60 protein-coding genes and 3 pseudogenes (2 of these 63 only partly in view) are annotated in these 55,243 nt (G+C 61.8%); 33 read left to right on the top strand and 30 right to left on the bottom strand.

What is annotated here, in order from left to right; genetic code table 11:
- The 6 genes and pseudogenes from OVY29_RS21385 to OVY29_RS21360 form a co-directional block, all read left to right on the top strand.
- Positions 1-347, top strand: partial view of a bifunctional transaldolase/phosoglucose isomerase gene (locus OVY29_RS21385; protein ID WP_313912203.1) — the final stretch only. Its footprint begins 2,455 nt before the window's first position; the window shows 347 of its 2,802 coding nt (coding positions 2,456-2,802); its start codon lies off the left edge, out of view; it ends in the stop codon at positions 345-347.
- Positions 348-358: 11 nt separating this feature from the next.
- Positions 359-1,348, top strand: a complete 990-nt coding sequence (gnd, locus tag OVY29_RS21380; RefSeq protein ID WP_313912202.1) for a phosphogluconate dehydrogenase (NAD(+)-dependent, decarboxylating) — start codon at positions 359-361, stop codon at positions 1,346-1,348.
- Entirely contained in the window at positions 1,345-1,572 is a 228-nt protein-coding gene (locus OVY29_RS21375; protein ID WP_313912201.1) for a hypothetical protein, read from the top strand. The genes gnd and OVY29_RS21375 overlap by 4 nt, the downstream gene beginning before the upstream one ends.
- Entirely contained in the window at positions 1,566-1,958 is a 393-nt protein-coding gene (locus OVY29_RS21370; protein WP_313912200.1) for a hypothetical protein, read from the top strand. The genes OVY29_RS21375 and OVY29_RS21370 overlap by 7 nt, the downstream gene beginning before the upstream one ends.
- Entirely contained in the window at positions 1,955-2,761 is an 807-nt protein-coding gene (locus OVY29_RS21365; protein WP_313912199.1) for a Cof-type HAD-IIB family hydrolase, read from the top strand. Before OVY29_RS21370 ends, OVY29_RS21365 begins: the two co-directional genes overlap by 4 nt.
- Positions 2,758-3,516 (top strand): annotated as a pseudogene (locus OVY29_RS21360) (HAD-IIB family hydrolase). Before OVY29_RS21365 ends, OVY29_RS21360 begins: the two are co-directional and overlap by 4 nt.
- A 409-nt stretch (positions 3,517-3,925) precedes the next feature.
- Here the strand turns inward: OVY29_RS21360 and OVY29_RS21355 are convergent.
- From OVY29_RS21355 to OVY29_RS21325, 7 genes and pseudogenes are all read right to left on the bottom strand, one after another.
- Entirely contained in the window at positions 3,926-4,318 is a 393-nt protein-coding gene (locus OVY29_RS21355) for a heavy metal-associated domain-containing protein (protein ID WP_313912198.1), read from the bottom strand.
- A 70-nt stretch (positions 4,319-4,388) separates the two neighbouring features.
- On the bottom strand, positions 4,389-5,087 hold the full coding sequence (locus OVY29_RS21350) for an alkylmercury lyase family protein (protein WP_313912197.1): 699 nt from the start codon (positions 5,085-5,087) through the stop codon (positions 4,389-4,391).
- Positions 5,088-5,180: 93 nt separating this feature from the next.
- On the bottom strand, positions 5,181-5,903 hold the full coding sequence (locus tag OVY29_RS21345) for a hypothetical protein (protein WP_313912196.1): 723 nt from the start codon (positions 5,901-5,903) through the stop codon (positions 5,181-5,183).
- A 37-nt stretch (positions 5,904-5,940) separates the two neighbouring features.
- Positions 5,941-6,234: a cation transporter gene (locus OVY29_RS21340; RefSeq protein ID WP_409581496.1), complete on the bottom strand. Its 294-nt coding sequence runs from the start codon at positions 6,232-6,234 to the stop codon at positions 5,941-5,943.
- A 50-nt stretch (positions 6,235-6,284) separates the two neighbouring features.
- The gene (locus OVY29_RS21335) at positions 6,285-6,680 is read right to left on the bottom strand and encodes a mercuric transporter MerT family protein (protein ID WP_313912235.1); all 396 of its coding nucleotides are present in this window, start codon (positions 6,678-6,680) and stop codon (positions 6,285-6,287) included.
- Positions 6,681-6,888: 208 nt separating this feature from the next.
- Positions 6,889-7,530, bottom strand: a complete 642-nt coding sequence (locus OVY29_RS21330; RefSeq protein WP_313912194.1) for a DUF1109 domain-containing protein — start codon at positions 7,528-7,530, stop codon at positions 6,889-6,891.
- A 2-nt stretch (positions 7,531-7,532) separates the two neighbouring features.
- Positions 7,533-8,069 (bottom strand): annotated as a pseudogene (locus tag OVY29_RS21325) (sigma-70 family RNA polymerase sigma factor); the annotation flags it as partial.
- A gap of 349 nt (positions 8,070-8,418) precedes the next feature.
- Here OVY29_RS21325 and OVY29_RS21320 point away from each other — a divergent pair.
- From OVY29_RS21320 to OVY29_RS21255, 14 genes are all read left to right on the top strand, one after another.
- On the top strand, positions 8,419-8,859 hold the full coding sequence (locus OVY29_RS21320) for a helix-turn-helix domain-containing protein (protein ID WP_313912193.1): 441 nt from the start codon (positions 8,419-8,421) through the stop codon (positions 8,857-8,859).
- A 126-nt stretch (positions 8,860-8,985) separates the two neighbouring features.
- On the top strand, positions 8,986-9,396 hold the full coding sequence (gene merC, locus OVY29_RS21315; protein WP_313912192.1) for an organomercurial transporter MerC: 411 nt from the start codon (positions 8,986-8,988) through the stop codon (positions 9,394-9,396).
- Between the two features lie 133 nt (positions 9,397-9,529).
- A complete protein-coding gene (locus OVY29_RS21310) occupies positions 9,530-9,940 on the top strand; it encodes a nuclear transport factor 2 family protein (RefSeq protein ID WP_313912191.1) in 411 nt (136 codons plus the stop codon).
- A 630-nt stretch (positions 9,941-10,570) separates the two neighbouring features.
- The gene (gene merA / locus OVY29_RS21305) at positions 10,571-12,001 is read left to right on the top strand and encodes a mercury(II) reductase (protein ID WP_313912190.1); all 1,431 of its coding nucleotides are present in this window, start codon (positions 10,571-10,573) and stop codon (positions 11,999-12,001) included.
- Between the two features lie 336 nt (positions 12,002-12,337).
- Positions 12,338-12,601: a hypothetical protein gene (locus OVY29_RS21300; protein ID WP_313912189.1), complete on the top strand. Its 264-nt coding sequence runs from the start codon at positions 12,338-12,340 to the stop codon at positions 12,599-12,601.
- Entirely contained in the window at positions 12,585-13,199 is a 615-nt protein-coding gene (locus OVY29_RS21295; RefSeq protein ID WP_313912188.1) for a DUF3231 family protein, read from the top strand. The genes OVY29_RS21300 and OVY29_RS21295 overlap by 17 nt, the downstream gene beginning before the upstream one ends.
- 175 nt (positions 13,200-13,374) lie before the next feature.
- Positions 13,375-14,733, top strand: coding sequence for an NAD(P)/FAD-dependent oxidoreductase (locus tag OVY29_RS21290; RefSeq protein ID WP_313912187.1), 1,359 nt, complete (start codon positions 13,375-13,377; stop codon positions 14,731-14,733).
- Positions 14,734-14,790: 57 nt separating this feature from the next.
- Positions 14,791-14,988 (top strand): hypothetical protein, encoded by a 198-nt coding sequence (locus OVY29_RS21285; RefSeq protein WP_313912186.1) that lies wholly within the window; start codon positions 14,791-14,793, stop codon positions 14,986-14,988.
- Between the two features lie 108 nt (positions 14,989-15,096).
- Positions 15,097-15,621, top strand: coding sequence for a CBS domain-containing protein (locus OVY29_RS21280; protein WP_313912185.1), 525 nt, complete (start codon positions 15,097-15,099; stop codon positions 15,619-15,621).
- Positions 15,622-15,641: 20 nt separating this feature from the next.
- Positions 15,642-16,442 carry a patatin-like phospholipase family protein gene (locus OVY29_RS21275; RefSeq protein WP_313912234.1) on the top strand — a complete coding sequence of 267 codons (801 nt, stop codon included), beginning with the start codon at positions 15,642-15,644 and terminating at the stop codon, positions 16,440-16,442.
- Between the two features lie 109 nt (positions 16,443-16,551).
- Positions 16,552-16,869, top strand: a complete 318-nt coding sequence (locus OVY29_RS21270; protein WP_313912184.1) for a hypothetical protein — start codon at positions 16,552-16,554, stop codon at positions 16,867-16,869.
- A gap of 437 nt (positions 16,870-17,306) precedes the next feature.
- Complete coding sequence (locus tag OVY29_RS21265; RefSeq protein ID WP_313912183.1) at positions 17,307-17,765, top strand: CBS domain-containing protein; 459 nt, start codon at positions 17,307-17,309, stop codon at positions 17,763-17,765.
- Positions 17,766-17,888: 123 nt separating this feature from the next.
- Positions 17,889-18,503, top strand: coding sequence for a GTP cyclohydrolase II (locus OVY29_RS21260; protein WP_313912182.1), 615 nt, complete (start codon positions 17,889-17,891; stop codon positions 18,501-18,503).
- 303 nt (positions 18,504-18,806) lie between these two features.
- Positions 18,807-19,034, top strand: coding sequence for a DUF2282 domain-containing protein (locus OVY29_RS21255; protein WP_409581495.1), 228 nt, complete (start codon positions 18,807-18,809; stop codon positions 19,032-19,034).
- A gap of 22 nt (positions 19,035-19,056) precedes the next feature.
- Here OVY29_RS21255 and OVY29_RS21250 read toward each other — a convergent pair whose 3' ends face one another.
- The 3 genes from OVY29_RS21250 to OVY29_RS21240 form a co-directional block, all read right to left on the bottom strand.
- On the bottom strand, positions 19,057-19,401 hold the full coding sequence (locus OVY29_RS21250) for a hypothetical protein (RefSeq protein WP_313912181.1): 345 nt from the start codon (positions 19,399-19,401) through the stop codon (positions 19,057-19,059).
- Positions 19,398-19,670 (bottom strand): hypothetical protein, encoded by a 273-nt coding sequence (locus OVY29_RS21245; RefSeq protein ID WP_313912180.1) that lies wholly within the window; start codon positions 19,668-19,670, stop codon positions 19,398-19,400. Before OVY29_RS21245 ends, OVY29_RS21250 begins: the two co-directional genes overlap by 4 nt.
- A gap of 245 nt (positions 19,671-19,915) precedes the next feature.
- Positions 19,916-20,167, bottom strand: a complete 252-nt coding sequence (locus OVY29_RS21240) for a hypothetical protein (protein ID WP_313912179.1) — start codon at positions 20,165-20,167, stop codon at positions 19,916-19,918.
- Between the two features lie 118 nt (positions 20,168-20,285).
- Between OVY29_RS21240 and OVY29_RS21235 the strand changes: the two genes are divergently transcribed.
- Positions 20,286-20,693, top strand: a complete 408-nt coding sequence (locus tag OVY29_RS21235) for a helix-turn-helix domain-containing protein (RefSeq protein WP_313912178.1) — start codon at positions 20,286-20,288, stop codon at positions 20,691-20,693.
- Between the two features lie 156 nt (positions 20,694-20,849).
- Here OVY29_RS21235 and OVY29_RS21230 read toward each other — a convergent pair.
- Positions 20,850-21,309: pseudogene (locus OVY29_RS21230) on the bottom strand (DoxX family protein).
- Positions 21,303-21,698, bottom strand: coding sequence for a hypothetical protein (locus OVY29_RS21225; protein ID WP_313912177.1), 396 nt, complete (start codon positions 21,696-21,698; stop codon positions 21,303-21,305). Before OVY29_RS21225 ends, OVY29_RS21230 begins: the two are co-directional and overlap by 7 nt.
- Before the next feature lie 34 nt (positions 21,699-21,732).
- Here OVY29_RS21225 and OVY29_RS21220 point away from each other — a divergent pair, with 34 nt between their 5' ends.
- Positions 21,733-22,005, top strand: a complete 273-nt coding sequence (locus OVY29_RS21220; protein WP_313912176.1) for a DUF1109 domain-containing protein — start codon at positions 21,733-21,735, stop codon at positions 22,003-22,005.
- Positions 22,006-22,074: 69 nt separating this feature from the next.
- On the opposite strand, the gene OVY29_RS21215 is transcribed toward OVY29_RS21220, so the two are convergent.
- On the bottom strand, positions 22,075-22,296 hold the full coding sequence (locus OVY29_RS21215; protein WP_313912175.1) for a hypothetical protein: 222 nt from the start codon (positions 22,294-22,296) through the stop codon (positions 22,075-22,077).
- 375 nt (positions 22,297-22,671) lie between these two features.
- Between OVY29_RS21215 and OVY29_RS21210 the strand changes: the two genes are divergently transcribed.
- On the top strand, positions 22,672-23,079 hold the full coding sequence (locus OVY29_RS21210) for a DUF427 domain-containing protein (RefSeq protein ID WP_313912174.1): 408 nt from the start codon (positions 22,672-22,674) through the stop codon (positions 23,077-23,079).
- Positions 23,080-23,345: 266 nt separating this feature from the next.
- Here OVY29_RS21210 and OVY29_RS21205 read toward each other — a convergent pair whose 3' ends face one another.
- Both OVY29_RS21205 and OVY29_RS21200 read right to left on the bottom strand, forming a co-directional pair.
- Entirely contained in the window at positions 23,346-23,813 is a 468-nt protein-coding gene (locus OVY29_RS21205) for a hypothetical protein (RefSeq protein WP_313912173.1), read from the bottom strand.
- Positions 23,814-24,491 carry a hypothetical protein gene (locus OVY29_RS21200; protein ID WP_313912172.1) on the bottom strand — a complete coding sequence of 226 codons (678 nt, stop codon included), beginning with the start codon at positions 24,489-24,491 and terminating at the stop codon, positions 23,814-23,816. It lies immediately after the preceding gene.
- Positions 24,492-24,691: 200 nt separating this feature from the next.
- Between OVY29_RS21200 and OVY29_RS21195 the strand changes: the two genes are divergently transcribed.
- On the top strand, positions 24,692-25,699 hold the full coding sequence (locus OVY29_RS21195; RefSeq protein WP_313912171.1) for a hypothetical protein: 1,008 nt from the start codon (positions 24,692-24,694) through the stop codon (positions 25,697-25,699).
- A 189-nt stretch (positions 25,700-25,888) separates the two neighbouring features.
- Here the strand turns inward: OVY29_RS21195 and OVY29_RS21190 are convergent, their stop codons facing one another.
- From OVY29_RS21190 to OVY29_RS21160, 7 genes are all read right to left on the bottom strand, one after another.
- Positions 25,889-26,923 carry a ParB/RepB/Spo0J family partition protein gene (locus tag OVY29_RS21190; protein WP_313912170.1) on the bottom strand — a complete coding sequence of 345 codons (1,035 nt, stop codon included), beginning with the start codon at positions 26,921-26,923 and terminating at the stop codon, positions 25,889-25,891.
- Positions 26,924-27,026: 103 nt separating this feature from the next.
- Positions 27,027-28,229, bottom strand: a complete 1,203-nt coding sequence (locus OVY29_RS21185) for an AAA family ATPase (protein WP_293862378.1) — start codon at positions 28,227-28,229, stop codon at positions 27,027-27,029.
- Between the two features lie 288 nt (positions 28,230-28,517).
- On the bottom strand, positions 28,518-29,636 hold the full coding sequence (locus tag OVY29_RS21180) for a replication initiation protein (protein WP_313912233.1): 1,119 nt from the start codon (positions 29,634-29,636) through the stop codon (positions 28,518-28,520).
- 357 nt (positions 29,637-29,993) lie between these two features.
- Positions 29,994-30,212: a hypothetical protein gene (locus OVY29_RS21175; protein ID WP_313912169.1), complete on the bottom strand. Its 219-nt coding sequence runs from the start codon at positions 30,210-30,212 to the stop codon at positions 29,994-29,996.
- Positions 30,213-30,266: 54 nt separating this feature from the next.
- Entirely contained in the window at positions 30,267-30,917 is a 651-nt protein-coding gene (locus OVY29_RS21170; protein ID WP_313912168.1) for an SOS response-associated peptidase family protein, read from the bottom strand.
- A 107-nt stretch (positions 30,918-31,024) separates the two neighbouring features.
- Entirely contained in the window at positions 31,025-31,627 is a 603-nt protein-coding gene (locus tag OVY29_RS21165) for a hypothetical protein (RefSeq protein WP_037517725.1), read from the bottom strand.
- A 64-nt stretch (positions 31,628-31,691) separates the two neighbouring features.
- On the bottom strand, positions 31,692-32,348 hold the full coding sequence (locus OVY29_RS21160) for an SOS response-associated peptidase family protein (protein ID WP_313912167.1): 657 nt from the start codon (positions 32,346-32,348) through the stop codon (positions 31,692-31,694).
- A 254-nt stretch (positions 32,349-32,602) separates the two neighbouring features.
- Here OVY29_RS21160 and OVY29_RS21155 point away from each other — a divergent pair, with 254 nt between their 5' ends.
- The 3 genes from OVY29_RS21155 to OVY29_RS21145 are packed head-to-tail and all read left to right on the top strand — an operon-like array spanning position 32,603 to position 38,020.
- On the top strand, positions 32,603-33,364 hold the full coding sequence (locus OVY29_RS21155) for a damage-inducible protein (RefSeq protein ID WP_313912166.1): 762 nt from the start codon (positions 32,603-32,605) through the stop codon (positions 33,362-33,364).
- The gene (locus OVY29_RS21150; protein WP_313912165.1) at positions 33,279-34,799 is read left to right on the top strand and encodes a DNA polymerase Y family protein; all 1,521 of its coding nucleotides are present in this window, start codon (positions 33,279-33,281) and stop codon (positions 34,797-34,799) included. The genes OVY29_RS21155 and OVY29_RS21150 overlap by 86 nt, the downstream gene beginning before the upstream one ends.
- A complete protein-coding gene (locus OVY29_RS21145; RefSeq protein ID WP_313912164.1) occupies positions 34,796-38,020 on the top strand; it encodes an error-prone DNA polymerase in 3,225 nt (1,074 codons plus the stop codon). The genes OVY29_RS21150 and OVY29_RS21145 overlap by 4 nt, the downstream gene beginning before the upstream one ends.
- Positions 38,021-38,050: 30 nt before the next feature.
- Here OVY29_RS21145 and OVY29_RS21140 read toward each other — a convergent pair whose 3' ends face one another.
- From OVY29_RS21140 to OVY29_RS21130, 3 genes are read right to left on the bottom strand one after another with little or no spacing between them, the layout of a single operon-like run.
- Entirely contained in the window at positions 38,051-38,557 is a 507-nt protein-coding gene (locus OVY29_RS21140) for a hypothetical protein (RefSeq protein WP_313912163.1), read from the bottom strand.
- Positions 38,554-39,633 (bottom strand): hypothetical protein, encoded by a 1,080-nt coding sequence (locus tag OVY29_RS21135; protein WP_313912162.1) that lies wholly within the window; start codon positions 39,631-39,633, stop codon positions 38,554-38,556. Before OVY29_RS21135 ends, OVY29_RS21140 begins: the two co-directional genes overlap by 4 nt.
- Before the next feature lie 38 nt (positions 39,634-39,671).
- Positions 39,672-40,097: a DUF1810 domain-containing protein gene (locus tag OVY29_RS21130; protein ID WP_313912161.1), complete on the bottom strand. Its 426-nt coding sequence runs from the start codon at positions 40,095-40,097 to the stop codon at positions 39,672-39,674.
- A 215-nt stretch (positions 40,098-40,312) separates the two neighbouring features.
- Here OVY29_RS21130 and OVY29_RS21125 point away from each other — a divergent pair, with 215 nt between their 5' ends.
- From OVY29_RS21125 to OVY29_RS21105, 5 genes are all read left to right on the top strand, one after another.
- Positions 40,313-40,828 (top strand): sigma-70 region 4 domain-containing protein, encoded by a 516-nt coding sequence (locus OVY29_RS21125; RefSeq protein WP_313912160.1) that lies wholly within the window; start codon positions 40,313-40,315, stop codon positions 40,826-40,828.
- Between the two features lie 216 nt (positions 40,829-41,044).
- The gene (locus tag OVY29_RS21120; protein ID WP_313912159.1) at positions 41,045-41,695 is read left to right on the top strand and encodes a GntR family transcriptional regulator; all 651 of its coding nucleotides are present in this window, start codon (positions 41,045-41,047) and stop codon (positions 41,693-41,695) included.
- A 168-nt stretch (positions 41,696-41,863) separates the two neighbouring features.
- On the top strand, positions 41,864-41,992 hold the full coding sequence (locus tag OVY29_RS21115; protein WP_148309302.1) for a benenodin family lasso peptide: 129 nt from the start codon (positions 41,864-41,866) through the stop codon (positions 41,990-41,992).
- Positions 41,993-42,048: 56 nt separating this feature from the next.
- Positions 42,049-42,702, top strand: coding sequence for a lasso peptide biosynthesis B2 protein (locus tag OVY29_RS21110; protein WP_313912158.1), 654 nt, complete (start codon positions 42,049-42,051; stop codon positions 42,700-42,702).
- Positions 42,702-44,447 carry an asparagine synthase-related protein gene (locus OVY29_RS21105; RefSeq protein WP_313912157.1) on the top strand — a complete coding sequence of 582 codons (1,746 nt, stop codon included), beginning with the start codon at positions 42,702-42,704 and terminating at the stop codon, positions 44,445-44,447. Before OVY29_RS21110 ends, OVY29_RS21105 begins: the two co-directional genes overlap by 1 nt.
- Before the next feature lie 7 nt (positions 44,448-44,454).
- Here OVY29_RS21105 and OVY29_RS21100 read toward each other — a convergent pair whose 3' ends face one another.
- From OVY29_RS21100 to OVY29_RS21080, 5 genes are all read right to left on the bottom strand, one after another.
- Positions 44,455-46,569 carry an Atxe2 family lasso peptide isopeptidase gene (locus tag OVY29_RS21100; RefSeq protein ID WP_313912156.1) on the bottom strand — a complete coding sequence of 705 codons (2,115 nt, stop codon included), beginning with the start codon at positions 46,567-46,569 and terminating at the stop codon, positions 44,455-44,457.
- A gap of 1 nt (position 46,570) precedes the next feature.
- Positions 46,571-49,165 (bottom strand): TonB-dependent receptor, encoded by a 2,595-nt coding sequence (locus OVY29_RS21095; RefSeq protein ID WP_313912155.1) that lies wholly within the window; start codon positions 49,163-49,165, stop codon positions 46,571-46,573.
- Between the two features lie 66 nt (positions 49,166-49,231).
- Complete coding sequence (locus OVY29_RS21090) at positions 49,232-50,305, bottom strand: FecR domain-containing protein (protein ID WP_313912154.1); 1,074 nt, start codon at positions 50,303-50,305, stop codon at positions 49,232-49,234.
- Positions 50,302-50,880 (bottom strand): RNA polymerase sigma factor, encoded by a 579-nt coding sequence (locus OVY29_RS21085; RefSeq protein ID WP_313912153.1) that lies wholly within the window; start codon positions 50,878-50,880, stop codon positions 50,302-50,304. Before OVY29_RS21085 ends, OVY29_RS21090 begins: the two co-directional genes overlap by 4 nt.
- Positions 50,881-51,244: 364 nt before the next feature.
- Positions 51,245-52,057, bottom strand: coding sequence for a class I SAM-dependent methyltransferase (locus OVY29_RS21080; protein ID WP_313912152.1), 813 nt, complete (start codon positions 52,055-52,057; stop codon positions 51,245-51,247).
- A gap of 241 nt (positions 52,058-52,298) precedes the next feature.
- Here OVY29_RS21080 and OVY29_RS21075 point away from each other — a divergent pair, with 241 nt between their 5' ends.
- On the top strand, positions 52,299-55,243 hold the 5' portion of the coding sequence (locus tag OVY29_RS21075) for a tetratricopeptide repeat protein (RefSeq protein ID WP_313912151.1). Its footprint extends 1,126 nt past the window's final position; only the first 2,945 of its 4,071 coding nucleotides appear in the window; it begins with the start codon at positions 52,299-52,301; the stop codon falls past the right edge of the window.

The raw sequence follows: 55,243 nt of genomic DNA, 5'->3' as shown, positions 1-55,243 counted from the left end.
AGCGCGACGATGCGCACGAGGATGCGATCAAGGCGATGCGGGTCAGGGTGCGCGACGCGAAGCAAGTCGCGACCGTTGCCGGGTTCGGACCGCGTTTCTTGCACTCGGCGGGCCAAGCCTACAAGGGCGGACCCAAAAGCGGAGTGTTCATCACAATCACCCGCGATCCCGCGAACGATATCGCGATCCCCGGCCATAGGGCAAGCTTCGGCGTCGTTCAGCTCGCGCAGGCGGAGGGGGACATGAAAGTACTGGCGGATCGAGGCCAGCGGGTGATCCGCGTCCATCTCGCCGACGACGATCTGTCGCGCCTCGCCCACCTGATCGACGCCGCTCTTAAGAACTGACGGAGATTTTCATGCGTCTTGCAATTATTGGCCTCGGCCGCATGGGCAGCAATATCGCCCGGCGCCTGATGAAGGATGATCACGAAATCGTAGCTTATAACCGCTCGCAAGGCCCCGCGAAGGAGCTAGAGAAGGAAGGAGCGATCGCCGCCTCCTCATTGGACGACGCGGCCAGCAAGCTGGAGGGCGATCGCCGCATTTTCTGGATCATGCTGCCCGCCGGCGATCCGACCGAGGATACGATCAAGGCATTAATGGACAAGGGCCGCGAGGGCGACGTCATCATTGACGGCGGCAACACCTTCTACAAGGACGACATCCGCCGCGCAAAAGCCTGCGCCGAGAAAGGTATTCACTATGTCGACGTCGGCACTTCGGGCGGCGTGTGGGGGCTCGAGCGCGGCTATAGCATGATGATCGGAGGCCCCCAGGAGATCGTCGCCGTGCTCGACCCGATCTTCGAGGCGCTCGCGCCCGGGCTTGGCACCATCACGCGTACCCCCAACCGGACGGCGAAGGAGGGGCTGGATCCGCGCGCCGAGAAAGGTTATGTCCACGCCGGGCCTGCCGGCGCGGGACATTTCGTGAAGATGGTGCATAACGGCATCGAATATGGCCTGATGCAGGCCTATGCCGAGGGCTTCGACGTGCTGGCGGGCAAGAACTCCGACAAGCTGCCCGAGGATCAACGCTACGACCTCAACCTTGTCGACATCGCAGAAGTGTGGCGGCGCAGCAGCGTGATCTCGTCCTGGCTGCTCGATCTGTCGGCGGCGGCGCTCGCCAAGGATCAGAAGCTTGAGCAGTTCTCGGGCCGCGTCGCCGATTCGGGCGAAGGGCACTGGACTGTCTCGGCGGCGATGGATCAGGACACGCCGGTCAACGTGCTCGCTTCGGCGCTGTTCGCCCGCTATCGCAGCCGCACCGAGCACACCTTCGGCGACAAGCTGCTTTCTGCGATGCGGTTCGGCTTCGGCGGACACGTCGAGATCCCGCAGTGAGCCCGGCGGCGACGAAGACGAAGGCCGCCGGCAACCACAAGGCGCCGACCAGGCCGGCGAAGCCGAATCGCGAGCCGCCCGCCACGCTCGCCATCTTCGCGGCGACGGTCGATCTGGACAAGCGGCTCCTGATGCCGTCGATCCTGAACCTGTCCCGGGACGGACTGCTCAAACCCAAGTTCCCCATTCTCGACATCAGCCACCACGACAGAACATCATGGTGACCCGGTTCGCCGGCGCGTTGCTCGACGCGGTGCGGAACAACCGCTACATCGATCACGTCCAGATCACCGCCGCCGAGACCGTGACGGCGGGGACGCGCGGCGCGTCCTACAACGCGGCCGGTGCGCTCAGAGACATGGTGCCCAACCACCTGTTCCCCCTCCTGCCGATGATCGGCATGGAGCCGCCCAATTCGTTCGATGCCGAGGCAATCTGCAACGATGAGGCGAAGCTGCCCGCCGCGATGAATCCGCCCAGAAAGGAAGACGACGCCTGGAAGCGCGGCGAGCCGGAGGATTACAGCGTGGGCTCAGCCGGCCCCGCGGGGGCCGATGCACTGATGGAGGGCAACGCTCGCAACTGGCACACGATCGGGGCGAGCGAATGAAAGTGCGCTTGGTCGTCTCCGACGTCGACGGGACGCTGGTAGACTCCCACAAGCAGCTCGCCGAGGCCACGGTCGCGGCGGTCAAGCGCCTCACCGACGCCGGCATCCGCTTCACCATCATCAGTGCGCGACCGCCTTCAGGCATGTATTGGATCGCCGAGAAACTCAAGCTCGGCGGGCTGATGGGCGCGTTCAACGGCGGCATGCTGTTAAGGGCGGACGGCCGAATTGCTGCGCAGCAATTCGTGCCGGCTGACCTCGCTCGCGACCTGCTCGCGCTTTACGAGAAGTATCCGGTGTCCCGCTGGCTGTTCGCCGACGGCGAATGGTTGGCGACCGACGGGCACGACAACCACGTCCAGCGCGAGATCAAATCCGCCAACATCCAGCCAGCGCGGAACGCCGATTTCTCCGCCAAGCTCGGTCGCGTCGACAAGCTGGTGGCGGTCACCGACGATCACGACCTCCTGTGCAACATCGAGCAGGAGGCGCTAGCGCTCGGCAAGGGCCGCGCGACGATCGTGCGCAGCCAGGTCTACTATCTCGATGCCACGGCCAGAGAGGCTAACAAGGGCGCCGGCATCGAGAGACTGGCCAAGGCTTTCGGCGTTTCGCTCAACGAAACCGTCGCATTGGGCGACCAGGCCAACGACATCGCCATGTTCCGCCGCGCCGGCTTCTCGGTGGTGATGGGGCAGGCCGGTAATGAGGTGAAGAAGGAGGCCGACGAGGTTTCCACCTCAAACGACAATCTCGGCGTCGCCCACGCGATTGACCACTTCATTCTGAAGGACTGCTTATGAAGACCATGTTCGCGTTCGACCTCGATGGGACGCTTGCGGCGAGCAAGAAGCCGATCGAGGAGGACATGGCCCGAATCCTCGCGGACCTGCTCGCGCGTGCCGAGGTGGTGATATCGGGCGGCGACTGGCCGCAATTCAAGAAACAGGTTGTCGATCGCCTGCCCAGCGGCGCCAATCTCGACCGGCTCTACATCCTCCCGACCAGCGGCACCAAGCTCTACCGCCATGAAGACGGCCAGTAGAGGCAAATTTACGCGCGCAACTTCAGCAAGGAGGAGCGCGAGAAGATCGTGACCTCGCTGGAGGAAGCCTCAAAGGAGGCCGGCTACGACAAGGACAAGAACTGGGGCGAGAAGATCGAGGATCGCGGCAGCCAGATCACATATTCGGGGCTCGGCCAGGAAGCGCCGCTCGAGGCCAAAGAGAAATGGGATCCCGCCTTCAACAAGCGCAAGACGCTTCAGGCGATACTGAAGAACAAGCTGCCCGATCTTGCGATTAACGTCGGGGGGTCGACCTCAATCGACATCACCCGCGCGGGTATCGACAAAGCCTATGGCATGCGCCAGCTCGCTGAGAATTCTGCTAAACCATTAGAGCAGATGCTGTTCTTCGGCGACGCAATCTACAAAGGTGGCAACGATTATGCGGTGAAGACGGCGGGGATCGATTCGATCAACGTGCGCGATCCGCAGGAGACCGCAACGGCGATGCGCGCCATCGTGTTCTGTCTACCCGAGCGCGCCGCCAAATAGCCACAGCTTGCGCTCCGCACGGTTGAGATGTCGCTCATACCGTCAACCACAACGCTTGGGCGCGCTGCTCTGCCAGCAGGGTTCTTGGCGAAAGTCATCTCACACCAGCAAAGGATTGCCAGCCCGTTCGCACGCCTTGCCCGGCATTCCACCAGCCAAGGCTGGTCGCGCCTGAAGCTGGCTTCACCCAATATGATCACATTGCCTTGGCAGCGTCGCCCCTGGAAGTCACCTCGCCGCTGTCGGCATGAGCGGAAGAGGAAGCCCGCAAGTCCGGGCTGAAGTTTCAGGTCAAATGCGAACGGGCCTCGGACTGGTATACCGCAAGACGGGACCACCTTCGAGCATGTCGATGACTGGGCAATCGGGGGCGTGTCCGCCCGAGCACTCCTCCGTTCGAGCGGGCGCGCTAGCCGGTCGCGACGCGCGCCGGGTATCCGATGCCTGTCGAAGCCGCGGCAATCTGCTCAACGGTCGTTTTTGCAGGATCGAAGAGCACGGTCGCGCGTCGGGCTTGGTAATCGACCTCAACCGAATTCACTCCGCTGACCTGAGACATGGCCTTCTTCACAGCCAGCGGACAGCTTGGACAATACATATTCTCGACGGTGAACGAGGCTCTTTGCAGGGCTGCGGTTGACGTTGTACCTCCCCCGGGAGCCGCTGCAGGAGTTGGTGCGGGAGCTTCAGAAGCAGGCGGAGCCTCGGCTTGCGACGTCTGCGTCGACGAATCGCACCCTCCCGCCAGAGCAGCGGCTGCCAAGGCCGCCACGGCTGTTGCGAATACGGATTGCACGTTCATGGCGATTCTCCAAAAAAACTGCTGCCAGTATTCCACACTCGCGTGACTGCAAGCGTGGTCGTGGTCGCGATCACCGACGATCCTCCCTGGCCAGTTGACCGAAGACGGATCGTCCGAGTTCCAATGCCTCCTGCTGAGACAAAACTCGGCCGGTGACGCCCGGGTTTCGGCTCTGGAACTCCTTCGCGGTGGCCGACGAAGCAAAAAAATTGATCACAGAGCAGCAGGTCTGCGCGAGGGAGCCGTCTTGCCCGGTAGACCCAACGAACACCACGGCGCTCGCAGGATTCCAATCCGCGCGGCCGGCGTGGACTTCGACGCGAATGGGACTGCTGTCGACGGGATCTTCCGATAGAATCACGCCGTCTTTGGCGAGCATATCGGGAATGCCCAAGGCATCGATCGCGCACATCGCGTAAACCGGCGTGCCACCGGCGATATGCACACGATGCCGAGTCGGGACTGCGGAGAAGGGATAGACGCCGACGATTCGGCCGGTGGGCCGGTCGCGGACGATGAGATCGCTTTCCTCCAGTTGCTCGAGCGCAATGCCCATATCGGGACCGAGCTTGGAGGCGTCGTCCTTCAGCCGGTCCTGACCTGGAGCCGAGCCCAGCTGAACGAAACTGTCGAGAATGGCCCGGTGCAGGCGACGCAATTCTGGCGACAAGCCGGCCTGTGCGGAGGTCAAGCGGTCTGCCGATATCCCTGCCAACTCCGGCACATCACCGATGCGAACGACACTCGCTTCTGCTGCTGTTTCTTCCATTTGAAGGTACTCCAGAGATGGAGGATCGACGTCGCCGGGACATATCTGTTCCGCCCGAGCGAACAGCCGATCCTATCACTTAGCCACGGCGTCTCATTTTTCGCCCGAAAGGGGACGGTGCCCCATTCGCAGCGCTTCCTCGAAGGCCGCGACTCCTGCGGGATCCAGACGCTCTCGTGCGACCGTCATCAGCTGCTTGTCACGTTCGGCCTTGCTGACCTTGCCGGATGTTTTGTTGCTTGAGGCTGGGGCAGCCGGATCAGATAGGAAGCGGCCCTTGAAAACGTTCGCGAAGGCTGCGGCAAGCGCGCTAGCCTTCTCGTCGGTCAGAGGGGCTTTCGTCTGGATTCGACGCACCAGTCGAGCGCCAATAATGTCTGCCTCTTCGCGGCTGAGATCGTCGACCTGAGCGCCGCGGTACCAGCCATCGTTGGAGCTGAAACGCGCGAGCTCCGACTGCCGGGCCTCGCCGTCGATCTCCGTGGCGACTTGCTTCTCGAAGATCTCGAGCAGAAGCGACTGGACAATCTTGGCGCGTGACTCGCGGCTCGACCGGTCCGAACCGACTACCGCCAGCACCGTCCCGGCGCGGTTCACCCACGCCTCGGATATGTTGGGGTCCGCCTCGAGCTCAAGGAGGATCGGCTTGGCGACGCCGCCGCATGCTATCTCCGGCGCCGCGGGGCACTGCCAGGGAACACGAAACAGGCTTACTCGCTGTTCCTGGACCTGGGCGCCGCGTTCCTGTGCGTAAGACGGAGCGGGCATTTGCGTGCTGAACACTGCGAGCGCCAGCGCAACGATGAGGGTCTTCACTCATTCATCCTTTCAGAATCCAGGTTGGCCGCTTCTCTTACCTCACTCTCTTCACGACGGCCGGATATCCGGCGTCGCTGACAGCCGTCGCCAAGGCCTTCGCACTGACCTTGCTGTCCTCGAACAGAATAGTTGCGGTGGCGGTCCCGTCTTTCTCAACTACGGCAACCTTGCTGACGCCGGCCTGGCGCGAGAGCATGCGCTTCACGATCGGCACACAGGTGACGCAGCCCACGTTCTCGACCTGCAGCGTGGCCGTGCGTGGGGCCGCCACAGCTCCGGTGGTCACACCCAAAGCGACAGCGGAAGCAACTACTGCACGAAAGATCATTTTCACGGCTGATTTCTCCTTAACTGTGGGTTGATCATTGCATTTTCTGACTAGAGGAATGGCGCCACGTACGGAAAAGCGGCCGCGGCGATGACCAGCACTGTTGCCGTCCAAAGTACGGCTTTGGTTGTTCCGGCCGACCGCGGCTCTGCGCATGCCGCTCCGCTCTCGCAGTGAGCGGGACGCCGGTAGACCCGCCAGAAACTCACGGCCAGGATGACGATGGCAGCAGCCATGAAATAGGCATGATAGGAAGCGAGAGCCGTCAGGCTCCCGATCCACGCGCCGCCTACGCCAACGGTGACCAGCAGCATCGGAAGGACGCAGCAGGAGGCCGCGCCAAGCGCGGCAAGAAAGCCGCCTGCCACGAGAAGCTTGCGGCCCCCCGCTCCATCGCTCCCGACCGGCTCGGCACGAACCGCTGCGATCTGTTCAGAACCAGTCATTGGTTTCAAAAAGCCTCCAAGATGCGCGGGACGCACACGAGCGCCCCCACGTCGGTTACGATCAGCAGGTCCTCACTGGAGAATTCGTTCAAAAAGCGCCGGAAGTTACGTCGCCCGAAAAAATGATGCTGTTCTCCGAGCATCATCCGCCGCCAGAAACAGTGTCAGCACGCGAGACGCTCCGGGGCGGTGCAGCCCGAGCGTGCCGTCACCAGCGAAGGAGGCGAGGGCCAAGCAAGGCTCCGGTCACGGCGCATAGCAGGATGGAAGCCGTGTACCAGCAGGCAACGAATGCCACTGAATCATCTCTGCAGGCGAGTGCGTAGGCGCTGGCGCTCACTGCGCCCGCAAGCGCACCCGCCAAGGCGCCGGCACCCCGCAGGCTCGTCGGCGCTCCTCTCCTTATGGCCCAGATGATGAGCGCAAACGGAACAATCGCCAACGCCGGGATGACCAGCAGGCATTCCGACCAAGTCCGCCCCAGAATGGCGCTATTCCACCAGATATGCGAGCCCGCGAGAAGACCGGGAGCGGCAGACAATGCGAGTGCCAGGAACGGCAGCCCGACGAGCGCGATGATCAGTGGCCGGCGCCGGCCCGGCCGCGCCAGCTTGACGAGTGCCTGGAACCCGAAAACGATCAGGCTGCCGGTGAATAGAAGTTTGAGGATCAGAAAACCGACGGCGCCATCGTCATGCAGTCTCAGCGGCACGCCGAAGGCTATCCAGACGGCGGCAACAGCCAGCAACAGCCCGGCACCGACCGCGCGTCTGAACGTGCGGATCATTATTCCACGGTCGACCGGTCGCAGATTGGCGCTTAGCTTTTCAACTAGCTCGTTGGTTTGCATTTCTACCATCTCTCCAACTGCAAGGTCGCTGCCAGCGCCTTCAGGCCTCTATGTATTCTGACCTTGGCGGCCGATTCCGAGAGACCTTGACGCTCTGCTGCTTCGGCAATGCTCAACCCGTTCAGATTCACGTCCCTGATCACTCGCGCTGATTCCGGCGAAAGTCCCGCAAGCAGTTTTTCGTCGTCGAGCCGGTCGCCCAGCACTCGGACGTCGTCGCTGGCGGCGGCCTCTTCGGCCCACTCAAGCGGAAGCTGGGCTGTGATCGCTCTGCTCCGTCGCAGATGGTCCCTGAACTTGTAACGTGCAATCGCCGATACCCAAGGTGTGAACGGCTCGCGTCCATCATAGGTGTAGCGGTGTGTATGAATGGCGATCAGCACTTCTTGCAAGATGTCTTCAGCTTCGGAGCTGGCCTGCCCAGTCCGTGCGAGCTGGCCCTTCAAGTACCGCGACAGAGGTTGCATCAGACGATGAAGCAGCGCCCGATAGGCGTCGCCATCGCCGTCCTGCGCCGACAGCATCAAATCCTTTAGTTCGTGCTCGCTCGATTTTCATGAGTTCCGTGGAACGCCAGGCTGCGGTCTGATGACACGCGGCGCCGGGCAGTGCATAGCGCGCGCCAATGCGTCGGCGTGCACCTCTGCCAGCTCCGCGTTTTTCAGCGCCCACAACTGCCGCCCCCCAAAGTCGATGCCGTCGTTCACGTCGTTCACCGCTTTCACTTTCGCTCACCTTTCGTCGTTGGGACTGCACCGCATCTGACACCGGCGGAAGCCGGAGCCCGTAGCGGTTGGCGGCGGAGAATCGTGATAAACGGCAGCGGCGCGAATCACGGGCGCGAGCGTTATGACACTTGTAGGAACTACAGATACAAGGCCTTTTTCCATGGTCGACAGGAAAATTCTTCAGGATGTTGTGCCGAGGTTCACCATTGGCGTCCTGTCGCGCAGGACAGGGTGCAACATCGAGACGATCCGCTATTACGAGAAGGTTGGGATAATCCCCCATCCGGCGCGATCAGAAGGCGGGCACCGGCTGTATGGCACCGGGCATTTGAAGCGGCTCGCATTCGTCATCAAGGCGCGGGCCCTTGGCTTCGGCCTGTCCGAAGTCAAGGCGCTGCTTCGGCTCGTTGACGAGCGTGACCGCCCTTGCGACGAAGCGCGGGAGATGGCGGCTGCGCACCTCCAAGACGTGAAAGCGAAGCTTTCCGACCTTCGGGCGATGGCGGCGGTGCTGAAGGACATGATCGTTCGCTGCCAGACGGAACAATCGACCGAGTGCCCGCTCATCGAACGCATGTTCGATGGTCCTGGGCCGATCTGAGAATTGACGGAGGCAAGCGGCATCAGAAAAGGCTTGTATCTGTAGCTGGTGCAGGCTCTATCCGGTCAGCCAAGGTGCCATCGAACGCTGGTCAGTCGCCAGACCGCTCACCGCAGGAGCTTTCACATGTCCACTCAAGACACTCTTACCCGGACTGCCGACAAGGCCGGCGTGATCGGCGCGATCATCGCGGCAATGGGGTGTGCCGCGTGCTTTCCGGCGATCGCCAGCCTCGGAGCGGCGATCGGGTTGGGGTTTTTGAGCCAATATGAGGGGGTCCTGATCCGCTACGCGCTGCCGCTATTCGCGCTCATCGGGCTGGCTGCCAATGTCGTTGGCGGCCTTCGCCATCGCAACTGGCCGCGGATGATCATTGGGATGATTGGCCCCTTGCTCGTGCTCGCGGCCGCACTGTTGATGGTATTATATATGAAACGCACCGAATGGCTGCTCTACCTCGGCCTCCTGTTGATGGTCGCGGTCGCCATCTGGGATTTGACCTCTCCACCTCATCGCAAATCGCCACAGGCGAGCTGAACGCTTGTTCGTTCGCCAGCGCGGCATGGTTCTTCACTCGATGCGTGCCTCAACCGTCTGATCAGCCAGAGTTCCAAGCACCGTGGGTCCACCATAGCAAACAACTCGGAGCACTGCAGCTTGAGAAGCGTCAATGAGCGATGACAAACCGAGAACCGTGAAGGAGGTCTTCGACGATCATCTGCAGCAGGCGCAAGACGGCACCGTCGAGGATGATTTTGCTCGGAATTACGCAGAAGATGTCGTGCTTCTCACTGGCTGGGGGCGAATCTACCACGGCCGTGAAGGTCTGATCGCCTTGACCGATCTGTTGATGAAGCAGGTGCCGAATCCACGCTTCGAATACCGGTTCCGTCTGACCGAGAGGGATGTCGCGTTTTTGGAATGGTCTGCCCGCGGCGATGGCGCTGAGGTCAATGATGGCGTCGATAGTTATGTCATTCGGAACGGGCGGATCGTTGCGCAGACGATTCATTATACCGTCAGGTCGTCTGTCCGACAGCACAAACATGGGCACGCAAAAAGTCACAGACGAATCAGCTGATCCGAAGCCGGCGTACATTTTGACCCTGTCGCTGACTCTCCGCTGCCGGGTCCATCAATTCACCGCCTGTCGAGTCAATCGCCCGATCACGCAGAGTTCGCGTCAGTGGCCGAGTCCGTCATGGAACATGCGCGCATCGGAGCTGTTGTCGGGCGTGCAGGCTGGAGTCGGAATGACGGCAGACGATCGCGAGAAGCGTGTTCGGGAGCGGGCCCCTGCCCTCGACGAAGCGGAGAGGTCCCGGGCCGGTCAGGATCGGGAGCACGGGAAGGTGGCCGAGACGGAGGAGGACCTGGTCAGGCCAGCGGCTACGGTCAAATCGCCCGCGCCTCTGCCGCGAGAAGGCGCGACCGGTAGTCAGGCCGAGGAGGCGGTGGAAGCGACAGACGAGGTCCTACCCGCCGGACAAGAAGATTGAACTGCTTTCATCAGAATGAGTGCCCTTGATGAGAGTTGCAAGCAAGGGAGCCCGGCACCGTTGCATTCCTGGCCGTGCCGGGTCGCGGGCTGGCCGGCATGATCGCGTGATTGGTCGTCGAAGCCGCGCATGTGACCGCTTCGGCTGGGAACTATCCTCGGGTCGGCCTGTTTCTGCATGACAAGGCTCGGACACGACAGAGGATTGCCACAATGGCCGACCATTATGATCTCGTCATCCTCGGTTCCGGTTCCACCGCTTTCGCGGCGGCGCTGAAGGCCCAGGAGCTGGGCAAGACCGCCGTCATGACCGAGCACCGCACGATCGGCGGCACCTGCGTCAATCGCGGATGCCTGCCGTCGAAAAACCTCATCGAGGCAGCCAAGCTGCTCCACGAGGCGCGGCATCCCCGCTATCCCGGACTTTCGCCCTGCGACATGGCGATGAACTTCCGCGAGCTCATCGGCCAAAAGGACGAGGTGGTCCATGGATATCGGAAGAAGAAGTACGAGAGCCTGCTCGGCGGGCGGTTCGGCATCGAGCATGGCCCCGTGCGCTTCGTCGATCCGCACGTCGTCGAGGTGGACGGGAAGCGGCTCTCGGGAGACAAGATGCTGGTCGCGACCGGTTCGCATGCCTTCATTCCCGATATTCCCGGCCTTGCCGACGGTCCGTACCTTACGAGCGATCTGCTCAGCGTCGACGAGGCCGTGGAACTGGTCGAGCAGCCGCGTTCGCTTCTCATCCTCGGCGCCGGCTACATCGCCCTGGAGCTCGGGCAGATGTTCCAGCGCTTCGGCACTCCGGTCACGATCCTCGAGCGCAGCGAGCAGGTCCTCGCGCATGGTTATGAGCCGGAAGTCGGGCCCGCCATCGCCCGGGTGCTGGCCGAGGAGGGCGTGCAGATCGTGACCGGCGCTTCCGTCGCTTCCGTCCGCTACGAGGAGGGCGAGGTCGCCGCGATAACAACGCTCGGCGGCAAGCAGCGGGAATTTCGCGCCAAGCGCCTGCTGGTGGCCACCGGACGGCGCCCCAGCACCGGCGAGATCGGTCTGGATCGGGCCGACGTCGCGATCAACGATCGAGGCGAGGTCCAGGTCGACAGGCATCTTCGCACGACCGTGCCGCACATCTTCGCCGCCGGAGACGTCATCGGCGTGCAGATCGACAGTCAGCCGGCCACGCCGGTCGGAGCGCGCCAGGGCGGGATGGCCGTGCACAACGCCCTCACCGATGCGCCAATGCAGGAGTTCGACGGCCGCGTCATTCCGCGCACGATCTTCACCGATCCGCAGATCGCGACCGTCGGCATGACCGAAGTGGAGGCCATCGCCGCCGGGCACCGCTGCTGGTGCAGCACCATCCCGATGTCGCTCGTGCCGCGGGCCGGCGCCATCCGCGATACGCGCGGGATCATCAAGATGGTGGCCGACGCCGACACGGACGAGGTGCTGGGCGTGTCGATGGTTGGCCACAATGCGGGCGAGGTCATCCACGAGGCGGCGATGGCCCTGCGCTACCGGGCGAAGCTGCCGGACTTCGTCGATCTGCTGCACGTCTTTCCGACGATGGCGGAAGCGCTGAAGATCGTAGCGATTTCGCGGACCAAGGATCCGGCCAAGCTGTCCTGTTGCGCGGAATGACTGACGGCGAGCGACACATGCTCTCGGCCAAGGAATGACGCGCTGAGCCCACGATGGCCACAGTCAAGGAAAACATTCTTCAGCGCGGTTCGGGCGAATGCAGACTGACCGCGCCGACGAAGCGAAAAGAATTCCTCGAAAGGCGCTTGGCCGGGGGGCGAATCGGACTGAAATCAAACCTGTAGCTGGGTCAGGTCGTTTGAGGCGCCGTGCGGAACCAACCTACAGCGTCTCGGTTAATCGACCAAGGACGTGAGACATCGGGAGCCTGAGTTGGACACGCCTCGCAACGAGATAGATCCGTCCGACACGACGGATTATGGAGCGAAACCGCCCATGGGCTTTGCTGTCGGGCTGATCGCCGGGCTGCATGTTCTGTGCTGCGGCTTGCCCCTTCTACTGCTGTCGGGGGTGTCGCTGGCGACGCTGCTGCCAAGGTGGCCCTTGATCGCCGTCGTTCTCGCCGCGCTCGGGCTTGTCGGATTCGTCTGGTACCTGCGCAAGGGCTGCGCAACCTGCCCCGGCCCGCGCCACTGCCGTCTGAACGGCGGCCAACATCCACCCCAGGCAAAGGAGAGAGTCAATGCAGGACGAAGCTGATCTCATGGAGCGCACGGAAATCGGCCGCCCCGAAGGCAAGACGTCGCACAGCGGGTACGCCGAACGCTATTATGAGAAGGCCCGAGCCGATCGGGAATCGCTGTCGGCCAGCGAATATGTCGCGGTCGTGCAGGGCTTCCTGCGCGAGTTCGTGTGCATGGGCCAGTGCAATCTTTACATCGCCTCCGCCAAGGACCCGCAGATCAAGGAAGCAATCAAGGTCTATCTCGAGGATGTCTGCAACCCCAACATCGCAGAAATGAAGAAGATACTCGAAGATGGCGGCTACATGCTCCCGGCCCCGCTCGAGGAGGCGACGAGCCCCGATCAGGTGCGGGACATCGACACCAATGCGATCAACGACCGGATGATCACGATCTCCCAGTGGTTCGGCACTCGGGGGTTCATGACGCTCTGGAACAATTTCGCGGCCATGAGCCAGCGGACCGACGTGCGCGATGCCTTCATCCGCAATTATCATCGCGCCAACCGCTGGCATGTCGCCTTCAATGAGATGGCGATCGAAAAAGGCCACATGATGCCGCTGCCGACGATGGACGCGAAGGGCCTGATGCGCACGACCGTGATGGGCGGCTAAGCAGGTCGGCCGTGTGAGACGTCCCGCGGCGAGGAGGTGCGCACCCCCTTAGTGCCCGTGCCAGCCGCGGGGCAGCAACGGCCTGCAGTTTTGTGGCGTAGAATCGCACTTGCGGCTCGGATCGGGATTCGCGGCCGGAGGCGGCATTTCGCCTGCGAAGGATAATCGACGGATCATGAACAAGGCATATGATCTCATCGTCATCGGCAGCGGAACTGCCGCAATGGTGGCCGCCAACCGCATGGCGGCCGCCGGGAAGAAGGTCGCGGTCATTGACTTTCGCCCATTCGGCGGCACCTGCGCGCTGCGCGGCTGCGACCCGAAAAAGATGCTCATCACCGGCGCACAGGTGATGGACGATATTCGGCGGATGCGCTGGCGCGGCGTCGTCGCCGACGATGCCCACATCGGCTGGCGCGAGCTCATCGAGTTCAAGCGGACCTTCACCGGGCCCGTTCCGCAAAAGCAGGAGAAAAACTACGCCGACAAGGGAGTCGACACCTATCACACGCATGCCCGCTTCACCGGCCCGAGGAGCCTCGAAGTCGAAGGCACCGGCTCTCTGGATGCCTCGCACATTCTCATCGCGGCCGGCGCGCGTCCGGCGCCCCTGGGCTTCCCAGGCGAGGAACATCTCATCGACAATGAGGGCTTCCTCGAACTCGACGAGCTGCCCAAACGGCTCGTCCTCGTCGGCGGCGGCTACATCGCATCCGAGTTTTCGCACATTGCCGCCCGCGCTGGAGCGCAAGTCACCGTGCTTCAGCGCGGCGACCGCATTCTGACCCACTTCGATCCCGACCTCGTCGGATGGCTGATGGACAGCTTCGCGGCTGTCGGGATCGACGTTCGGACCGGCCACTCGGTGGAAGCGGTGGAAAAAACGGGTGAAGGCTTCACCGTCCGTGCGCGAACCAAGGATGGCGGGACCGTCACGGTCGATGCTGATCTGGTCGTCCATGCCGGCGGCCGCATTCCGGATCTCGACAGTCTCGAACTCGAGGTCGCCGGCATCGAGCGCGACGAGCGCGGACATCTAAAGCTCAACGAATATCTGCAGAGCGTCTCCAATCCGTCGGTCTATGCGGCCGGGGACGCGGCGCAGGTGGGTCCGCCGCTGACGCCCGTCTCGAGCCACGACGCCAAGGTCGTCGTCGGCAACCTGCTCGACGGCAACAAGCACCGCCCAGACTATCGCGCAGTGCCGAGCGTCGCGTTCACGATCCCGCCGATCGCCGCGGTCGGGCTTGGCGAATCTGAGGCGCGCGAGAAGGGCATCAAGTTCCGCGTAAAATCCGAGCGCACCTCGACCTGGTATACGGCCCGGCGGGTCGCCGAGCCCGTCTATGGCTACAAGGTCATGATCGAAGAGGGTTCGAACCACATCATTGGCGCCCATCTTGTCGGCCCTCATGTCGACGAGGTCATCAATGTCTTCGCTCTTGCGATGCGGCACGGCCTTACGTCCGAGGACCTCAACAGCACCATCTTCGCCTATCCGACCGGCGCTTCCGATATCGGGTACATGCTGTGACGGTCGTGCGCTCCGGTCTCCTGGAACTCGCTCGACGATGCGCGCCGGAGGGCTTGCATGGCGCGCTATGATCTCGTCGCCATAGGCACGGGCACCGCCGCAAAGAAGGTCGCGCTCGCCTGCCGGCGGGCTGGCTGGAGCGTCGCGGTGGTCGACGAAAAGCCGTTTGGCGGCACCTGGATTTTGCCGCTCGTCGTCGAAGGACTGAAAACGCCGCTTGTGGTGTCGGATGTTCCCGAGAAAGGTCTGCCTTGAGCGATGCGCAGGAATAACGGCGGGCTCGATCAGAAGCCTTCGAGAAGGACGTAGCCAATCGACCCTGTTGCGAGCGAATGAAGCCGGGCCGCCACAGGAGTGACAAACATGAACGTAGCTGCAATTCTGAAGCTCAAGGGCAACCAGCTATTTACGGCCGAGCCGGACACCCGTGTCGTTGCGGCAGCGGAGCGGATGAAGCGCGAGACGATCGGTGCTTTGCTGATCAGCACTGACGGTCTCAACCTCCTCGGGCTGCTTTCGGAACGCGATATTCTGTACGGATTGGCGAAGCACGGGCCAGAATTGACCAAGTTGAAGGTCCGCGAAATCATGGGCCAACCAGAGGCAACCTGTTCGCCGGATGATGGCCTCAAGCGGGTGATGCAGATGATGACAACGAAGCGTGCACGTCATCTTCCGGTGCTCGACGCGCATTGTTTGTGCGGTGTCGTCAGCATCGGGGACGTCGTAAAATACCTTCTTCAAGAGGTGGATCTCGAGATCAACGTTCTTCGCGATCTTTGCGCGGCATCGCGACTTGGCTCTCCCCACGCTTCAGAGGCCTTGACGGCCCGATCACCTGGGGACGCTGAAGGTTGGCAAAATCCCTCCCACGAGAGCGGGTTTTGACACGCAGTGATCCTTCGCCGGTGGGGCTTCTCTTGTGCGGCGGTGGCAGTCGCGGTGCCATGGAGGCTGGATTTTACCGGGCGCTGACAGAGGCCGGCGTGCGGCCGGATTTCATTCTCGGCAGCTCCATCGGGGCGCTGAACGGCGCCTATATCGCTGGCGGCATGGCCCCGTCCGAACTCATCGCGCTGTGGCGCGCGTTTCGGCTCCGCCGCGCGCTCGCGCCCAATTGGGCCTGGCCTTTTCATCCGCGCCGCCGCCCCGGATTCTTGAGCCTCGCGCCGCTGCGGAAGTGGCTGCGTCGTACGCTGCCGGTGACGCGGTTCGAAGACCTCGCCATCCCGTTGACGGTCGTCACGACCGACCTGGAATCGGGCCGCGCCTGCTATTGGCATGGACAGGGGGATCTGGTCGAGCCGGTGATCGCTTCGATGAGCCTGCCAGGCATATTTCCGCCAGTCGAACTCAATGGCCGGCTGCATGTCGACGGCGGCATCACCAACAACGCTCCGCTCGACAAGGCGCACGAGCTCGGCGCCCGGTCGGTCTACATGATCGAATGCGTGTGCGCGGAACATTGCCCTCGTCCGCTGCGAGGCTGGGCAGACATTGTCATACGTAGCTTTTCCATTGCGCTCGACAGCAAGTATCGCGCCGAGCTGATGCATTTTCACCGGCATATCGAGATTCATTCCATCCGACCAAAACTCACAGAGGAGGTGGACCTCCTGGACTTCAGCCATACGGAAAGCCTCATCGAGGCCGCCTATCGGCAGACCCGCGCCCGATTACCCGCTCGAGCCGAGCCGAGAGCGAACTGAAATTGCCCGCATCCCTGAGGACCAGGCCTCCAAGCGCCAAGGCAGTCTGCCTACGCAATCGCCACCCTCACCTTACTGAACAGACAGCTGGAGCACATGATTTCTGCTGATGATGCCGACAGCAATGCCTACTTCACTGGGGCACTCCTCCATGTTGCTCCCTGAGTTCATCATTGACATCTTGCTGCCCCTGGCTGCCGCCGTGAAGGAATATGTGTTGGTGGGAATGGGCGTCGGCCTGGCGCTGGCCGCGTTGCGTGTGCTCGCGCTCATCGAGAACGACTGGGCGAAAAGTGGCGCATCCTCGAATATCAAATCACGACATATGAGAATGAGGACGTCATCCAAGCCGTGTATGATGCGCTCAGCAGCAGCCGATTCCAGGAGGGCCCGCTTGCATACCAGCGGCTGCAGGGAAAATTCCTGATGCACATCTCGTTTTGTGACACGCCACGCGGCATCGCGAGTTCATGGATCGACTCCGCCAAATGTCAGACGTCACTGATATCATGGTGCTGTGATGCCGGGCGGCGCTCACAATATCCGCGACTGACCGATCGAGCCGGAATCTGTCAGCAGCCCCACGTATTTTCGCACTTTCGCAGCGGCAGACGAAAAAGGCCGTGAACTATCAAATGGCGAGACACTAACCTCCAGCGGCCTCTCCGTAGGCGGCGTGGCCGGGGCGGCTCTCGCCCACGGACGTCGAGCCCACCTGTCGGGCTCCAGATCAAAGACCATTCGATCGGATTTTTCGCTTGACCCTGTAGTCTCTACAGAGCGCAAAACCGATTCGGTGAACGAGCGCAGACCCTCGAATGAAGGTGCCAGGCTGCTCGCCTCCATTAGGATAGGAGCGACGAAATGACAGTGGCAGCAATTCTGAAGGCCAAAGGTGACTGGATGGTCATGACCGAGCCGGACACGCCCATCGCCGAGGCCGTTGAGCGGATGAGACTTGACGCGATCGGGGCCCTGCTTGTCAGCACCGACGGCCGCAAGCTGCTCGGGGTCCTTTCGGAACGTGATGTTCTGCTTGGCTTCGCAAAACATAGCGCCGCCCTGGCAAAGCGGAAGGTTCGCGACGTCATGAGCCCTCCTGGACCCACCTGCTCGCCGGATGACAGCGTCAGGCGGGCGATGGAGATAATGACCGTAAGCAGGGCGCGTCATCTGTCGGTGCTCGACTCTAATTGCTTATGCGGCATCGTCAGCATCGGCGACGTGGTCAAATTTCTCCTTCGAGACGCGGAGTTGGAGAACAAAGTTCTTCGTGATCTTTGCCCCATGCCGGGATTTGGGAGGCTGAGCGGTCCGGAGTAACATCCCTCCCGCTAATGCTGGTCTTACCCGCGCCCACAATACGCCAGCGCTCGCGTTGGGGTCCCTCGGCGCTCTAGAGCTCGCAAGCGCTCAATTCGAAGTAGGCAAATGGATCGAAGCAAAATGATCGCAAATGAATATTCTCGGGTTGCTCAGACAACTTTGCCGCTCGACATTGATGGGACGCCGAGGTCCTTCTTGGCCTATGCGTACCGCCGCGATCAGCCTGGCGATGAGCTCATCGCGCTCGTTCATCGCGCGCCAGACTCTCAAGGCACGCTGCCAACGGTGCGCCTTCACAGCGCCTGCGTGACCGGGGATGCGTTGGGCTCCCTCCGGTGCGACTGCGGACATCAGCTTAATGCCGCGCTCTCGATCATTGCCGCAAGCAATTACGGCATACTGATCTATCTCAGCACGCACGAGGGTCGCGGTATCGGTCTTTCCAACAAGATCAGAGCCTATGCTCTGCAGGATACCGGCGTCGACACCGTCGATGCCAATGTCGAGCTTGGCCTTGCGATCGACGCCCGGGACTATGCGGGCGCAGCCGCGGTGTTGCACGATCTCGGAGCACCCAGCGTCAGGCTGCTTACGAATAACCCCGAGAAGGTCAGAGCCCTACATCGATTTGGTATTGCGGTGGAGGACCGTATCCTTCTCACTGGTGGCGAAACACCATTCAATCATCAGTATCTGGCGACGAAAAGATCCAGAATGAATCATTGGCTTCTGTGAGTGCGGAGAACTTGTGGAGGCCGGTCAATCCCCGATTTGGCAAGGCCAGTGCCGGAATATCACCTCCGAGTAACCGGCCACTGACGTGCAACGAAAAAGGGATCGGGGCTTTGTGTCTTGAAGAAGGAGGAAAGTCATGAGCGCTACCGCAATCGCCACTGCCACCGCAGCGTTCGCCATCCTCGCCGGCTGCACCCAAGGCGCCCAAACTCCCAGAACCAGCAGCAAACCGCTGGGGCGAATGCTCCCAACGCCGAGATGGGCAACATGGCGATGGGCGGCAATATGGCCACGCAGGGCAACATGGCGGCGATGAACGCCACGATGGCCAAGCTGGGCACGGGTTCGGTCGAGAAATGCTATGGCCTTGCGCGAGCCGCGCAGAATGATTGCCGGGCCGGACCGGGAACGACCTGCGCCGGCACGTCCAAGGTTGATTACCAAGGCAATGCGTTCAAGCTGTTCCCCAAAGGGACCTGCACTAAGATCAAGACCCCGAAAGCCACTGGATCGATCAAGCCGATCGCTTGATCGAAGCTCGCAAGAAATGCCGTTATGGGGGCTCGCGGTGCCGGGCCTGCAGCGCGTTCGTTGCCGAAAGATGCTTCTGGAGCAGGTGCTGGCCGCTGGGCGTCAGAACGGCACGGATCTTGCCGCTGTCATGGTCGAGTTCGCCCCTGACTAGCCGTTGGCGCTCCAGTCCGACGAGAGATTTCTGCAGAGACGGCGCCGGAACGCCGACCAGACCGGAGAGCCCGTCCAGCGTGAGCTCGTTGTGCTCGTCGGCATAAAGTGCAAGCAGAGCGTCCCAGGCCGCTTCCCCGAACATTGTTGGGGGGACAAGATCGGCGCGCGTGAAACATTCGACGCGCACCTCGTTTCTCCAATCGCATTTCATCGAAGGTCTCCCACGAATGAGATTTGCGAGGGCGGCGTGCGGCCAGCCACTTCGGAGCTACTGGCAATCAGGCCGATGGCGACCGTCCCGATCATCAGGCTCGCGCAGATACCTATGGTCCTGCTTCGGCTCCAATTACACAGTGCCGGCATCAATGCGCCGATCATGAAGAGCATGACGAGCGGGCCCATCAGCCGGTACAGGAGCCACGAACCTCCGAGCCCGACATCGTGCAGCGACCAGAGGACCATGGCCGCGTAGACCGCCATGTAGGCCCAGACGCCCGCGACGTGCCGCCTGGCGTCCCTGAAGCGATGAGCCCGAGGCCGGCGAGCATGTAAAAGGTCGACCCGTCCGAGGTGGCGAATACGCCGGCCGCCGCAAGGATGGCTCCCATCAAGGCGAACAGCGAGCCCGAAATGGCCAGAAGCGACCTTGCCCAAAGCGGCGTGTCCCGCGAGGCGGCACACCAGCGCTGGTGAACAATCACCGGCATGGACATGGCTGCATTCCTTTAAGCGAAGAACTCGAGCAGATCATCCTGGATCACGGGCATGCAGCCGCGGCGCCGGGCAACATGCTCGAGAATTCGGAGAATGTCGGCGGGTGAATAGCCGGCGTCGATGCGCGCGAGCCGCTTCAAAAGCCCATCGGGATTGAGGCTGCGCGGCCCGTCCGCTTTGGCCATTTCCACTATTTGCCACTCGACGTCGCGCCGATCGATGAAAGCTGGTTTGGTTGATGATTCGCTCCGGCGGTCCGGCATGGCGCTTGAAATCCGGAGGGCGCGATCGGCTGGAGAGTGTCCATTGCGAATCACCTTGCGTTCAGACAGAGACCGTATAAGGTCTGTATAACGTACAGGCTCAAGGACTTTTTTTCGCATGACCCATAAGCTGATAGGCTTGCAGCGGGCTCAGCTGGCGCGGCAGACCGGATGCAACCTCGAGACCATCCGCTATTATGAGAATATCGGGATGATGCCCGATCCGCCACGCACGGCAGCCGGGTACCGCATCTACGATCAGACCCATGTCGCTCGCCTCCGCTTCATTCTCCGCGCGCGGGAGCTCGGCTTCTCGATCGAGGAAATCCGCGGGCTCCTCACGCTCATCGACGTCGCCGGCCAGACTTGCGCCGAAGTGAAGGAGCGGACGGAGACGCATCTCGCGGACATTCGCGCGAAGATCCGCGACCTGAACCGTATCGAGAGCATCCTGGCCAAGACTGCGTCGCAATGTTCAGGCGGCACCGTCCCCAACTGCCCGGTGCTTGACGCGCTCGCGGCGTAGGAATCACCGGAGCGCTCCAATTAGATTGAAGACGCGGGAAGGCCGACGTCGCGGAAGGTGGAACCGCCATTCGGCACCGAGCGGAGATTCGATGCCGTCGATCGCTTCTCGCGCTACCGAGGCGCTACTCCGCCGCCAAGGGTTCGATGTCCGGCGTCATGGGATGCGCAGTAGATGGTCGAGCGAGACCCTGCCCCCGCCGCGGGCGATCAGGGGGATCAGGATGGCGGCCAGCTCAGATGCGTCGGCCACGCGTCGGGATAGACGAAAATCTCGATCGTCAGCGTCATGATGAACAAAGCGAGCGCCGAAAGCCGGGTGAATAAGCCCAGCACGAGCAGGATCGGGAATATGTGCTCGGACGCGGCGGCAATGTACGCCGCTGGGACCGGAGCGATGAACGGCAGCCGGTATTCGGTCTGGAACAGATAGAAGGTGCTGTCGGTCAGGGTGAAGATGCCCTCGACCTTCGTCCGGCCTGACTGGGGAAGAACACGGCCGCGATGCCGACCCGCTGGATCAGCGGGAGAAGCCAGCTCGGGATCGCTTCCGCCGCGCGGGCGAAAAGACGGAACGGCGTCCACAATCCCGGACGTCCCTCAGCAACGGTCACCATAGTCTGCCGTCCTCCAAGGGCCTGATCGTGAGGGCCGCGGTCGAAATGATCGTCGTCAGCGATTTCGAGAGGTCCGCGTCCGGGTGGGATTCGGCAGTGGCGGTGATCGCGGACCCGAGCGAGCGGCCGCTCTTGATTGCGGCGAGCATGGCATGGGCGGCCTCGTCGATGAGATTCACGCTGATCCCGGTGCTGCGGCGGGTGACGAGCGCACTCTCTGCTTTCCATTCGGGCTCGAGTTCCTCGAACTCGCCGCCGGCGCGGTGCGCCTGCCAGATCGTCACGGCCGGCGTTTCGAAGCGCGCGATCCGCGTCGCGGGATGCAGACGCACCTTGCGCCTCACCAGTTGCGATGGTTTCAAGGTGGCATAATCCTGCTCTTCGAGCACGGGCGCATCGGGAGCGAAAAAGCTCTCGGTCCAGATGATGAGCGCGCCGGGCGTTCGCGAGCAGCTGTGGCTTGGCTCGACGTGGCAAACCTGCCTTGTCGCGATCACCATATCGTCGGTGCCGGTGCTGCTCGGGGTCGCCTGGGCGTTCAAGCGGCTGGCGCCGACGCGACTGCGGCTTGCCGGCTTGCTCGTGGGAGTGACCTCCGGCTCTACCGTGGCGGTTGTCTATGCGCTCTTCTGCCCCGAGACGACCGCGACGTTCCTAGCGAGCTGGTACACGGCAGGCATTTTCGCGGCCGGATAATCGGCCTGCTCGTCGCCCCCCCCCCTGCGCTGGTGACTGCAGCCGATGGGGGTCGCGGCGAGAAGCCCTTCAGTCCGAGCTCCGGAATGCCCAGTAGCAGCCGTAGCTCGCCACCGCGAACGGCACGAAATAATTGAGCGCGAACTTCCAGATGATCAGCGGATGGCCGGCGATCAGCTCCGGCCCTTGATTGATCGCGTTGAGAACCGTTCCCACGGCGACCGCCACTGTGAGCGAGCGCCGGAGCGGTGCCCGGGAGCAGGTGCGTCGTAGGGCTTCCTTCGGCGTCATGCCGGATTACTGCCACGCTGGCGCCTGGCGCACAATCGGCATTTGTTGTGTGGCCCAGCGATCGGCCTAAGTAACCTTTTCCCGGCTTGCCGCGAACTAAGGGTGAGGCCGCCAGCCCCCGCGGCCTTTCATGCCGCACGCCCCTGCGGCCGCCGGCTGCGCGGCGCCCCTGTTCGCGCAGCCGGCGCTTTGCCCAGCTCTGATGATCGCGCGAACCGATGAGCCGATCCGCGCAGCGACTTCTCCCGTTGCGCGGAACCCGCGGGTCGAAGCCCTGTTCGTGATTTCAACGGCGACGTGCCCGTGATGCGCATCGGAAAAATTTTTGCCGGGAAGGAGAGATCATCATGGCCTTGACCATCGAGCGAGCGCCCTTTGCTCCGAAGGGCGCCGGCTCCTTCAATTTCGAGCGGCAAGGGCCGGAACAGACCCTCTATTGGGAGGAATTCCCGAAACGCGTCCGCGTGGAATTCGGCGGCGAGACGAGCGCCGACAGCCGGCGGGGCGCTAATCCTCTTCGAAACCAGCCTTCCGCCCCGCTTCTGTTTGCCGCCCGAGGCGGTTCGGACCAAGTTTCTGACCCGCAGCCAAAAGGTGACGCAGTGCCCTTACAAGGGCGAGGCCCGGCACTGGCATGTCGAGGTCGAAGGCAAACGCGTCGAGGACGCGGCCTGGACCTATCCGGCGCCGTTCGGCGAGGCCGACCCTATTCATGACTGCCTCTCCTTCTATCCATCGAAGGTGCGCATTGAAGTCGACGGCGAGCAGCTCGGTCCGGAGTGAGCGAAGGTCGCGGCCTCGCGCCCCCGGCCGCCATGCGTTTCGCTGGTCCACGAACGGAAGCTTGACCGGGGGCCAGAAGCGAATCTCCGAGCGCCGGCGATAGGCGGGAACGCCGGTCTGGATGCGAGCCGGTCGTTTCCTCGGGCCGCTGGCATAGGCCCGCAGGGTGTTCGTGTCGGCTGCCAAAATTAACGTCCTTGTCAGAAAACGTCTGACCGCCGACGTGCAATAATTGATGGCAGCGGCCGAACTGGTCTCGGCTCTCTTCAGACCGCCGATCGCAGCTTCCCGAGCACCCGCGCGGCGGCGTTGCTCCCAACGGCGAGTTCGCACGCATACCGCAGCGCTGTCGTGGGGGAAGACCATCGCAGCGCGAGCGCAATGCCGGCGCCATCCTCGCCTGCCGCGAACAGATCTTGGGTGAGTCCAACTCTGAATGAGTGTGCGCTCAAGGACTTGACGGTCTCACCCTCCATGCCTGGCGCGAGTTCAACAAGCCCCAAGTCGATGGCTTCGAGCACCCGGCGACGCAGGATCGACACCACGCCCTGCCGGGTCAGGGGCTTCTCACCGATGTAATGCCTCACAACCTGTTGGCCCGCGTCACCGCCATCGGTGGTGAGCACATTGATCCGCCGGAACACCGGACCTTGCGTGATCCTGCTTGCCAAGAGCCAGGCCGACAGGTGCCCCATGGTCTCGGGCGACAGCCAGGCCAGAGCCCCCTCCCCCAACTAATCGGTCTTGGAATGGGCAATGTCGAGCCGGCCGCTGCCATCGCCAACTTGCCGCAGATCGGCGACCTCGCTGCCAACCAGTTCGGAGACACGCAGGCCAGCGTCGTATGCGAGCGAGATCAGCGCTGCGTCGCGCAGACCGACCACATCGCCGCCGCACGACGCAAGCAGCGCCTGGATCGTCACGCCCTCAGGAGGTGTCTGCCCTTCCGCCATGACCGCGCCAAACCGCAGCGGGGCTGCCTGGCGTTGGCGCTGCCGTTTCTGGCGGCCAATGCCCTTGAGCGTATCGCGCACCATGCCGGCCTGGGTCGGCAGCGGCTCCGCCTCCCCGAACCCGAGGATGCGGTGCACCCGGGCGATACTCGCGAGTCTGCGGGCAAGCGTGGCGGGCTTGGCCGACGGGCGATCGCCCTCGTGTGCGAGCCAGCGCAAGTAGTGCACCAGCGTCTCGGGATCGGCCGGTACTGCGCTGCGCGCCGGACGGCGCGTGCCGCACCAGTGGAGGAAGCATTTGAGGTCGGCGGTAATCGCGGCCTTGGTCGCCGGCGCCATCGCGGCGACCGCCGCCTCGAGTGCGAGCGCGCTCGCAGAGCGCGTGTCGATGAGCGAGCCGTACCGGCGCAGCACCAGTTCGACCGACGACGGGAACGGCGCATCAGGGGCGTTGAGCATGGGAGTTCCGGCGGATTTCATCGGCCCTGAATGGGCAAAATCGGCGTTTCCGGCAAGCCCGGTCTTACCATAATGTCCGATTATGGAAAGTCCGGTCGGAGGCCGACAGCCGGATAGGATACCAATCTACCAGTTAGGTAAACTCGGGCTTTGACCCCGACTCCACTCGCGGCTATCAGCTTACCACAGATGGAGCCGACATGACCCTCCCCGTCCACAGCGCCGCGATCGCGTTCCGGCAAGGCCAGGTCGACGCGCTAGCGCGCACGCTGTTCGCCTCCCCTGCCCTCTATCCCCCGGAAATGCGCGAATCCTTTGCGCTGCGCGCACTCCAGCGCGCTTGGGACCAGTATCGCGAGGACCGCGCGATTTTGACCGGCACCAGCGTCATCGGCGCCGAATGCGCCGCCGAACGCGATGCCTTTCTTGGCCTGCTCGCCTCGCTCCTGCCCGACCCCGGCGCCGATCTCGCCCGCGCTATCCAGCGCGTTCGACATACCGCCATTAGGCCCCTTGCCGCGGAGGCCGCGGCGACCGCGGTCATCGTCGACGCCGGGCTTGAAGAACTCGAGGCCGTGCGCCTCGTCGCCGCGAGCCCGAACCTGCCTGCCGACCCAGCGGCCCGTCTGCTCACCATCGTTCGCAGTCTACGGCGATCGGCCGACGTCGACGGCGATCCGCTGTCCGCCACCGCCTCGTCGCCCTGCTGGGCGGTCAATCTGTTCGCCGTCGCCGAGCCCGCGCTGTTCGGCCTTTCGGCGCACCCCCTGCCCTTCCCCGGTCTCGTCCGGCGGCGGCTGTTTCGCGCCGATCGCGAGCCCGACTTGGATCGGGACGACGTGGTCGAGTTCATCCTCGAGGCGCTGTATGAGACGCTGTCTGACATCGCGCGCGTGCCGCGGGCAGCGGCGGCATTTGCGGAGACTCTTTCAGGGTTGAGGGGGAATTCTAGGCTGTTCGACGCCTGGATGCTGCTGTTTGCATTCAGGTCGTTGACGCCGGCGCAGTTAGCTCGTGCCCTGCCCTGTACAAAGGCAGGCGCCGGCAAGTTGCTTCGGCAGCTCGCCGTACGCCAATTCGCAAATACCCCTCATACTTTCGAGCCTTACACATGCGGATTGGGGATCACGGTCCATTTGTCGCGTGACCTAAGCACCTCTGCCGGATTCTGCTTGGAGCTGCACCAAGGCCTCGATGCGCGGCCATGATCAACGGTTGCCGCGCGGCCCGCAATACGCGCGGCGAGCGTCAACCGATCGAAGCCGGGCATCCCAGCACTCCAGGCATTACGCAGCACCGCCCGCCGGTCTAAAACGTTTAGCGGCGAAGCGAACGGTACTGTCCAGTTTATTCGACAATGCAATGGCGCGGATAGCTCGTAGCGTCAGCGCCCTCCCCTATTTGGGCCAATGCTGGTCAAGGAGCTCCTGCATCGCAACCTCTGCCTCGGCGCGGCTTCCTCCGCTCTTTGGGAACAGGGTGACACTGACCCCTCTCTTGTCCTTCTTGTCGATACGCAGAAGCGGCATCCCGCCACCCGATAGGAAGATCCTTTCGGTCGAACCTGTCTTCTTGGGGGCGGCCTTATCCCCGGCTTTGGTTTTTCGCTCGGCAGCGGCAACCAACGCTCGCAGGATATCGGGGACTGTCGCAGGAATGTTCGTCGCGCCGTCAGCCCGAGACTTGGCAAGACGGGCCGCTTCCGCGAAAACTCGCGTTCTCGAATCTTCCGGTTTCAGTATCGGCTTCAGGGTACTGACATGCGAGATCTTAAGCTCGAACGGGTCAGGAAAAGCGATCATCAGTTCGTTTGGCAAACGAGCGAGATCGAGATAGCGGCTGAGCCACGCCTCACTCTGGTTGAGGCGTTGCGCCATCGCCTTCTGCTTTCCGCTGTAATAGAAATCGAGAGCCTTCAGATAGTCCCGCGCGCGCTCGACATCGGTCAGATCCTCCCGAGCCCTGTTTTCGAGATCGGAGACCCGGAAGGCCTGTTCATCGGTGAGGCTCCGGATCTCTATGAGGTAGCGGATGTCGGGATAATTGTTAGCGCGTAGCCAAGAGACGGTCCAGTGGCGCCGTGCGCCCGAAATAACCTCATAGTCGTGGTCGGGGTCGCCCGTTACGCGGCGGACGATCGCAGGGAACTCCTGCTTACCCTGCGCGACGATGGTTTCAATTAGATCTGCGCAACGCTCCTCGTTGAGCGCAGCATAGTCGCGATTATGGCGTTCCCAGATTCGACACCGCGCGGGGTCGACGAGTTCCTGGGGAATATCGACGACCGCACCGGATGCGAGATCCGCCAGCCGGTTCGTACGGCTGCCCAAGACGCCGACGCCGAGCCGGCTTGGCCGGTCTACCGGCGTAGTAGCCGTCGGCTCCATTCCAGCGGCCAAATCGGCAACAAAGCTCTTGTTCTTGGAGGTCATTGCCCTCCCCTTTCATCCAAAATTGCAGGGCTGCAATTTTCACTTTCCTTCCCCGCCGATCCGTTCCAGGACCTCGAAATTGCAGGGCTGCAATTCAGGCGTATCATGCGAGCCCCTCCTTGCGCAGGCGCGGCAAATGACTCGGCCAAGTCGCTCGTATATCGACCTCGATCTCCCCACAGACCCCATCCAGATAAGTCAGACAGCGATCGCGAACCTGCTTGCTCGTCATCGGCCCGTTGAGTTCGTAGACCGTCATCAACCGCGCCGTCGCGTTGTCAATTTCCGCAGAATCCTTCAGCGGCGTGCGGATCATCGCATTGCCGAAAACCTGGCGCATCAGCTCAAGGAGTCCCTTCTGCATCGACTTCGTATCGTCAACCTTCGACGCGAGAAACCGCAAGAACGAAAGCTGAGGAGCAAGGTCGACCGCCTGAAGTTCCTGGATCGTTTCATCGAGCATCGCAAGGAATGCCGCAGTTGAGGAAAAATCCATCACAGTCGGGGGAACAGGCACCACAAGCGCGTTCGCGGCCCTGAGCACCGACAAGGAAATTGCGCCGAGCGCCGGCGGCGGGTCCAGAATGACCACGTCATAGAGATCGGAGACCGAGGCAATACCCTGAGCAAGACGGTTCAACAGCGCGCCCTGCCCACGCGCCATGCGTGCGGCCAACTCATACTCAGACTGGAACAAGCGCAGGTTCGCGGGGATCAGGTCGAGACCGTCAAAATGGGTCTTCTTGATCGCATAATCGAGCGTCTCGCGCTCACCCTCGCGCAGGTAGGGATAGAGCGTCTCGTCTTCGCTCAGATCGAGATCAGGCACGTAACCAAACAGAGTCGTGGCCGAGGCTTGGCTGTCACAATCGATAAGCAAGACTCGATAGCCCCGGATCGCGAGATTTTGCGCCAGATGGACCGCCGTCGTGCTCTTACCAACTCCGCCCTTGAAGTTCTGCACCGCCAGAATCGAGACCGGATCAGAAGGCGCACGCCAAGGCCGGGTTCCAAATGTTCCGCGCATGTCATTGAGCTGAGCGAGGCTGTAGGCAAGGCGCCGATTGTTCTCACCGCGCGTCGGGGCAACGAGGCGCCCATCGGATTCCGCTTCCCGGATTGCGGCGGTCGTGCGTCCAACCAGTTCAGCAGCTTTGCCGATCGGAAACGTCGGCTCGCGCCGCTCGTCCGCTCGCGCCGATCGAGCAGAGTCCCGCAGTCGTTCAAGAACGGACGACGTACGCACGGCAAGTGCGCCCACGTCCAAGGTCTCGGCTATGCGAACCTGATCCACCGACGTAGCCATACCTGCCCCTTTTTGAAAACCAGCGTTGTCATGCCTGATTTTCACTTTTCGGTCAATGAAAGGCTAATATGTGCAAAACTATGCCTGAGGGTTCTGATTTCGCAACTGGCATACCCAGCCCGTTCCGCTCTCACCATTCGAGTCTAATATCCGCGCCGATAGACAGCCTCTCCGTCCTCCCAATCCTGACCTATTGGGGGCCCCGCAGCCAATGCGCGAAATTGCAGGCCTGCAATCCAGTCCTCCAAACGCAATCCTCTCGGAATTGCAGACCTGCAATTCTCCAATTCAGGGCCGACCCCGGCGCGAGAAATAGGACTCGCAGAAGCCACGCCACGACCGCTCCAACTTCACACCTTTCAGGGATCCCAACCGGGTCCCCATCTCCTTGCGGTACGCCTCAGCGATGCCATCGACATCCCATCCGCCGCCATGCTCAACACCGACCTTGTAAAACTCTTCACCGCCATACCGGAGCGACCCCAACGGAAAGGCCGCAAACTTTTCGCGCGGGACACGGTCTGGCGCCGAGAGCTTCGACGTCGCATCGGCAACGAGCCTCCCGATCAGCTCTGGGGCGACGGTTGGCCCCGCAATCGCAAGGTCTTCGACGCTATCCTCCCGCCGCGCCTTGCGGCCCGAGGCGTGACGCGCAAGTTCATCAACGGTTTCGATTTGGGCCGGCGCATCCTTTGGCGCGAAGCGGAAGATCAGCTCGATCACCGCCCTGCCCCGCCGGATCTCGTCCCATTCCACAGTGAAATGCGCGAGCTGGTCGATTTCGGCTTTCGCGACCTGCAGCACCTTGCGCCGCAACTGAGCGAAATCGGCATATTTCTCTGGATCGATTCCCAGCGCAGCCCGAAGGCCGACCATGTCGACCTTCCAAATCGGCTGCCGCCGATGCAACCGCAGCGCACCCTCTTCATAGAGTTTGAGAGAATAGGCCGACCGGAAACCGAGAACGGCCTGTCGGTTCATCACCGCGTAAGTCTGCGATTCCTGGATGAGGCGTCGCGCATCCGGGGTGAACTGCCACTCGATCCAACCGGTCTCCTTGCCCTCTTCCTCGACTTCCTCCCACGAAGCCTGAATAAGACTAAAACGCTTGGTCGCCCGCTTTCCACGCCAGGACTTGTCGTCCTCCGCGAACAACGTGCGATGAAGTTCTTCGAGCATGTCGACGATCCGCTCATTTCCTTTGTGACCACGTCGAATGTCCGATTTACGCATTCGATGCGAGACATCACGCCAAGCGTCGCCGCCTGCCGTGAGGATCATCAGCGCGAGAAGGCGAGAGGCCGTCAAGCTGAGCGACTGACCACGAACGAAACGAACTTCGACGAGCCGGCCAGGTTTGACGAACTCCTCACCGCCCTTGCGGGCGAGCGCCGCGGCGACACGCATCGCGCGAGCGGAGGAGACTTCGTTCTCATCATCCGCTATGAGTACTGAGTCCGATTCCCCCATCATTTCACCTCATTGGACATCAGGTTGCCTGACCTGACCTCACTCGTCAAGTCAGGACAGGATGGATTAGCCGGCACCGCCCCCAATCCGACAGGATCGAGTCCAATTAAGATGAGAGCAAGGACGTAGAGAATCCGCGAGTCGCAGCGACCCCCTTTAGAACCGCACTCCAGAGCCGATCCCGTCCATTAAATTGCAACGACGAGAGCATTGAGCGCACCACCCCAATCGGACAGGATACCCCAAAGGGGCAGGATAATTCCCCCGATCGGTCAGGCTAAAGCCCCCAGGACGTCAGGATAAAGCCCCCAAAAGGACAGGATACTGCTTGGTTTCCACAGGAAAACCGCCGGTCACGCTGCCCCGAATCTTAGAATCATTAGAATCTGGAATCACCCCGACGCTATCGCGCCGGGCGTTTTCAAACATGGATTCATTCGGAATGGAGAGGGGAGGGGAGATCTCGCGATCGCTGAAGGGTTCCAAACCGCTCACGCTTGCACGCTCATCCAAGGCATCCCTGTAGAGCGAACCAAGGCGACGGTGGTGCAAGTTCAGCTGAACAGCCTATAGCAACGTTGCCTGCAGCATGTCTGAGGGCCAACCGTGCCATGGTTCGTCGGTCGGCTCGATCTCAATTAGTCTGCTCGGAAACAGCCGATCCTGAAGCGCGGTCAGCTCATCGAAGGTACCGTGAAGCCAACGGTCATATTCGTCCTCGTGGAGGAGGACAGGCATCCGATTATGGACTGTCGCGGCAACTTCGTTCGCATCGGTCATGGCGTCCGAATAGACCGGACCCCATTCGGCACTGTCGCGCCACAAGCCGCCCCATGCAAAAACCGGACGGTCTTTCAGGGACAGCCAGGTTCGGGTTTTGCTTCCCTTGATCCCCGCGGGTTCCGCCCAGGCCGTTAGCGGAATCAGGCAGCGCCACTGCGGTTTACGGGCGAGGCCCACCCACATTGGTTTGCGCAGATCCGCAATATTATTAACCGCCTTGGGCTTCGAACCCGGCTTCATCGAGGCTAGCTTCAGAGGAAATCCCCAACCCATCGATTGAAGAATTCGTCGACCGCTTTCGGCGCGGACCACCATACCGGGCGCGCCGGGGTGAACTGTCGACGGTGCATTAGTTGCAACGATTTCAGGAACGTCTACGCCAAAGTGGGCTGCGACTTCAGCGGCGCTGAGGCGCTCCGTATAGAGATTGCACATGGCTTGCGGCCCTTTCCGAGCTGGGAACGCTGCATAGGAAGGTGCGTAGCGCTAAAGCGCCGGCGGAGGAACGCCAAAGATCCCCGCGTTCTGCGCTTACGGGCACTTTAATAAGGCGCAACAAGCACGGCACCGGGCAGGGGATCGGCGTGGCCCCAGAATTGAACAACGGCGCGTGCATAGCGCCGAAGTTCGTCCTGACCGATCCGCAGCTCCTCACTCGTCGGCACCGGCGCGGGGGCGATATCGCCATAATCGAAGGATATCCGAGTCCAGAGTTGCGGGGCCTTCGCGAGCAATTTCGTGCAGGCGCTGCCATCGCCATGCCTAGCGACATTGGCGGCGAGGTGCATTTCGTGGAGATCGCTTGCCACGCCGATCGCACCCACATCGATCGCAGCGATTTCCCGCGCTGCTCGTGACAGATCGGTTGCGCCAGAGAACTTCACGCCGTGCGCCCGAGCCCACCGCGCGAGCTGGCGTTCGAACAGCCCGTCGAGCGTGAGGACAAAGGCCTTGGCGGCCTCGTTGGCCGTGTAGTTATCGATTTGCGCGGCGCACCGATCAAGGAATTCATCCATATCTGACGCTTCACCCACAACCAGCGTTTCGTGCGTCGGAAGGTCGCCAAGCGTCTTCAGGATGACGCGCTGATAAAAGCGGTCAACGTTCGCTTGGAACGTGCGCGGCAGCATGTCTCTATCGGCCATTGTCATGCCCATAGCGGCGAGACGCCTCCCGCGCGAGCATCCAACGTGCCATACAATCCCCGTCTCATTGCAAAGCGAGTTGCGGCTCGGGTGGCCCTTTGCCGCTGTTCCAGCGATCATCGGTCGGCTCGACGATCGTTCGTTCGGCGGCGAACGGCGGGCGGAACTGGAACCCAATTACTTCGCGAACGGAGCCACGAAACCACTGATCCCACTCGGCGCGCTCAAGGAGTACCGGCATCCGGTCGTTAGTCGGCATGACCGCCGCATTCGCACTCATCGTCATGCCGGCATAGACAGGCCCTTGGTCCGGGAGGTTCCGGCAGAAACCCGCCCACGACATGATCGGCCGATCCTTCACCGAAAACCAGGTCCGGGTCTTCGCGCCGGGGGTCCCATCGGGATTGCCGAAATGGGTCAGCGCGATGAGGCAGCGATAGCGCGGCTCGACCACCATCTCTTCCCACATCGGATTGGTGAGGTCGGCGACAAGGCCGATGCGCCCCGGCGGCTCGCCGCGCTCGCGCATTTCGCGGGTCAGGCGCGGAAACCCCCAGGTGACGGGCCGCAGGAATCGGCGGCCGCCCTTCTCGAAAATGACGAGTCCGGTCAGCCCTTCCTTGATGTCCCCTTCGGGCGTCGTGAGGCCGGATAGCGGCTCGGCTTCGAAATAAGCCGCCACATCGCTCGCGCTCGCCGTGATGACATGAAGCCGCGACACGGTCTCAGCTCACCGACGCCGATTCGCCCGAGTCGCGATCGCGCATGCTCCTCTCCGACGCGGCAAAAGGCTCCGAAGGCGTCTCGCCTGACAGGCGAAGTTTGAGGGGCTTGCGCTTATCCATCCCGAATTTCCTTGGTCTTTCCTGTCTTTGGCTGGGGTGCCGCGGCCCCGACGACTCCGGCCCGTTGACTCTCGGCCTTTATAGAACAAAAATAGAACACAACCAACCGCCAAAGCCATGGAGGCCCTTCATGACGGAGAGAGGGCCGCGCCCTCATCTGACGACGCTACGCGCCCGGATCGCCAGGATCGAGGGGGCTGAACGGCGTTCGTCGGGCACCTTGCCGTTCGGGCTCGACACGATCGACAGGCGCTTGCCCGGTGGCGGGCTGGCGCTCGGCGCCCTCCATGAAGTCGCCGGCGGCGCGCAGGGCGCGACCGATGCGGCCGCCGCCGCTTTGTTCACGGCCGGCATCCTCGCGCGCGTCCAAGGCAAGATACTCTGGTGCATGACGCAGTCCGACCTGTTCGCGCCGGCTCTCGCGCTCGCGGGTCTCGATCCCGACCGAGTCATCTATGTCGAAGCCCGCGACGAGACCTCGCTCCTGAGCTGCTTCGAGGAAGGGCTTCGTCATGGCGGCCTCGGTGGAGTCGTCGCCGAAGCGGCCCGGCTTTCGATGACGGCATCGCGCCGTCTGCAACTGGCGGCCGAAAGCACCGGCACGATCGGCATTGCCATCCGCCGTTGGCGGCGGACGGCCGAAGCCTCCGATTTTGGACAGCTGACCGCGGCTGCGACCCGCTGGCGTGTGACCAGCGTGCCGACCGCGCCGCTCCCGGTTGCCGGGGTCGGGCGGCCGCGCTGGTTTGTCGAGCTCATCCGGTGCCGGGCTGGTGAGAGCGCCGATTTTCTCGTGGAAGGCTGCGATGCGACAGGTTGTCTCGCTCTTCCTGCCGACCTGGCCGACCGATCGGCTGCGTCGCAGGCTTGGCTCCAGCGCGCCGCCTCCTGACGCGCCGCTGGTGCTGGCGGCGATGGAAGGGCAGCGCCGTCTCCTGACCGCGGCGAATGCGGCGGCGCGCGCAATCGGTCTTGCCCCCGGTATGACGGTCACGCAGGCGCAGGCGCTCGTTCCCGATCTCCAGATTCGCGACGCCGAACCGGACGCCGATCGCGCAGCGCTGGAGAAGCTCGCCTGCTGGTCGCTGCGTCGCTACGCGCCCATCATCGCGCCCGACCCCCCCGATGGCCTGATGCTGGACATCACCGGCGCCGCGCACGCCTTTGACGGACCTGAAGGCGTTCTTCGCGATCTTATCCAACGCCTTGCGGAGGTGGGGACGGCCGCGCGCGCGGTCTGTGCGCCGACCTATGGAGCGGCGCACGCGCTTGCGCGCTACGGAGCCGACTCCCCCCGCGTCGTCGATCCGCTCGACCTTGCCGCGGCGATCAGCGCGCTGCCCATTGCGGCGCTGCGCCTCGACGACGACATGGTGCTTACGCTCGGGCGCCTCGGTCTCGAAACGATAGCCGACCTCGAAGCAATGCCGCGCGCCTCGCTGGCCCTGCGCTTCGGGTCTGCCCCCGGCCAGCGCCTCGACCAGGCCTTCGGCCGCCTCGCCGAACCCTTCGAACCGATCCAGCCGCCTGAGCCCATCACCGTCGAGCGGCGGTTCGCCGAGCCGATCGGCGCGCCCGAAACGCTCGCGCGCTATACGGGCAAGCTGGTCGACGAACTGACCCGGCGTTTGGAGGAAGAAGGCGTCGGCGCCCGCCGGCTCGATCTCAGCTTTCACCGGGTCGACAATCGGATCGAGGCTATCCGGGCGGGCCTTGCCAAGCCGAGCCGCGATCGCACGCAGATGACGCGGCTGCTCTGCGACCGGCTCGAGACTGTCGATCCGGGGTTCGGTATCGAGCGGATGCAGCTCACCGTCCCCTTGGCCGAGCCCTTGACCTTCCACATGGTTTCCAATCTCGGCGAGGCTTCCGTTCCCGACGTAGCGGCCCTCGTCGACCTGCTCGGGAACCGGATAGGGGAGGGGAGACTCTTCCGGGTCGCCGCGCGCGAGAGCGATATTCCCGAACGTTCGGTCGCCCGCATCGCGCCGATGTCCGATCCGACCGAGATCCGGTGGCCGGCGGCCTGGCCGCGCCCGACGCGGCTTTTCGCGCGTCCGGAGCCCGTCGACACCATGGCCCTGCTGCCCGACCATCCGCCGGTGCATTTTGTCTGGCGCGGTGTCCGGCGCCGGGTGACGCGCGCCGACGGTCCTGAACGCATCTATGGCGAATGGCATTTGAGCGACGCCGAATTTCTCGGCGTTCGCGATTATTTCCAGGTCGAGGACGAAACCGGCGCGCGCTATTGGCTCTTCCGGAACGGCGACGGCATGGACAGCGCCACGGGCGGTCAAGGCTGGTTCCTGCACGGGTTGTTCGCATGAGATATGTCGAACTCCAATGCGCGTCGCATTTCTCGTTCCTGCGCGGGGCGTCGTCGCCCGACGAACTCTTCGCCCAGGCCGAAGCCTGCGGTCTCGACGCGCTTGCGATCACCGACCGAAATACGCTCGCCGGCATCGTGCGCGCCCATGAAGCGGCCAAGCTCGCCAGGGTCCGGCTGATCGTCGGCTGCCGCCTCGACCTCTCCGAAGGCCAGTCGCTGCTCGTCTATCCGATGAACCGCGCCGACTATGCCCGTCTTTGCCGACTCCTCAGCCGGGGAAAGACGCGGGGAGGGAAGGGCAAGTGTGTAATCGGGTGGGCGGATGTCGAGGCGTTCGCGGAAGACCTGCTCGCGATCTTCCTGCCCGAAGAGATGGCTGACACTGAAGCCGTGATGGGCCGTTTCGCGCGGATCTTCGAGGGGAGGGGCTATCTGGCCCTGACCCTGCGCCGCCGCCCGGGCGATCAGCTTCGACTCCATGATCTGACGAACCTCGCCGCCCGCCATGGGGTGCCGACCGTCGTCACGGGCGACGTCCTCTATCATCATCCGCATCGCCGCGTGCTCCAGGAGGTGATGACCTGCACCCGCCACCGCTGCACGATCGACGCGCTCGGCGCACGGCGCGAACGCTATGCCGACCGTTTCTTGATGCCCGCGGCCGAAATGCACCGGCTCTACCAGCGCTATCCCGGAGCGCTCGCGCGAACCCTCGACATCGCCGATCGCTGCCGCTTCTCGCTCGACGAGCTCAAATATCAATATCCCGAAGAAGCCGGCATCGAGGGCGTCACCGCCCAGCAGGCACTCGAACGCATGACATGGGAGGCGGCCGAAGACCGCTATCCCGAAGGCGTGCCCGACAAGGTTCGGCGGCTACTTGTCCACGAGCTCCGATTAATCGGTGAACTCGATTACGCACCCTATTTTCTGACGGTAAACTCGATCGTTCGCTTCGCGCGCAGCCGCGACATCCTCTGCCAGGGCCGGGGATCGGCGGCGAACAGCGCGGTCTGCTATGTCCTCGGCATCACCTCGATCGACCCCGAACGGTCCGACCTCCTCTTCGAGCGCTTCGTCAGCCAGGAGCGCAAGGAGCCGCCCGACATCGACGTCGACTTTGAGCATGCGCGGCGCGAGACCGTCATGCAGTGGGTGTTCGACACCTATGGCCGCGACCATGCCGCGCTCTGCTCCACGGTCATCCGCTATCGCACGAAGGGCGCCATCCGCGATGTCGGTAAAGCGCTCGGCCTGTCCGAGGATCTCATCAAGGCCTTGTCGAGTCAGGTCTGGGGGTGGAGCGACGAGGGCGTCGACGAGAAGCAGGCGGCCGAGCTCAATCTCAATCTGGGCGATCGCCGGCTGCGGCTCGCGCTCGATCTCGCGCGCCAGCTGATCGGCACACCACGCCATCTCTCGCAACATCCCGGCGGCTTCGTCCTGACCCATGACCGGCTCGACGAGCTCGTCCCCATCGAGCCCGCCGCCATGCCGGATCGCCAGGTGATCGAATGGGACAAGGACGATATCGACGCGCTCAAATTCATGAAGGTCGACTGCCTCGCGCTCGGCATGCTCACCGCGATGAAGTGCGGCTTTGATCTGCTCGCCGAGCATAAGGGCATCGCGATGGATCTCGCGTCGATTCCGCCCGAAGATCCGCGCACCTATGCGATGATCCGCGCGGCCGACACGCTGGGCGCCTTCCAGATCGAGAGCCGGGCGCAAATGGCGATGCTGCCGCATATCAAGCCGCGCACCTTCTATGATCTCGTCATCGAGGTCGCGATCGTCCGGCCCGGTCCGATCCAGGGCGACATGGTCCATCCCTATCTTCGCCGCCGCGCCGGCACCGAAAAGGTCGAATATCCGAAGCCCGAGCTGGAACGGGTGCTCGGCAAGACGCTGGGTGTCCCCCTCTTCCAGGAACAGGCGATGCGCGTTGCGATCGAATGTGCCGGCTTCACGCCCTCTGAAGCCGATCAACTCCGCCGAGCCATGGCGACCTTCAAGCACACCGGCGGGGTCTCGAAGTTCAAGGAGAAGCTGATCACCGGCATGGTCGAGCGCGGCTACACCGCCGAATTCGCGGAGAAGACCTTCAGCCAGCTCGAGGGTTTCGGAAGCTACGGCTTTCCCGAAAGCCATGCGGCGAGCTTCGCCCTCATCGCCTATGCGTCCTGTTGGCTCAAATGCTGGCACCCGGAGATTTTTTGCGCCAGCCTCCTCAATGCGCAGCCGATGGGATTCTATGCCCCGGCGCAGATCGTCCAGGACGCGCGGGCGCACGGGGTCGAGATACGACCGGTCTGCATCAACGCATCGCGCTGGGATTGCACGCTCGAACCGATAGGCGAGGATCGCTTCGCGGTCCGCTTGGGGATGCGAATGGTGCGCGGCCTCAATGAACGGGATGCCGCGCGGATCATCGCCGCGCGCGCCGATGAGCCTTTCGCTAGCATCGAGGAGCTATGGCGCCGCGCCGATGTCGGCATGGGCGCATTCAACCGGCTGGCGGAGGCCGACGCCGTCCGCCCCGCGATGCGCCTTTCGCGCCGTGATGCGCTGTGGGCGATCAAGGCGCTGCGCGACGAGCAGCTTCCCTTGTTCGCGGCGGCGGACGCCCGCGAGAATGGCTTCGTCCATGAAATCGTCGAGCAGCCGGTGCTGCTCAAGCCGATGCAGGAGGGCAGGGAGGTCGTCGAGGATTATGGCCATGTCGGCCTGACCCTCCGGCAACATCCGGTGGCATTTCTGCGAAGCGAGCTTGCCGCCCGCAAGATGGTTCCCTGCAGCACGCTCGATGGGATTCGCGATGGCCGCTATGTCTGGCTCGCCGGGCTCATCCTCGTCCGCCAGCGGCCCGGATCGGCGAAGGGCGTCATGTTCATCACTATCGAGGACGAGACGGGCATCGCCAATCTGATCGTCTGGCCTCGCATGTTCGAGGAAAACCGACGCGTCGTCATGGGGGCGCGGCTGCTTGGCATTTATGGCCAGATCCAGCGCGAAGGCGAGGTTGTGCATGTGATCGTGAAGAAGCTCGTGAACCTTTCGGACGTGCTCGACACGCTCACTCAGCGTGACGCGTCGTTCCGCTTGGCCCGGGGGCGTGCCGATGGCGCAATGAGTGGCGGTGGGCCCGATCCTCGAGCAGGGAAGGGGAGGGCGCAGGTGCCGGCCCCCGAACTTGTCAAAAGCCGCAATTTTCATTGAGGCGGTGGGCGTAGGCAATGGATCGACGCCTCAGGATGATGATGAAAGCAGCTGCGCAAGGATCGCGCGGCGGGGCGCCAGCCTTTCGGCTAGACCGCGGCAGACGAGCGCTTGAAAGGAAATGCTGCTGGCCAAGAAATCGGAAGGAAGAGCACTTTCTCGGATGATGCGACCGATCTCGCCGAAGATACGCGGGTCGGATTGAGGATAATGCTGAAGCGCCGACAACTGGGCACGAGCGCCTTCTATGTCCTGACTATGGGAAACCAATCCGCCATTCCGGCCTCCTCCCGTCTCCGCGAACATCGCGCCCGCGTTCGCGAACGCCTCGATCTCGGCAGTCAGTCTTATCACTTCGCTGATAAGATGCGCCGAGCGCGCGTGCTCCTCGTTCTTTGCGCTCCGCCGAAGCTTGCGGGCGTTTCGTTCCTGGCCGAACGCGATCCACAGCGCCGCGACGACTGCGCAGAAACTCGCGATAGCCGAAGCCCAATCAGCGGCATTTCCCCAGTCGATCGCCAACGGGCAGAACATCATTTCTCTTCTTCCATAAAATCTTTCCACGAAAGCCCGAGGCTTTCTGGAAACAGCCCCTCTACAGGTGCCATGTCATAGCTGAAGCCTGTTCCGCTTCGCCGGAAGTTCGAAGCCTGAAGTCCGCTCCAGAGCAAGGCCATATCCTTGTCGCCGGTGCAGAGCTGCATCGGCTCTTCCGGAAACAGGCAGTGGCATCCGATGAAAAGTTCGATCGCGCGCAAATCGGCGAGCGCATTGTAGGCGTCAGCCTCGGTATACCCGTTTCGGAACTTGAGCAGCCGCTTGGCGGGGCTCTTACCGTTGGGCACCGCGACGGCGCTGAGAGCGGCCAGCACGACCAGCGACTGTCGCGGCACCGAATGGAGGTCGGCCGCCTCGATGATCTGTTTCCACCGCGCCTCGACGTCGCGCTGCGCTACCGGCGAAATCATCCGGGGCGCGATGTGGCGCAAAAAGCGCTGCTTGCAGTCCAGAGATGCCCTTGAATCTTCGATGAGTCCGAGTGCGCCCTTCAAACTGTCGGGGCCGATGGCGAGTTCCGCTTCGGGAAGAGCAGCGCGTAGCTTCATCTCGACCTCCGCGAGTTGCGCCGCCGCCTCGTCCGGCGTCGGAATGGTACGGCGATTGCCTTCGAGAACAAAAAGGAGCGGATTAATGCGGATGGGCTGATCCGCGAACAGGTCGATAAAATCGGGTTCCTGCTTGCCGCGCCGCTTGCCGTTTTCAAAGCGGCTGGTGATCTGGCTGACGACATTGCGGTCAACCAGCACCGTGGTCTTCTGATACATCACAGCAAAGGCCGATGGGAACCAGCCTCCCTTTACGAGGCCGATCGCCTTGGACGTGAACGGACTTTCAAGGGTCGCCGATGCGTTGACGGTTTCGCCGGGCGCACGTCCCTCGATCGTCGTATCGATCAGCGTGCCGCCGCGCCAAACGAGCGGAATCGTCACTGGTCTATGGATCTTCGCGCATTGCAGAGTCGCAAAATCCAGAGGTTGGACTTGGGCGTTGGCGAAGCTTAACGTTCTGGGGTCGCCGCCCTCCGGCCCCTCCAACTCAGTGAAGGTGAACATGGGATCGCCCGGCTGAGGTGTTCTGTGCTTTGCCCTCGTCATGCTTTACCGAGCAACTCCAACGTTCTCGTGTCTCGGACACCGCCAAACCAACGATCAAGAGCTGCGGCAAATAGCGGATGTGGATAGGCTAGCTCGAACAGGGTGAGCGATGAGCGAAGCTTCTTAGCGTCAACCTCTCCGAAGACTGCATCCGCATCGCTGGTGTTGAGGTCCTGCAGAGCCGTCACGCATTCCAGATAACGTGGCCCTAGAATCGGATGGTCCAGATAGGCCTGAGCTTCCTTCACCGAGTGAATCGCAAATTGCTGCGCTGTCGAGCTGCGGCCTAGCTTCGCAAGCTGAGGAAATATCCACCACATCCAATGGGTCCGCTTCGCACCCCGTCGTATTTCGGCGAGCGCAGGAGCATAGGCGAGCCCCTGAACCTCCACAAAGCGATCGAGCGAAAATTCGTCAGTCATGTAGTCCCCACCGCACCCTGCCTGCATCACCGGATGAGACAGGCCCCCAAGGATTTCAGCGTCCATATGGACGCGAAGGAGGGGAGAGGGAAGCGAAAGACCGGGTCAGTGGAATGTCGAGTGAGTTCGAGCCCGGCGTTCCGTGACCGCGCGTCATATCCCAGGCTGACCCGCACAGCTTTGCGAACGGTCGGTCGATCCGAAGGGCACATATCATGATCACCCGGCAAATAACGGAGCTTCTCCAGCAACTCCTCCATTCTCTGCAAGACGGCAAACTCGTCGGGATGGGATTCCAGCGCCGGGCTCGAAAGCGAGAACTCGCCGCACGCGTGGCAGAGGAACTGAAGCGTCTGACGGCACCCGCACATCCAGCAATACGGGAAGCTCGCGAACGATGGGCGACGACATCGTTCCTCCGAATTGATCAGGATGAGCGGGTAATCGAGGTCAACCCGGACGGAACAAGCTGGGTTCGCGCCTGGGTGAAGATTTCGACTGTCTTTCCCGCCCGAGCAGATACGCCGGGTCGTCGAAGCTTCGAAGCTGCCGTAGCTGACATGCCGGAGGAGATGCGCCAGATATTTCTCGCCCACGCGCTGGACGGGCTTCCATATGAAGCAATCGCCGAGCAACTGCATGTAGATGTTGCGCAAGTGCAATTGCAGATAGGACTTGCGCTGGCCCGACTGGACGAGGCGGTCGCGCAAGCCCGGGAAATGCCCGAATAGAAATTGGTTGGAGAGTGCAGTTCAACGGAGGGAATTGCTCCAGAATTGAGGACTGTTTCTTTTGACCTCGCGGCTTCCGCTGATTTATTCGGAGAAGAGCGGTCAACATACCATGAGAAGAATCGCGAAACTGAATAGGATGCCTGTCCAACCCGCCTCCTTTCGCGATCGCATCGGGTTTTCAAGCGATCGTCACGGCAAGATTGCGTTTCCGCGATGATGCTTTCCAGCCCCGCCACAGCGTCTCGCGTATACGCGCTCCTGAAGGACGATATCCTTCGTGGCCGCTTCGCGCCGCGCACCACGCTGATCGAGCGATCGCTGGCCGATGACTATGGTACGAGCGTAACGCCGATCCGGAATGCCGCTTCCCGGCTTGTTGGCGAGCGCCTGCTCTCACTGCATGCCGGGGGCGGCTACGAAATACCAAATGTCGGTGTGGCCGAGCTGCGGGACCTGTACTTTTGGCATGGCCAACTCGTTCGCAGCGCCCTGAATCCCAAACGCATCGTTGCGAAACCAGCCATGCAGTTGATCATCGATCCTCTTCCGGAGCCGACAACGTCGGCCAGCATTGCGGCTGCTACGGCTCGCCTGTTTTCAGCAATTGCGGCAGTATCTTCAAGTAGCGAACTTGCGTGCGCGGTCGCGTCTGCTGGTGAACGACTCAGTGTAGCGAGGTTGAGGGAGCCCGCGGTTCTCAACGGCGTGGCCGACGAGCTTAGGGCGGTGCAGGCCTTGACCGTAGAAGGTCGATGGCCAGACCTCGTCCGGTCGATTTGGGCTTACCATCGCAGGCGTCTGCGACGCGCAACTGAAATTGCCGCGGCCGTCGGGAGTCCTCACCACGACGATCTTTCGTATTGATTCCACAATAATAATGAAGCTGCGCCTGCGAGCAGTTCGACGTTACCCGGCGGCCCCCCGAAAGCGCTTCCATATCTGGGGTCTTATCGCGTCGCTGATCAGGAAGAGCCTCACTAACATTCGTAATGCTGCGTTCCGCAGCGATCGAAAGCGAATGGAGAGAATCTCATGAACCACGAACAGAATGACGATCTCATCGATCTCGGCGCCGTCACCGAGGAAACCAAAGGTGTCGGCGAGATTCTGACCGATGGCGTCGGCGGACAGCTTCCCCGCGCCGGTCTTTCGGACGACTAAGCCGTTGGGCGCGTGAATCTCACTCAGGTTCGCGCGCCTACAGGCGATCCTGATTTATGAATTACGCACTTCGCGATGGGCTCAGCTTCTGTTCCGCAGAAAGCCGTACAATCATTCTCGATCTTCACTCGGGGCGGTACATTGCGCTCGCCGACTGCAATCACGACGCATTTCATCGCTGGGTCACCGAGCAGGATCCGTCCGAGGCCGATAGCCATCAGCTGAGGAAACTGGCGCAGCGCGGGATTCTCGCGGTGGTCGAAAACACGGCCGTACCAAAACCGGTAACGACAATATTGCCGACGTCGACGCACGACGGTGGCGCCACCATATCGCCTATCGAGACCATCCGAGCATTGATGGCGCGGCTTCTCTGGAAGAGGCGACTAAGGCGTTGGCCTCTTCAGCGCATCGTCGCTAGGCTCAAGAAGAACGCGATTGAGACTGAGCAACCGCGCACCGAAGCGTCGCTCGCGACCATCCTGCGGGCGTTCGAGTTTACTGACCTACTGGTAGGAAGCCATGATCGATGTCTGGAGCGCTCCTTGGCGCTCGTCGCCACATGTCGCAATCGTGGACTACAGGCCGAGATCGTCGTGGGCGTGCAGACAGATCCGTTTGCAGCGCATTGCTGGGTGCAGCGCGGAGCCACAGTCCTCAATGAAAAGCCTGATAGAGTCCGGATGTTTATGCCCATTCTGGTGGCATAGTGCGCCTTTCTTACCTCCTTCTTGTATGCGTCGGAAATCATCCGTCGGATCACGACGTCAACGAATTTTGCTCGCGTTCCGATCTTGCACTGCGACACCAGGAAGGGAACGTCCTTCTTTTCACGAACGATCCTGACGACATCATCACCGTCGCAAACGGCCGTGGATTTGTCATCGGCAAGCTGTTTCGCGCTCGCGGGCCCGGACAACAGCTGAAAGCCTTGTCCTATGACGATGAATTGGCGGTGATGGAGAGCGGAGGATGCCGCCTCGTCAACGAGTTTTGGGGCAACTTCGTCGCCATCGCTATCAACCGGAATGCCATCAACGTTGTGCGCGAACCCTCTGGGGGACTCCCTTGCTACTGGAGCCAGACCGGCTGCGTCATTGCATTTTCGTCCGACGCGGAAATTCTAGTTGATTGGGGCGTCGTTGGCCGCTCGGTCGACTGGAAATCTGTCAGTCGTTTCCTCTATCATCACCAGCTTCCTTCAGAGCATACAGCGGTTGAAGGAATAATGCAGCTGCTCCCAGGAAGCGCACTCTCGATCGTCGGGTCGAAAGTGGTGGCAACGCCGCTGTGGAATCCTTGGAACCATATAGAGCCGAACGGCGCATCCGGACCGAGTTCCGATCGCCTTTTAGGCGTGCTCGGATCTACGTTTTCCGCTTGGCGGTCATCCTTTAGTCGGCCGTTGGTGGGGCTGTCAGGTGGATTGGACTCGTCAATAGTCGCTGCATGTCTCGCGGGCGCGGGCTCCGATTTTGTTTGCACGACCTTGACGACCGCTGACACGACCGGAAACGAGACGGAGTATGCTCGTGCGGTTAGTGCTGCCCTTGGGGCTGAGCTCATTGAGATGCCCTATATTGACCGGCTCATCGACTTGGACAGGTCTGTTGCCGAAGGGATCCCATTCCCATGCGGCAAATCACATGAACAAGCCTACAATCATGCAATCCGTGAGGCCGCGTCTACACAAAATGCCGATGCCTTCTTTGTCGGAGCCGGCGGCGACAATGTGTTCTACCTTACGCATTCCGCGCGACCGTTAGCGGACCGATTCCGTAAAGAAGGGTTGTCGCCCGGCGTTATGAACACGCTGCGCGATATATGCCAGATCACGGGAGCCGGCGTCGGTGAGGCATTGATCGAGACCGTCCGGCTTTTGTTTTCGCGTTCCAAGAAAATGCGCTGGAGCGCCGTATCTGATTATTTGCACCCGGATGTTATCGCAGACGAGCGAGGCCGGGCGGTCGAGCACCCCTGGCTAAGTCCACCACGGGACGCCCCGCTCGCAAAGCTCGGTCACGTTGCGATGATTCTTCAGGCGATGAACCACGTCGAGCATCGGGATAAGCAGCTCGCGATGCCAATGATCTCACCTCTCCTGTCTCAGCCGGTCGTTGAGCTGTGCCTAAGTATTCCGTCGTGGGAATCCTGTGAGGGCGGCGTCGATCGTTCGGTCGCTCGCCGTGCGTTTGCATCCGTGCTGCCGCGCGAGGTAATCGAAAGGGCGGGCAAGGGAAGCCCCGATGGCTTCATTGCGCAGTTCATCGATCGGCATCGATCGCAAATAATCGATCGACTATGCGAGGGGCGCCTGGCAGGGCACGGGATAATCGATCGCTCTGCAATCGAGCCGCTCCGTCGATCGAGCGGCGGGAATGGGCTGAATGACTGCCCGCGGATCATGGCCCTTCTGGATGCAGAGGCCTGGTCCGCACATTGGTCACGTGCATAATCGCAATCTACTTTGGGATCGGCCTCTTCCACGATGCCTTCATTTCCGACCACCGCTCGGCTTCTGCTTTCCGAGCTGGATCGCTCGGCACCAAGCCCTTTAGCCAGAAATCAAACCAATCGATATTGCGCCTATAGACAGCCAACCGGTGCGCGGGTTGCCATTTGACGTGATCCTCGCCAGGAAAAATGTAGAGATCGCTGGGAATCCCGGCTTGAACTAATGCCGTGTGGCTACCGACCATAGCTAGATATTCATTGTCCGCAGCCTGAAAAAGAAACGGAAATCTCACGCGTCGGGGGTCATGGATGATGGAGATCTTTGACCAGAACTCAGGGTTCGCGTCCGCAAGACGAGGCCACCCGCTTTCGTGATAGTTCTGCGCGATCATTGGCCCTAAGATCGCGTCTTGGAAGGGCTCCCATCCACAGCCCGAGACTGAACCAGCTGAGAAAAGCTGGCTATTTGCCGCGGCGAACTGAACTGTGGTGCATCCATCACTCAGTCCGGAGATTCCGATACGCTGCGGATCAACGAGACCCTTGTCGATCAGTCCACGGGTAGCGATTTCGATCGCCGATAAAATGCTCCGCCTACCTCTGAAATTGTTGTTAAAGGCCGCTACAAGTTGCTCGATTGATTGTTTTCTCCCGACGATATCTTCATACGTCAGATTGTCGACGCTGAGGATGAAGTAGCCTCTTCCAGCAAGCGCTTGGATCGGCACTTCGTCCCCGATACCCCCGCGAAGAAATCCCTTGGTCCGATATTGAACGATAACCATCGGGTAGCGGCTGCCAGGCTCGTATCCGACGGGATAAACCAGATCCCCATAAAAGGGCACATTCTCAGCGTTGAGCCAATTCAAGCGCTCTACACGCCCGAGCGAAAAGTTCGAAAACTCCGGGTTCGGATCAAAGATCTCTTTGATTTGGCCGGTAGCGAGCTGAAGTCTCACGAAATGGCGCGGTCGTTGCGACCGCTCCAGCAGGCAGAGTAGGTCATCTGCGATCGGCTGACATTCGATCAACGCGTCGCTGGTGAGGAGAACGCGTTTTGGTTCACCTCGACCCGGAATCCATTCGTAAATGGCAGTGAGGCTGTTGGCCCAACCTTCGCGGCGCGTGAATCTAATCCTGGTTCCATCGTCATTCCACCAGACTGAAGTGGACCAATCGACTTCGCAGGCCGTGAAATGGCACTGTTCTGGCTTTTCGTTGCGTTTGGCCGTCAAGCGATAGAGGGGAGGGAAGAGTGGAGTGTCGATGGTTTCCGCCCATGCTTCCGAGCCGCCAGCAGCTCTCGAATACGCCGTCGCGTTTCCCGGAAGACCTCGAGCTACGTCAAACAGACTGACCTCATCGGCACGCGCCTCTCGTTCCCGCCCCTCTTCAAGATCTACACTCGCCAAGAAGCGATCCGCGTCGGGCGTCTGAGGCCTCGCGCCACGCACCGGAAACGCCCGCGCATCGAACCGCCAGCCCCTCAATCCTTCCCGATCAATCTCAGCTGATTTTTCGGGCAATTTTGGGCGGGACGAATAAACAACCGTTCGTCCGTCCTCAGTAATCCGGAAGTCATCAACATTCACGAGAGAATTCGTGACCTGACTGGCAGCCCCCGTGCCGACATCGACACGCCACACCTGAGTCAAACCATGCTCGCGTTTCAGATATGCGATCCAGCGCCCCGCCGGTTCCCAACGGGGCGTAACTGGCGCGGCAGTTCCAATCGGAAACTTCGCCCAACCATATCTGGGCGGTTCGTCACGGATGAGTTCGCGGCTAAAATCGAGGATCCGAACATTTGCCGGCCTCTCGAGCGAAAGAATAGCCAGTCCGGCACAGTACACATTTTCGCTTGGAAATCCTCGATGGAGGAAAAACGCCACCCATTTTCCGTCAGGCGATATGGTGAACAGCTTTCGGCGGCGGTCTGGCAACGTCGCCGGCCCAATATCACGTAGCTGCGCAAGCAGCTCGGGCGTGACGAGACCGCTACGAATCTCCTTCTGTGCTGGTGGCGCCAATCTCGGGCAGACATCGGCGGCGAGCGCGGAATGTGGGAGGACGCCCGCTGCCCCGGCCACCAATGTCGCGGCGAAGCGCTTTGGGAACGACACGTCACCAAGCCTTCGACAACGTCAGGCTTATTACCCTCCCAAATGGCGAATGATTGATCGAGTCATATCGGAATGCCGCCGGATCGACCGTTCGAATGAGGCTGGGCTTCTCATTGAACAAATTTTGAATAGCGATGGTCAAATTCGTGCCCGACAGTGGGCCGCTCGCCCTCGCGCTTCGGAGCGTCGCGACAGTGTCGAAAGTCACAAAGGATTGCACTCTCGCACTCGGCTGGAATCGATTGTCTTTGGTGCCGCCAACAAATGATCCGGACGCACTCAGAACGAAATTGGCCTCCTCCCAGCTCGCGCTCATTCTTCCGCGCCAGTGTGGCGGCTGAAATATCAAGCCCGCTTGCGGCATGGACGGAAGTTCGGTCGTTATCCGCCGAGAGCTATCGAGGTAGCTCAGCGCTCCCTTGAATGACAACGTCCTGTCGTCTCCAAGATCATGGAGAAAACTCACCGATCCGTCGAAACCTTCGGCCGATTGCAGAGATATATTCTGGAGCTGATCGTTGACGATCGCTGCGACCGCGCCGGGATCGAAGGGGGCGCCTGTAAAATTTGCGAATGTGCCGGTAAGGCCGTCGACGATCGAGAGCACGTCTGTCGCCGATGGATTGAGCGCTACAAAGTCGCCAAATACCTGGCGCAATGCACTTGTCACCGGAGAAATCGGCTCCGCGACGCGATTTTCATATCGAATTCTGAAGTATCCCAAGTCGATCCTCAGCCCGGGGAGGCCCGCGGGCTCGATTGACGATGACAGACTTAATGTGGTCGCACGTTCTGGCTGAAGGTTCCTATTGCCGCCAAATACCAAGAGCACGGGATTGGCGTTTGCGGGCGCGGGGTTGAAAATGAACCCCGGCACCAACTGTGCATTCGTCGTTTGGCCCGTCTGGAAGAGCGTCGGAACCTTGAACGATCTGCCCCAATTTGCTTTGAGTTCAAACCCGTTGATGGGCGCGTAAATCAGCCCCAGCTTCGGCGTCGTAACACGGTCGATTCCCCTATGATCCTCGATGCGGATTGCGCCATTCACCTGCAGCTTGCTTGCGAAGGCGACCGCATTTGTCTCTGAAATCAGCGGCAACGACACTTCGCCGTAACCAAACAAGACTTCGCGCGATTCACGAAAAACATCGATCGGCGCCTCAACGCCACCAACAATTCGGCGAGAATCGACGCGAAGACGATTGGAGCGATAACCCGCCCCGATGGCCAATCTTGCGTCGCCGCCGGGCAAACCAAAAATTGGCCCCTCTGCGCCAGCTTCGCCCGACCTCAAGCTATTATCATAATTGGGCAAAGCGCGCATTGTCTCGACGCCGCCGGCATATGTGAGATTCGAGATCGTGTTGTTGCTCTGGCTGTAAGTTCCTAGGATATTCAGATTCCAACCCGAGGGCAGTGAAAAGCGGAATGCCGGGGACACAGACCAACTGTCGACGCCCGAGGCGACAACACTCCCTTGCCGGTAGCAGCTTATCGAAACGGCGGCGCTGGTCGGCGAAATACAGCGCGCCGTCGTGCGATGCGTAAAGTGGCCGTCAATCTCGAAGACACTTCTATCGGAGATTTCCTGCCTGCCTGCGAGGACGATGCTCAATTGCTTTTGACCGGGCAAGACAGTGGAGTCGGGAAGAAGGTTGCTGGTATAGGATCGCTGTCGTCCTTTGATTTCGCCAGTTCGGGAGAAGTCGCCGGCGAGCATAACGCTACCACCGTTCCACGAAGGACCTCCTACAGCGCTATATTGCTGCGCAAAGGCTCCACCCTCTGTCGCGGCGCCGATCCGCGCGGAAGTGAACAACCGGTCAAAGCTGCGCCTGAGAATAATATTGGCGACGCCGGCTACAGCGTCCGAGCCATAGAGTGCCGATGCGCCGTCGGTTATCACATCAACGCGCTCAATCGCCGCTAGCGGTATTGCCGAGATATCGATGCCTTGACTGATGGCATCGAATGCGACGCGATGACCGTTCAAAAGCGTCAGCGACGCATCTGGGCCCAGACCTCGCAGATTGAGAGTCGAAGAACCGGAGACGTTCGAAAAACTGCCTTGGCCCGTCGGCGCGATCGTGGGATTCTGACCGCCCGAGAAGTTCTGCGGGAGATCGCGGATCACTTGACCGAGGTCGGTTTGACCCGCCCGCTCCGCATCTCGTCGAGAGATGCTCGTGATGGGGGACGTCGCAGGGCCCCCGCGAATGCGCGATCCGGTAACGATAATCTCGCTTTGACGGCTGCTATCGTTCACCGCCGCTTGCGACGCGGGAAATCGCTCACGGATAATGATCGCCCCTCGCCGTTCGAGGATGACGAGGTTCGTCCCTTGGATCAGAGCTTCTACAGCCTCGCGGGGCGTGTATTGCCCTTTCAGGGCTGGCGCTCGCTTTCCGTCTACGATCTCCGTCTCGAAGAATATCTCGCTGTTCGACGTTCGCCCGACCGCGCGCAATGCAGAACCCAAATCCTGGGCTTCGAGTTGATAACCGCGGCGCTGCTCAGACTGCGCGGCCGCGGGTGTGCAAACCAGCGCCGCACTGATCGCAATCGCGGACGTAAAGATTTGGCCCCTTACTGACATGAATTTCGCCTCCCTGTCCCCGGCGAGCGCGCCGGTGTTGGGGAGGCGACGAGTCGGTCTCTCGAATTATGAGGGCGGCGTGCAGTTTTCCTTCCGCGGTGATGGACACGTCTTGACGAGAAGCAGCTGATTGTTTCCGCGAATGAGAGCCAAGCGAAGCATATCGGCGAGATTCTCGGCCAGCCGCTCGGCATCTCGAATGCGGTACGTGCCTGAAACTTTTCTGTCGCTGACGTCTGCGGCCGCCACCAAAATAGGCCCGGTCGCGTAGCGGTTCGCTTCCCCGACGACATCGCCGAGCCGCACGCCGTCATACTCCCTGACCCCTTCGGGCCAACGCCGATCGGTAACGGGCGCATTGGTCACCTGAATCGGGGCCGCCGCTTTCTCGGCCCGGAAAATCAGCTGCTGACCAGGGGCAAGCCGGACTGGCGTTTCAGCCGCAGACAGATCTCTTCGAACTCGGACGTCGACCGAGCCTTCGAAGGGTTGGACCGTGACCCGCTCGTCGCGAGCCAGGCCAACGTCGAAGCTTGTTCCCAGCGCGGTTATGGTCCCATTTCCCGCTGCCACGACGAACGGCCGATTGTCCTTCTCTACATTGAACCGGGCACGGCCGCGTACTAACCGAACATCACGCAGGTCCCGGTCAAATTTGGTCAGCACAAGGCTATCGGTATCGAGCGTCACGCGCGATCCGTCTGGCAACTGCACTTCCCGGATTTCACCGAGCTTGCTCTGCAGCTGGCTCGAGTTTCCACCGGCGGTGCCCCTATTGGCGATCTTGGGGCCATCCTGCTTGAGCGTGCCGGGCGAAACCACGCCGAGATAGAGCGCCACCACCGCGCCGACGAGGCCCAGTGCAAGCCCGGCCATTTTCAGTTTTCCGGGCTTCTGACTGGCAGGGCTCGGCGCGGGAGTGCCAGCGTCGTCCGGCACATCCTCCTTCAGCCCTTTGCCGATACTGAAGGTCTCCGCGATTTTGTTATAGGCTGTGCGATGCAGTGCACCTCGTGCGAGCCATGCTTCGAACTCGTCGCGGCGAGCATCGGCATCGGGACCGCGCATGATCGCAAACCATTCAGCGGCCTCGTCCCTCAGATTACCGGGCCGCTTTGGCGTATCACTATCTTCGTTCATTCCCGCTCCAGGGCCGCGTCAATGTGGGCGAGAGCGCGTGCGACATGATATTGCACCGTGGGAATCGAAATCCCGAGCTTTTCCCCAATCTCTCTGTAGGCAAGCTCTTCAACCCGGTGAAGCAGAAATACTTCTCGCGTGCGATCGGGCAGTTCGGCCAGGGCGCGGCGATAAGCGCGCATCACGTCCTCGGCTTCGATGCCGTGATGCTGATCGGGCGAGACAGCCGGTTCGCATCCTTCGCCGATCGGCACATGAAACGAAGCCAGTCGCACCTCCGCGCGCTTGCCGCGGTCGTAAAGCAAATTGCGGGCGATGCGTTGCAGGTAGGCACCGGGTGTCGGCATCGCTCGTTGCGCCAACGATCCCACGAGACGAACGAACGACTCCTGGACGAAATCGCCTGGATCGTCGCCGTCGCGAAGCCGCGCCCGGAAATATCGGGCGAGGCGAGGGGCTTCCTTCCGGAACAGGGACTCAATGTCTTCCTCGATCGCGGACTTGCCTTCGGCGACGGACGAGTCTTCTGCATTCAGCCGACCCGTCGGGCTGCGGAAATCGCGGTTCGGTGGCATGAATGCACTTGGCCTCTCGGGCCGACAGATGTCGGGCGCCCGGGACAGCCGGTGCCAAACTGATGCAAGGTGCGTCGCCTCGATAGTTTCGACCGCGACCGCTCGACGCGAACAACGAGCGTAATGATACCCGGCAGGATAATCCTATGGGGCAATTGCCGGCTCTCTCCGCCCCACATGAGCATCCTTAGTCTATCAGGGCAATGCTTCAAGGCCTTGGTTGATCGCGACCAGAACTTGCTGCCGGTATCGGGCCAAACCGCACGAGACGTGGTAGGTCCATTCGTTCAAGCCGAAGTTTTGCCACCACGGTCGCAAGGGCGGAGACCACGCCCGTATTTGCAATCGAAATGTCAGCCGGTCCTCAGCCTCCCCGCCTGATCAAAATCGAGATGGCGTAGTTTGGCATCGCGCTTACCCCGCTGTTGGAGGAACGAACAACAATACCATCCGCTGGCTCATCATATGGGATTGATCCGATCGATTCGACGCGGAACGGCTTGTCTTTCAGCCAGTCGGAATAGTCGAGGCGTATGGCATGAACAACATGATCGATATCGATCGCGCCGGCGCGGGCCACGATATGAAGGACGCCACCAGCCCGCAGGCGCTCGCCGGCTATGGAGAGCGCCCTGTCCTCGACCAGTGTGCGGTGATCCGCGTCGCTCTTTATCTCGAAGTGCCGTACGATCTCTGTCGCGCTCCGTGCCTTGTGGACGCCGCTGAACCACAGCGTCACCGCATCCAGCGGTCCCACCGCGTCGAATAACCGCTCAAGCTCGAGATCCTGAATGATGACGTCCGACTGAACGAGCGCAATGTCACCCGCTCCGATCGGTACGGCACCGTGATAGGTGGATACGTATCGACCACTTGGCAGGACTTCGTCGCGCCCTCGCCGAATGTTCGACCGCGGCACGTCGACCGCCAGAAGGCAAGCCGCAGCCTCCAGGCAGTCAGAATTTTCGTCCACGCCGATGAGGTGCGATGCCTCCGGGAAGGTCCTGCGAAGGGCAGCGAGGCCGTGCCCCCGGCCACAACCGATATCGAGCAATGTTCGCACGTCGCTCGCTTGGGCTAAATGCTCGGCGAGCAAGTCGTACAGCCCTTGCGCTTGGTAGGCAGACGCATTGCCGGCCCATTCTTCGGCGTAGATAGTTCGGGCGATCGCGAGCATTTCACCTTTGGGCGCCTCAACGATGCGCTGGTGACAATCTCCGTAGCGCTTGCCGTTCCCGCATGCGCAAGGGTCGTTGGGATCGAGCTGTTGGACTGGCTTCATAGCGCAAGGATAAATTCGGGCACAATTCGCGGCAACCTTGGTTTTTCTTCGGCGCGCAAATAAAGCAGGCGACAGTTGACACCGACTTCCGCCCAAACGACTTCGCTCGTCCACACATTCGTCTGAGTTGCCATCGATGACCGCCTCTGTCCCTGCTCCCCTCAAAGGTTCCGCCGAGCGTCAGGCCGTCGACTCGCTGCGCGGCTATTCCTACCAGATACTGCGCAGCATCGAAGCGTGGATTGACCTTCAAGACGGCGCGATCCTTGTCTTGGAAGGCGCAGAGGATTTCGACCTTATCGAGGAGACCGGCGCTGCCACGGTCGAGCAGGTTAAGGACACCGCGGGCTCCGGCAACGTCACGTTGCGGTCGGGAAACGTTCTCGAAGCTATCGCAAATTTCTGGGACCATCTCGGACGAAACCAAGGCGTCGCGATCCAGTTCAGGTTTCTCACGACTTCCGGAATAGGCCGCGAGAAGAACCAGCCATTCGGGTTCGATATTCCCGGGCTAGAAGCGTGGCAACGCATCCAGTTGGCTCCAACCGACTCCAAATCACTTGAGATGGCGACGGGAATAAAAGCCTTCCTCATGAGCAATGAAACGCTCAGCGAACCTTTCAGGCTCTGGCTCACCAACGCGTCGACGGAAGACTTCATCACTCGTATCGTCCTTCCAATGCAGTGGGTCGCCGGCTGGCCCACATCGACAGACCTCTATGATATTATCACCGCCAAGCTCGTCGAGTTGGGCGAGGTGCGCGGCGTCGCTTCCGCCGATGCAGTCAAGGCGCTCGACGCGCTGCACACCGAGGCGTGGCGCGTCGCAACCACCAAGGGCGGCCGCATGCTCAGGCGCGGCGATCTCCTCAGGATATTCGACCAGGCGGGCACGACCGCTGTTCCGAACAGCCAGCTGCTGGCGCTCCTTGGCGTTATAACCGGCGCTCGAGCCGGCACCACTGCCGTGGCGGTGGCGCCCGAGGCCTTCTCGCCGCCACCGAGAGCAATAGCTGGAAGACACTCACGTCCCGAGCTCGAGGGCTCCATTCTTGAAGCGCTCGATACGGGAACCGTCCTCATTCATGGCGGTACCGGCATGGGCAAGACCGCCCTCGCGCTCGCGGTAATCGGGAGGCCTGAGCAGTGCGCATGGCTGGACCTGCGCGATACACCGCCAACCACGGCAACCTCGCGTATCGATGCTCTCGCCGTCCGGCTCACCGAGACAGGCCGCGCGTATGACGTCGTTTTGGATGACCTGCCAGCCGACGGCGACGCCCGCTCGCTTGAAGGCGCACTCGGCCGGCTGCGTGCTGTTCAGGACCGTCTCGCTGGCAAGCTGCTGGTGACATTCTCCGACCGCCTGCCAACCCGACTAGCGACTCAGCTCACACTTGGTCCTGATCATATTTTCTCGGCTCCCGCGTTCGGGGAAGAAGATATAGGCGGCTATCTGGCCGCCTGCGGCTGTCCGACCGCTCACATCCAGACGTGGGCGAAGCTCATCCACGCCTCCACGAGCGGACATCCTCAGCTTGTTGACGCCCGCGTCTCGGCCCTCACCGATGAAGGGTTTCCAAAGCCTGATATATCTGAACTGCTGGTTGTATCGGAGGGGATACTCGATGTGCGATCCGAAGCACGTCGGCTCGTGGCCGCACGGCCGCCAGAGGACCGCGAACTTCTTGCCCGGACCAGCCTTCTTCTCGGCAGGGCGTCGCGGGACAGGCTGATAGGGATCGCGCAGATCCGGCCATCCATCCTTGAACCTGGAGATGTTATCGACCGGCTTACCGGGCCTTGGCTCGAGCGCGTGGAGAGCGACAACCTCCGGGCATCACCCTTGCTCCGCAATCTGGGCGTCGACACGCGCGGACACGAGTGGGCCACCGGCATGCACCGGGAAATCGCGAACTCCTTTCTGGGGCGTGGCACGTTGCTCGCCACTGACATTTTCGAGATCGCGACCCATGCGATGCTGGGTCGAAGTGCCGCCCCCCTGATCCCCATCTTGCCGGGCCTCCTCCAGGCGTCACCCGAAGTATGGGAGCAGGTCGCTCAGACTGCATCGATGCTGATCTACATGGGTCTTGATGGGACCACGCTGCCTTTTTCCGACCCGGTCGACACAGCTGCGTTCCGCATCCTGCAGGTTCGGATTGCAATCGAGATGGGCGATCACGCCCGCGCATCTGACATCGTGGCGCAGGCTCTCGAAGAATTTGACGCTGCGGACAAGTCCGCCGTCCCGGGGCCGGGGCTCTTCGAGGTCGTATTCCTTTGGCAGGTCCTGCAGCGGCCGGGAAATGCTTCGCTCGAGGAGCTCCTTCGTCTCTCCCTCAGGCTTGTGAAGGCCGGTGCACGGACGGCGGAGGTTCTCCGCAAGGCGGTGCCGCCAGCCGACCTGCCAGCCGACCTGGATGCCGACGACCTGCATTTCCCCGATCTCTCGGCCTTCGTGCCCATGACGCTCGCTCCTGCGATCTCCGATGTCGAAGACTTCGCCAAGCTGCTGGATTTGATGGAAGGGCTGGACGAGGCCGACCGTGTCACCGCGCTCGGTGGCTACGCCGCCGATAGTGAGGCCGCCGCTCTTGCCCTCGATCGGATATGGCTCGGCGAAGCGTCGCGTCCCGATCCTCGCTGGCCGGAACTCGAACGCGAACTCAAGCGCGCGATAGCCCTCGCCGATGAGCTGTCGATCACGCAGCTCGGTGCGGCAGCCGCACCGCTCCTGATCCGCGTGATCGACGAAAACCTCAAGCAGCCCGAGGCGGCCCTGGCGCTTGCCGATGCTATGATTACCGATTTCGCTCGACCCGCACGGGTGCTGACAGCCAAGGCGAAGGTCTTGTGGCGAAGAGGGGAAGCCGCCGAGGCTCTGCCACTCTATGAGGAAGCGCTTCCGACCTTCCCGCTGGGCCTCACCTGGAAGACCGACGCACTGCGCGAAGCCGCAATGGCCGCCAGCAAGGTGAAGGACTGGCCGCTCGCCGCTCGCCGTCTCACCGAAGCCGTCGCAAGCCTCTCCGAAGACGAACCACTCGTACGGCACGTCGGATTTCGGTTCGATCTGGC

This window comes from Sphingopyxis sp. SE2 (assembly GCF_032227185.1).
In the GTDB taxonomy this organism is placed as follows: Bacteria; Pseudomonadota; Alphaproteobacteria; order Sphingomonadales; family Sphingomonadaceae; genus Sphingopyxis.
Note: the sequence above shows the minus strand (reverse complement) of the source record. Positions and strands in the feature narration are given on the sequence as shown.

What these genes read in the sequence shown, in the direction of transcription:
- gnd (WP_313912202.1), top strand. Translation starts at nt 359, where the DNA reads ATGCGTCTTGCAATTATTGGCCTCGGCCGCATGGGCAGCAATATCGCC.
- OVY29_RS21370 (WP_313912200.1), top strand. Translation starts at nt 1,566, where the DNA reads ATGGTGACCCGGTTCGCCGGCGCGTTGCTCGACGCGGTGCGGAACAAC.
- OVY29_RS21365 (WP_313912199.1), top strand. Translation starts at nt 1,955, where the DNA reads ATGAAAGTGCGCTTGGTCGTCTCCGACGTCGACGGGACGCTGGTAGAC.
- OVY29_RS21355 (WP_313912198.1), bottom strand. Translation starts at nt 4,318, where the DNA reads ATGAACGTGCAATCCGTATTCGCAACAGCCGTGGCGGCCTTGGCAGCC.
- OVY29_RS21350 (WP_313912197.1), bottom strand. Translation starts at nt 5,087, where the DNA reads ATGGAAGAAACAGCAGCAGAAGCGAGTGTCGTTCGCATCGGTGATGTG.
- OVY29_RS21340 (WP_409581496.1), bottom strand. Translation starts at nt 6,234, where the DNA reads ATGATCTTTCGTGCAGTAGTTGCTTCCGCTGTCGCTTTGGGTGTGACC.
- OVY29_RS21335 (WP_313912235.1), bottom strand. Translation starts at nt 6,680, where the DNA reads ATGACTGGTTCTGAACAGATCGCAGCGGTTCGTGCCGAGCCGGTCGGG.
- OVY29_RS21330 (WP_313912194.1), bottom strand. Translation starts at nt 7,530, where the DNA reads ATGCAAACCAACGAGCTAGTTGAAAAGCTAAGCGCCAATCTGCGACCG.
- OVY29_RS21320 (WP_313912193.1), top strand. Translation starts at nt 8,419, where the DNA reads ATGGTCGACAGGAAAATTCTTCAGGATGTTGTGCCGAGGTTCACCATT.
- merC (WP_313912192.1), top strand. Translation starts at nt 8,986, where the DNA reads ATGTCCACTCAAGACACTCTTACCCGGACTGCCGACAAGGCCGGCGTG.
- OVY29_RS21310 (WP_313912191.1), top strand. Translation starts at nt 9,530, where the DNA reads ATGAGCGATGACAAACCGAGAACCGTGAAGGAGGTCTTCGACGATCAT.
- merA (WP_313912190.1), top strand. Translation starts at nt 10,571, where the DNA reads ATGGCCGACCATTATGATCTCGTCATCCTCGGTTCCGGTTCCACCGCT.
- OVY29_RS21300 (WP_313912189.1), top strand. Translation starts at nt 12,338, where the DNA reads ATGGGCTTTGCTGTCGGGCTGATCGCCGGGCTGCATGTTCTGTGCTGC.
- OVY29_RS21295 (WP_313912188.1), top strand. Translation starts at nt 12,585, where the DNA reads ATGCAGGACGAAGCTGATCTCATGGAGCGCACGGAAATCGGCCGCCCC.
- OVY29_RS21290 (WP_313912187.1), top strand. Translation starts at nt 13,375, where the DNA reads ATGAACAAGGCATATGATCTCATCGTCATCGGCAGCGGAACTGCCGCA.
- OVY29_RS21285 (WP_313912186.1), top strand. Translation starts at nt 14,791, where the DNA reads ATGGCGCGCTATGATCTCGTCGCCATAGGCACGGGCACCGCCGCAAAG.
- OVY29_RS21280 (WP_313912185.1), top strand. Translation starts at nt 15,097, where the DNA reads ATGAACGTAGCTGCAATTCTGAAGCTCAAGGGCAACCAGCTATTTACG.
- OVY29_RS21270 (WP_313912184.1), top strand. Translation starts at nt 16,552, where the DNA reads ATGATGCCGACAGCAATGCCTACTTCACTGGGGCACTCCTCCATGTTG.
- OVY29_RS21265 (WP_313912183.1), top strand. Translation starts at nt 17,307, where the DNA reads ATGACAGTGGCAGCAATTCTGAAGGCCAAAGGTGACTGGATGGTCATG.
- OVY29_RS21260 (WP_313912182.1), top strand. Translation starts at nt 17,889, where the DNA reads ATGATCGCAAATGAATATTCTCGGGTTGCTCAGACAACTTTGCCGCTC.
- OVY29_RS21255 (WP_409581495.1), top strand. Translation starts at nt 18,807, where the DNA reads ATGGCGGCGATGAACGCCACGATGGCCAAGCTGGGCACGGGTTCGGTC.
- OVY29_RS21250 (WP_313912181.1), bottom strand. Translation starts at nt 19,401, where the DNA reads ATGAAATGCGATTGGAGAAACGAGGTGCGCGTCGAATGTTTCACGCGC.
- OVY29_RS21245 (WP_313912180.1), bottom strand. Translation starts at nt 19,670, where the DNA reads ATGGCGGTCTACGCGGCCATGGTCCTCTGGTCGCTGCACGATGTCGGG.
- OVY29_RS21240 (WP_313912179.1), bottom strand. Translation starts at nt 20,167, where the DNA reads ATGCCGGACCGCCGGAGCGAATCATCAACCAAACCAGCTTTCATCGAT.
- OVY29_RS21235 (WP_313912178.1), top strand. Translation starts at nt 20,286, where the DNA reads ATGACCCATAAGCTGATAGGCTTGCAGCGGGCTCAGCTGGCGCGGCAG.
- OVY29_RS21220 (WP_313912176.1), top strand. Translation starts at nt 21,733, where the DNA reads ATGATGAGCGCGCCGGGCGTTCGCGAGCAGCTGTGGCTTGGCTCGACG.
- OVY29_RS21215 (WP_313912175.1), bottom strand. Translation starts at nt 22,296, where the DNA reads ATGACGCCGAAGGAAGCCCTACGACGCACCTGCTCCCGGGCACCGCTC.
- OVY29_RS21200 (WP_313912172.1), bottom strand. Translation starts at nt 24,491, where the DNA reads ATGCTCAACGCCCCTGATGCGCCGTTCCCGTCGTCGGTCGAACTGGTG.
- OVY29_RS21195 (WP_313912171.1), top strand. Translation starts at nt 24,692, where the DNA reads ATGACCCTCCCCGTCCACAGCGCCGCGATCGCGTTCCGGCAAGGCCAG.
- OVY29_RS21190 (WP_313912170.1), bottom strand. Translation starts at nt 26,923, where the DNA reads ATGACCTCCAAGAACAAGAGCTTTGTTGCCGATTTGGCCGCTGGAATG.
- OVY29_RS21185 (WP_293862378.1), bottom strand. Translation starts at nt 28,229, where the DNA reads ATGGCTACGTCGGTGGATCAGGTTCGCATAGCCGAGACCTTGGACGTG.
- OVY29_RS21180 (WP_313912233.1), bottom strand. Translation starts at nt 29,636, where the DNA reads ATGCGTGTCGCCGCGGCGCTCGCCCGCAAGGGCGGTGAGGAGTTCGTC.
- OVY29_RS21170 (WP_313912168.1), bottom strand. Translation starts at nt 30,917, where the DNA reads ATGTGCAATCTCTATACGGAGCGCCTCAGCGCCGCTGAAGTCGCAGCC.
- OVY29_RS21165 (WP_037517725.1), bottom strand. Translation starts at nt 31,627, where the DNA reads ATGGCCGATAGAGACATGCTGCCGCGCACGTTCCAAGCGAACGTTGAC.
- OVY29_RS21155 (WP_313912166.1), top strand. Translation starts at nt 32,603, where the DNA reads ATGACGGAGAGAGGGCCGCGCCCTCATCTGACGACGCTACGCGCCCGG.
- OVY29_RS21150 (WP_313912165.1), top strand. Translation starts at nt 33,279, where the DNA reads ATGCGACAGGTTGTCTCGCTCTTCCTGCCGACCTGGCCGACCGATCGG.
- OVY29_RS21145 (WP_313912164.1), top strand. Translation starts at nt 34,796, where the DNA reads ATGAGATATGTCGAACTCCAATGCGCGTCGCATTTCTCGTTCCTGCGC.
- OVY29_RS21140 (WP_313912163.1), bottom strand. Translation starts at nt 38,557, where the DNA reads ATGATGTTCTGCCCGTTGGCGATCGACTGGGGAAATGCCGCTGATTGG.
- OVY29_RS21135 (WP_313912162.1), bottom strand. Translation starts at nt 39,633, where the DNA reads ATGTTCACCTTCACTGAGTTGGAGGGGCCGGAGGGCGGCGACCCCAGA.
- OVY29_RS21130 (WP_313912161.1), bottom strand. Translation starts at nt 40,097, where the DNA reads ATGACTGACGAATTTTCGCTCGATCGCTTTGTGGAGGTTCAGGGGCTC.
- OVY29_RS21125 (WP_313912160.1), top strand. Translation starts at nt 40,313, where the DNA reads ATGATCACCCGGCAAATAACGGAGCTTCTCCAGCAACTCCTCCATTCT.
- OVY29_RS21120 (WP_313912159.1), top strand. Translation starts at nt 41,045, where the DNA reads ATGATGCTTTCCAGCCCCGCCACAGCGTCTCGCGTATACGCGCTCCTG.
- OVY29_RS21115 (WP_148309302.1), top strand. Translation starts at nt 41,864, where the DNA reads ATGAACCACGAACAGAATGACGATCTCATCGATCTCGGCGCCGTCACC.
- OVY29_RS21110 (WP_313912158.1), top strand. Translation starts at nt 42,049, where the DNA reads ATGAATTACGCACTTCGCGATGGGCTCAGCTTCTGTTCCGCAGAAAGC.
- OVY29_RS21095 (WP_313912155.1), bottom strand. Translation starts at nt 49,165, where the DNA reads ATGTCAGTAAGGGGCCAAATCTTTACGTCCGCGATTGCGATCAGTGCG.
- OVY29_RS21090 (WP_313912154.1), bottom strand. Translation starts at nt 50,305, where the DNA reads ATGAACGAAGATAGTGATACGCCAAAGCGGCCCGGTAATCTGAGGGAC.
- OVY29_RS21085 (WP_313912153.1), bottom strand. Translation starts at nt 50,880, where the DNA reads ATGCCACCGAACCGCGATTTCCGCAGCCCGACGGGTCGGCTGAATGCA.
- OVY29_RS21080 (WP_313912152.1), bottom strand. Translation starts at nt 52,057, where the DNA reads ATGCTCGCGATCGCCCGAACTATCTACGCCGAAGAATGGGCCGGCAAT.